The sequence below is a fragment of the Bowmanella pacifica genome, assembly GCF_014645355.1.
In the GTDB taxonomy this organism is placed as follows: domain Bacteria; phylum Pseudomonadota; class Gammaproteobacteria; order Enterobacterales; family Alteromonadaceae; genus Bowmanella; species Bowmanella pacifica.
This window is the reverse complement of record NZ_BMLS01000006.1, coordinates 1-57,501: the sequence shown is the minus strand read 5'-3', so window position 1 is coordinate 57,501 and position 57,501 is coordinate 1. Positions and strand designations below refer to the sequence as shown.

Here is a 57,501-nt window from a genome sequence, read left to right as displayed (position 1 = left end):
TACGAATGTTAAACCTGTTGGCATCCACTTTAGCAAAACAGTACATGGCGCCCTGGGGTTTGACACAGGAAATCCCCGGGATTTGTTCTAACAAACGCCAGGCGGTATCTCGTTGCAAGCGCAAACGGCCATCGGCTTGAACTAAATCGTTGATGCTTTGATAGCCGCCCAAGGCGGTTTGGACCGCATGCTGACAAGGGACATTAGCGCACATGCGCATCGACGCCAGTAAATTCAAACCTTCCATGTAACTGCGGCCAAGCTTTTTATTGCCGCTTAGCACCATCCAACCGGAGCGAAATCCTGCTACCCGATAATTTTTCGACAAGCCACTGAAAGTGACAAACAATAAATCGTCGGCTAATGAGGCAATACAGGTATGTTTGGCGTCGTCGTACAGGATCTTGTCGTAGATCTCGTCGCTGAACACTACCAACCCGTGGGCCCGCGCTACCTCGATAACCTCCAGCAGTAATTCTTTGCTGTATACCGCCCCAGTGGGGTTATTGGGGTTGATTAGCACAATCGCCCGGGTGTTAGGGGTGATCTTAGCCTTAATATCTTCAATATCCGGAAACCAGCCCGCTTGTTCATCACAACGATAATGCACTGGCGTTCCCGATGAGAGTGTGACGGCCGCTGTCCACAAGGGATAATCGGGGGCGGGCAGTAAGACTTCATCACCGCTGTTCAACAACGCCTGCATGGCCATCACGATAAGCTCGCTGACCCCATTGCCGATAAACACGTCTTCAATATCAATATTTTTAATATTGTGCTGTTGGTAATACTGCATGACCGCGACGCGGGCTGAATATAGTCCTTTTGCGTCGGCGTAGCCTTGCGCAGTTGGAAGATTGTGGATGACATCCTTGAGAATATCGTCAGGGGCTTCAAAGCCGAATGGGGCAGGGTTACCGATGTTCAGTTTCAGTACCCTATGCCCTTCATCCTCCAGCCGTTTGGCCTCGGTCAGCACCGGGCCGCGGATGTCATAACATACGTCGTTGAGTTTGCTGGATTTTACAATCTGTTTCATGTACTGCAGAGGTTAGAAAACGGCCCTACAGAGTAATACAGTCACGCCCGCTTTGTCTGCAATGCAGCAAAGAAAATTTTTATCATAGATATACCCTGTTTAGCAGGATGGATCTGGCTTTGGCAGGGCAGAGTAATGGCAAAAGATAATGCTTACTGACATATCGGCTTACATTCGCTTATTTGGCAAAGTACATCACGGCTGATACATAGAATCTGAGTATATCCGTTGGAGTAAAGGCGATGCCGTTACCTTTATTGTGGTTGGGAGTCGGGCTGGGCGCATTAGCGGCCGGTAAACATTTGGCCAGGCATCAGGTCAGGCACAGTGTGCTGCATCATCCCGGCGAGTCCGCGCAGTCTGTCTTAGTAGCAGATGGTGCTGTGGTGTGCTGTGGGGTATTCGGTGTGTTCGACCACAGCGGAATCTGGATGGATGGCAATGTGATTGAGCTGAACGGCAATGGTTTGATTCGGGCGGTATCGCCGCAACGATTTTTGGCCAACCGCAGTGGAAATACCATCTATGTGGCATGCGATAGTGCCGGTAACGTGCTGGCTGATGCCTTGGCAGCCGAGCGAGCCGCCGCCCGGCTGTTTGAATATTCGGCCTATGATTTACTGCGTAATAACTGCCATCAGTTTGTCCAGTCCTGTCTGGTTCCCCAAGGGGAGTGCGTGACCTTGTTCAATGAACTTAATCTCAGTCTGGCTCGCCATTTTCGCCAGCCCCTGAGTTGGCGACCGGCAGCCTGATACTGATTTCAAACCCTTGGGGATGATTGTTCGCCTCCAGTTGCCCCTGATATTGCTGTACGATAGCTGAAACGATGGCCAGACCCAATCCACAGCCTTGCTGGTCGCCCTGGCGCCAAAAGCGTTGAGTGAGTTTTGATAACGCAGGTTGTGCTACGCCACTGCCTTCATCTTGCACTGCCAAGCACCATTGACCGGGTTGTCCCTGTAGTCTTAGTTTGACCTGGCCCCGGCCATGTTTTAAGGCATTCTCGAGCAAGTTCCGACAAATAATATCCAGCAGAGGAGCCGGTAGAGGGCAGTTGTCAGCTGTGCCGGGCCCTTGCTCTATATGAATGCGGCCGGCATCCGTGCCGAAATCATGCAACACGGCCTGAATGACGGTATTGGGGTTTTGACAACGATGTTGTGCTCTGGTGGCGTTGTCGCCTAAACGTGCCAGCAGCAGGAGCTGCTCCAGTATTTGGTGTAGCCTATCTGCGCCAGACTCGGCTAATTGCAAACAGGTGATTTTGTCAGTGCCTTCTACCATGGCGGCGGCTTGCAGGTTGGTTTTTATGCCTGTCAGCGGGGTGCGTAGTTCGTGAGCAATGTCATTAGTCAGGCGCTTTTCCCTTTCCAGTGCTGCCTTAAGCCTGTTCAGCAACTGGTTCTGGCTGCGCAGTAATGGCTGCAGATCAACAGGTAAGGGTGACAAGGAGATTGGCCTTAAGTCGTGGCTGTCACGGCTCTGTATTGCATGGCTCAGACGAGTGATCGGGCGCAGACTTTGGCCGGTAATAAACCACAGTAAGCTTAGACTGATCAGTAAGGCTACCAGAGGAGGAGCAGCAGCTGTCACCAACATATCCTGCTCCAGTTGCTGACGTTGACTAAGTTGATCGGCAATAGTGATACGACGAGACCCGTCAAGCAGGGTATAGGTGCGCCATGCTTTATTGTCTACGTCGACATGGCCAAAACCCGGCGGTTGGGGGCTGGCTGTGCTTTGCAGGTTGCTGCTCATGACATTGCCCTGCAAGGAGGCAATATGACAAGCCAGACCGGTTCCTGATTGATTCAGTACACTGCGTAATTGTTCGCTGAGCTCATGGCTGTCTGACTGGGCGGGTTGATTTTTTACCAGGTTTGCGACCATGGCCGCGGTAGACACCAGTCGCTGATCCAGGGTTTTCATGGTTTGCTGGCGTAGATCCAGCAGCATCCAGGTCGTGGCTGCGCCCCATAGCAAAACGAAAGCCAGACCGGCGGTGAGCGTCACTCGTACTTGCAGTTTCATATTGCACCCGCCTTATCGCCCAGGCGATAACCCAGGCCTCGCACTGTGTCTATGACACCAGAGCCGAGTTTCTTACGCAGATTAAAGATATGTACATTCAGGGCGTTGCTTTCAATATCGTCCAAAGTACCGTACAAGGCGTCCTTTAACTGCTCAGTGCTGAATACCCGTTTAGGGTTGCTGAGTAGGGTATGCAGCAGGGCTTGTTCACGCCGGGACAGATTTACTTCAATTCCGTCAAGATAAGCCTGGCAAGCAATAGGATCGTACTGAATGTTGCCATGGGTCAGGGCATGGGTTGGGCGGGATTGATGCCTGCGCAGCAACGCCTGCAAGCGCGCCATTAACTCTCTTAAGTCAAAGGGCTTGAGCAAATAGTCGTCGGCCCCGCAGTGTAAACCTGCCACCTTGTCATCAATACTGTCCCGGGCGGTCAGAATAAGCACCGGGATGGGGTTTTGTTGGCTTCGCAGCCAGCGCAACAGCGTCAATCCGTCTGCATCGGGCAAATTGAGATCCAATATTGCGGCATCGAACAAATGCTGTTTAAGCATGACTTTGGCTTGGCTGACATTACCGACCTGGTCAATCACTGCACCCTGGGCACTGAGGCCCAGACAAATGCCATTGGCAATGGACTGATCGTCTTCAATAAGCAACACATGCATTAAGGCTGTGACTCCGTGCGGTAATCGGAGTGCCTTGCTATCAATTCGCGCGTGGCTGTGCAAGGGAAAGGCGACCAACATCAGGCCTTGCACTGTAAATGGCTTCCACTTTTGCCTTGTTAATCCCGCCTTAATCCTGGCGCGGCAAGCTCGGTGACATGTTAACGAATTTCGTGGTGTGAAAAGGTCATGCTCAGTTGGTCAATAGGCCCTTTTACCTTGTCAGCGCAGGTAGCGTTGGGTCTGGCGTTTGTGGGGCTGTTTTTGCTGGTCAGTAAATTACGTAGTGAAAACAAAGCGCAATACAGTGAGCTGGCCAATCTGTTCAGTAGCGCTGTGATGTGGGCATTGTTGGGCGCGCGTTTGGCCTTTGTTGCGCTTTACTGGCAGGAATACCGGCAAAACTGGTGGGGTACCTTGGATATTCGTGACGGCGGTTTTCATGTGGGGGCGGGGATTGCCACCGGCCTTGGGTATGCGGCCATACGTTTGTATTCGCGTCGCCATCTGGCCGGTCACTTTGCCTTAGCGCTGATCATTGGCCTGGTGGTAGTGATGCCTTTGCAACTGAGTCTGGCCATAGTGCAACAAGGCGCACGACTGCCAAGCCAGGTTTTGCCTGATATAACCGGAAGCGATGTGGCCCTTGAGCAATTTGCCGGCAAGCCGGTGGTGATTAACTTCTGGGCCAGCTGGTGTCCACCCTGTCGCCGTGAAATGCCGGTGTTGCAGGCCGCCCAGCAAGATTACTCACAACTGCATGTTGTACTTATTAATCAAGGGGAGAGAGCTGCTGATATTACGCGTTTTGTGGATGAGCAGGGATTGCAGTTGAACAACATGTTATTGGACAGAGACGGCGTGGTCAGCCGCTCGGTAGGCGCCTCCGCACTGCCCACCACCCTATTTTACGATGCTCAGGGGAAGTTGGTTGCCAGTCATCTGGGGGAATTGTCGAAGGCGAGTTTGCGCGCCTATTTGGAAAAACTAAATGTGGAGTAGAAGAGAACAATGAAAAGCGTATGTCTGGCCGTGTCGGCTGCATTATTGTCGCCTTTGCTGGTGGCACAAGAAGATTTGCCACCCGGTATTGAGTTACTGAAAAAACAAGGCGCAGAAGTGGCGGGCACCTTTGCCGGACCTGCCGGACTCACTGGCTATGCCATGAAACTCAATCAACAAGGGATGACATTTTTTATCACCCCGGATGGTCAGCATATGATCAGCGGTGTGTGGTATGACAACGAAGGGAAAAACCTCAGTGAAAAGCCCCTGCAAGAGTTCATTTATGGGCCTGTTGGCAAGGAGCAATGGCAAACGCTAGAAAACAGCCATTGGATCAAAGATGGGGCCGACAGCGCTAAACGTATTGTGTATGTCTTTACCGATGCAAACTGTCCGTATTGCCAACAATTTTGGTTGCAGGCCAGACCTTGGGTGAATAAGGGGCACGTTCAACTCAGGCACATTCTGGTCGGTATTATCAAAGCTGACAGCCAGAATAAGGCGGCAGCGCTTTTGGCGGCAGAGGATCCTGCCTTGGCCTTGGCAGAATATGAAGCCGATCGGGAGAACAGTCGTTTACAGCCTATGCAGACGATTCCTGCGCACTTGGCGGCAAAACTGGCAGACAATTACGCTGCCATGCAACAGACCGGGATGCATGCAACACCGGGTATTATCTATAAAGATGAGGACGATAATGTACAGATGGTAATGGGGCTGCCCAGAGGAGCCCAAGTGGAACAAATCTTCGGGCCGAAACCATGACAATCTTTACCGACATTGTAGTCGTCGATGAACAGCCAGAATAATGTCCGTCGCCACGCGCGTTATATCCGTCTGGTCATGCCTTATCGTGCTAGCCTGCTGGCTTTTGCGATGCGCTTGGCCAGACACCCGGATAACGCGCAAGACTTGCTGCAGGATACCCTGATGCGGGCCTGGCGTGGTTTTGACGGATTACAGTATGAGGCAGCAACTTGGTTATGGCTTAGAAGGATCTTACTTAACGAACACTTACGTCAGCAGGCAAAACAGCGTACAGAGCAGGTGCCTTTCGATGAAAATAATGTCACTTTGCCCTGCATAGCCGATACGCAATTGATGGCACACAGGGTGCGCCAGCAGATAGCGGCATTACCTTCGCATTATCAGCAGGTTGCCAGACTGCAATGGGAGGACGGGTATTCTTCGACAGAGATTGCTAGGATGTTGGCGATGAACCCTAACAGTGTGATGACCAGAATACACAGAGCGAAACACCAATTACGCAAGGTGTTGGTTGAAATCTGAGCAGTTCGCAGCCTTATTCGGGCAAAATCATAGATCTGTGCATATGCTCATAGAAAGGGCTGACTATTGATCTGTGCTCGATGGTTTGGCCCTGATAAGACCAAAACATTGCCCGGAGGTGTTATGTCTCATTCTTTTAAAGAAACTCCCCACAATGCCATTACCGATAGCGGAATCGCCCGCGTTATTCCCTGTAAGGAGCTGGATTTGGGGGACCCACTGAAGTGGTTAGCGCTGGGATGGCGTGACATTATGCGTGCTCCGCTGCTAACGGCCTTTTATGGTGTGATTTTTACCGCGATCCCTTGGTTGATTACTTATATGGTGGCGTTAACTGGCTGGCACTTGGTGATTCTGCCTTCAATTGTGTGTTTTATGCTGATCGGGCCCTTTTTGGCGGCTGGGCTGTATGATGTGAGCTGGGAACTGGAAAAAGGTCACAGTCCCTCGTTATGGCACAGCATCAAAGCAATTAAACGTAATGCGGTGAATGAATGGGGGCTGGGTATTCTGTTGTTGGTACTGATGATTTTCTGGTTGCGGGTAGCGTCTATTATCCATGCCTTATATCCCCCTTATCTGGAGGAAAATCTGGAAAACTTACTGCCGTTTCTGGCACTGGGAACTGTGGTTGGGGCCGGCTTTACTATGTTGGTGTTCTTTATCAGCGTATTTACTCAACCTATATTAATGGAAAGACGGGTGAATCTGGCTACGGCGGTTCTCACCAGTATGAATGCGGTATGGGTGAATAAGACCCCGATGATGGTATGGGCACTTATTATTGCATCCGCGGTAGGGATCGGCTTTGTGACTGGCTTCGCCGCCTTTATTATTCTGATGCCGTTGATTGGTTATGCCACCTGGCATGGTTATATCGATACAATCGAGCTAAAGCGCGAACGCCATTATGAATAGAAATTGTCAGGCGCTGGGCTGGATCTGACATCCTGTGTGACATCCAGCCCGGCCAGCAAACTTAACTTGCAAGGTTTTCTTCCTGAATTTCAGGGTTAAGGCCCTTTGCTAGCTATCCTCAAGCGCCATACTTGAGGGGCGCACTCGGCCTGGGCCTTCCCACCAGAGTAAGGTCGATAAATCAACAGCTCGTTGTATTATGTTGCATCGGACTGACTGTGTTTTGTTTAGGCAAGAGACAGGGAAAGACTAGCTGAGTTTAATTTTCAGGTCAGATTTGGCTTTACAGCAACAGGGTAGGATTTCATCATCATCAATATAGGCCAGGGGATCGGTAATATACTCCACCTGGCCATCAAGCAGCTTAGTGCGGCAGGCGCCGCAGAAGCCTTCGCGACAATGAAAATGGACTTCCACCTTGTGTGCCTCAAGGTTTTCCAGCAGCGTTTTGTCTTGATGACAGGCTAACTGGGTATCTTCATCCAGATGGATAATGTACAGCTTGTCCATTTTCATTGGGCGATCATCAGAGATCAAAATCTCCGAAGTCGTCAACACTCACTTCACTGTCGATTTGGCCAACCAGATAGGAACTGATCTCAGACTCCTGCGGCGCAACCTGTACGTTGTCGGAGTTAAGATAGTTGTTCATCCAGGGCAGGGGATTGGATTTCACCTCATAAGGGGTATCAAATCCAATGGCCGCCATGCGGTGGTTGGCAATATATTCCACATATTGGCACAAAATATCTTTGTTCAGTCCTATCATGGAGCCGTGCTGGAACAAGTAGGAGGCCCACTGTTTCTCCTGCTCAACCGCATTAAGGAAGATGTCCCGGGCTTCTTCACGACATTCTTCGGCAATTTCTGCCATTTCAGGATCGTCTTTGCCTTTGGCCCACAGGTTCAAAATATGTTGTGTAGAGCTTAAATGCAGGTTTTCATCGCGGGCAATGAGCCTGATAATCTTGGAGTTACCTTCCATTAGCTCACGCTCGGCAAAGGCAAAGGTACAGGCAAAAGAAACGTAAAAGCGCACTGCCTCTAAGGCATTCACTGAGTTCATGCACAAATAGAGCTTCTTTTTAAGCTCACGCATATTAATAGTGATGCTTTGACCGTCTACTTGATGCACGCCTTCGCCTTGGGTTTGCCATAGCTGCGTGGCGAAGATCAAATCATCGTAGTAGCGGGAAATGTCGCTAGCCCGGCGTTTGATTTCCTCATTAAGCACGATGTCTTCAAACACCTCACTGGGGTCGGCAAACAGGTTACGCAATATATGAGTGTACGAGCGGGAGTGGATGGTCTCAAAAAATGACCAGGTTTCTATCCAGGTTTCCAGCTCAGGTAACGAGACGATAGGCAGAAATGCAATATTGGGGCTGCGTCCCTGTACCGAGTCCAGCAGCGTTTGGTACTTGAGGTTGGAAATAAAAATATGCTTTTCCGGATCGCTGAGTTTTTGGAAATCAACGCGGTCTTTGCTCACGTCAACTTCTTCAGGACGCCAGAAAAAGCTGATTTGTTTTTCGATCAGTTTTTCGAAAATAGGGTGCTTTTGCTGATCATAGCGGGCCACGTTTACCGGATTGCCGAAAAACATGGGCTCTGCGAGTGGGTTGGTGCTTTGCTGGTTAAAAGTGGTGTATTTCATCGGCTCAATATCAACAGGTTATTTAGCACAGAGGCCGGTCAATGACCGGCCTTTCCATCAAGATTAGATTTTACAAGCGCCGCCTGCACAACCGTCATCGTCTTCCACCACGGTGTCTACCACGGCGTCAGCTTTACTGGCTGTTAGGTCGTCCTGCGTATCTGCAGCACCATCACGGGTGTTATGGTAATACATTGTCTTGACCCCGAGTTTATAAGCGGTCAGCAAATCCTTAAGCAGCAACTTCATGGGCACCTTGCCACCTTCGTACTTACCCGGATCGTAGCTGGTATTGGCCGAAATGGTCTGGTCAATGAACTTCTGCATAATCGCTACCAATTGCAGATAGCCGTCATTGGAGGGAATATCCCACAATAATTCATACTGATGCTTAAGACGCTCATACTCCGGCACCACTTGCTTGAGTACGCCATCTTTACTGGACTTCACGCTGATATGACCACGAGGCGGCTCGATACCATTAGTGGCATTTGAAATCTGCGACGAGGTTTCTGATGGCATCAGGGCCGACAAGGTACTGTTTCGCAGACCGAAGGTTTGAATATCGGTGCGCAACGCTTCCCAATCGTAGTGCAAAGGCTCATTACAGACTGCGTCCAGATCCTTTTTATAAGTATCAATGGGCAGAATGCCTTTGGCATAAGTGGTCTCGTTGAATTTAGGACAAGCGCCTTTCTCTTTGGCCAGTCCCACCGAGGCACGTAACAGATAATACTGAATGGCTTCAAAAGCGCGATGCACTAAGCCATTGGCGCTGCCATCAGAATAACGCACGCCGTGCTTGGCCAAATAGTAGGCAAAGTTAATCACACCTACACCCAGGGTACGGCGACCCATAGTGGCATTGTAGGCAGCGGGTACAGGATAATCCTGATAATCCAGCAGACTGTCCAATGCGCGAACCGCCAGGTCGGCCAGTTCTTCCAACTCGTCCAGACTGTCGATAGCACCCAGGTTAAAGGCTGACAATGTACATAGCGCGATTTCACCGTTTTCGTCGTTGACATGTGCCAGTGGTTTGGTCGGTAGCGCGATTTCCAGACACAAGTTGCTTTGACGCACTGGGGCAACACTCGGGTCAAAGGGGCTATGGGTATTACAATGGTCAACGTTCTGCAGATAAATACGGCCGGTACTGGCACGTTCCTGCATAAACAAGCTGAACAGTTCAATGGCTTTAATTTGCTTCTTACGAATGGACGGGTCCTGTTCGTATTTCACGTACAGCTTTTCAAATTCTGCTTGATCGGCGAAGAATGCATCATAGAGCCCAGGGACGTCTGAGGGGCTGAATAAGGTAATGTGTTCGTCTTTAATCAGGCGCTGGTACATCAGCTTATTGAACTGCACACCATAATCCAGGTGACGAACGCGGTTTTCTTCTACGCCGCGGTTATTTTTCAGTACCAACAGCGATTCCACTTCCAGATGCCACAATGGATAGAACAGGGTGGCTGCGCCGCCACGTACACCGCCTTGCGAACAGCTTTTCACTGCGGTCTGGAAATATTTATAAAATGGCAAGCATCCGGTATGGAAGGCTTCACCACCACGAATCGGGCTACCCAGAGCTCGAATGCGGCCGGCGTTGATACCGATACCGGCACGCTGACTGACATATTTTACGATGGCACTGGCGGTAGCATTAATGGAATCCAGGCTGTCGCCGCATTCGATCAACACGCAAGAACTGAACTGACGGGTAGGGGTACGTACGCCAGACATAATTGGGGTTGGCAGAGAGATTTTGAACTTGGAAACCGCATCATAGAAACGCTTGATGTAATCCAAACGCGTTTCTTTGGGGTAGTTAGCAAATAAACAGGCCGCTACCAACATATACAGGAACTGCGCACTTTCGTAGATCTCACCGGTAACGCGGTTTTGAACCAGATACTTACCTTCCAGCTGCTTAACGGCGGCATAGCTGAAATTCATATCACGCCAGTGATCCAGATAGGCATCCATCTGTTCAAATTCACTTTGGGTATAGTCTTTAAGCAGATGCTGATCATACTTACCCATCTCCACCATCTGCACTACGTGCTGGTATAGCGCCGGCGGCTCAAACTTGCCATAGGCTTTCTTTCTAAGATGGAAAATAGCCAGACGAGCGGCCAGATATTGGTAGTCCGGGCTGTCTTTGCAGATCAGGTCTGCCGCAGATTTAATCAGCGTTTCGTGAATATCCGAGGTCTTGATGCCATCGTAGAATTGGATATGAGCTTTGATCTCCACCTGAGAGACCGACACATTGTTCAATCCCTTGGCTGCCCAAGTGATGACCTTATGAATTTTATCCAGATCAATGGGCTCTTGCTCGCCGGAGCGTTTGGTAACGAGAAGCGTATTATTCATGCCGGTAGCCGTCTTATTGTTATCAGTTAGCGCAAATTGCCTGCAAACAACCCCATGTTTGCAGAAGAAAACCGCAAAGGCGGGGTTAGGACCCGCATTTACTTTGACACAAGATAGTGAGGTTTGGCTCTTTATGCAACCCAATATCTGGTGGTTTAATGGCCGAACAAATCAATGGCTTGTGTCAGGTTAGTAGCGACTCACCGAAGAATCGTGATAGTGACTTCGATGGTAGGAATGCAAGGAGAAATTCAGAGAATTTTATGCAGATAAATTTTTTATTTCTTAAAGTGAGCAAATTTATTATCTGGCGATATATAGTGTCAACTATCAGGTGTTAATACTAGATCTTGTGTTTGATGGCCGTAAGCAGCGCCGTTGGGTGTAAGATGCGCAAATCGGTTAACCAATGCTCAGGCCGTTCGCTCTGACAGATATATCCGTACTCTGCCAACACGGCCGTCATACCGGCGGCTTGTGCTGCTTGCATGTCACGCTCGGCATCGCCCAGGTACCAGAGGTGTGAGGCTGGAATGCTCAACTCAGACGCTGCCAGTAATAAAGGTTCGGGATGAGGTTTTCTGACTGGCAGGGTATCGCCACACACAAGGGTGCTTGTGGTATCCAATTCTGGGAATTGTGTCAGCAGTGGCAAGGTCAGGTGCGTGGGCTTATTTGTGACTATTCCCCAGGGCATATGCAGAGTATTCAGGGTTTGAATAAGTTCACTGATACCGTCAAACAGGCAGGTGTGCTCACAAAGCTGTTCGGCGTAATACGACAAAAAGCGTTTTCGCAGCACCTCAAACGCCGAAGTGCCAAATGCGATATCTGGGAAACCAAGTTTGAGCATACCCATGGCGCCATGGGAAGCGATGGGGCGATATTGTTGGCGGCTTTTGGTTGCACGGCCATGTTCACCTAGCAGACGATTCAGCGCGCAAGCCAAATCATCTGCGGTATCCAACAGGGTGCCGTCCAAATCAAACAGCACTCCTTGAGGATGGGCTAATTCAGCACGCATCCGGTCGATGGCAATGTAGCAGGTAATTCACATCCACATTGGCGTTGGACAAATAATATTGTCCGCTGAGCGGATTTAAATGCAGGCCTTCCATATGACGACACAACAGCGGCGTCTGGTCTACCCAGTTCATCAGTTCTGATGGGCGGATAAACTTGCTGTGCTGATGTGTCCCTTTGGGTACTAGCCCTAATACGTACTCAGCCCCAACAATGGCCATCAGATAGGATTTGATATTGCGGTTCAAGGTCGAGAAAAACACCTGACCGCCGGGTTTGACCAGCTTGGCACATGCGCGCACGATAGACTCAGGGTCCGGCACATGTTCCAGCATTTCCATGCAGGTAACCACATCAAACTCACCGGCATGCGCCTCGGCAAAATCTTCCACCGTAACCAGCTTGTACTCCACCGAGATACCAGACTCCAGACCATGCAAACTGGCGACTTCCAGTGAGTCTTTGGCCATATCGATACCGGTGACCTGCGCGCCCATCTTGGCCATGCTTTCTGCCAAAATGCCACCACCACAGCCAACATCCAGGCCTCTCTTACCAAATAAACCCTGACTGTGCTGAGCGATAAAGTCCAGCCTTAACGGGTTTATCTGATGAAGGGGTTTAAACTCGCCGTCCAGATCCCACCACCGACTTGCCAGGGCTGAAAACTTGGCGATTTCTTGTTCGTCGACATTCTGATGGGGGATGTCCACCGGTGCGGGTTGCTGAGACATAATCTAACTCATTGGGTGAATTTGGCGCCTAGTATAATCAGGCCAGGTGTCGATACCAATCCTCTTTTAGCTTGTTGTATGCGGCTTAGGGCTGTGAAAGTGCCAACAGGTTTGCTCGAATGCCGTTTATCTGAGCAAGCTGCGGCTATTTATTTTTTATTTTAAGTGGTAGGATTGGACGGTTAATAAACCTCTAATAAAGCTTGAATTCCTGGGTTTCTGCCTGTCACCTCTGACAAACGGGAATCCGCCTGGAAAGACGTAGATTAAAGAAGGGAACAGGGCTGTATATGACCGACCGCGCCAAAGAAATTCTCCCCATAAATATTGAGGAAGAACTTAAGAATTCTTATCTTGATTATGCCATGAGCGTCATTGTGGGCCGGGCCCTGCCAGATGTTCGCGATGGTCTCAAGCCGGTGCACAGGCGAGTTCTGTTCGCCATGAACGAGCTGAAGAACGACTTCAATAAACCATATAAAAAGTCGGCCCGTGTGGTCGGTGATGTTATCGGTAAATATCACCCGCACGGCGATTCTGCTGTGTACGATACCATTGTGCGTATGGCGCAACCGTTTTCATTGCGATACATGTTGGTGGATGGACAAGGTAACTTCGGTTCCGTGGACGGTGACTCTGCCGCTGCGATGCGTTACACCGAAGTCAGAATGGCCAAAATTGCTCACGAGTTACTGGCCGATTTGGAAAAAGAAACCGTCAACTTCGTACCTAACTATGATGGTACGGAACATATTCCCGAAGTGTTACCGACCAAAGTACCTAACCTGCTGGTGAATGGTTCCTCGGGTATCGCGGTAGGGATGGCGACCAATATTCCGCCGCACAACCTGACCGAAGTAGTCAAAGGTTGTATTGCTCTTATTAATAATCCGGACATCAGCATTGAAGAGCTGATTGAATTTATCCCTGGCCCGGATTTCCCCACCGCCGCCATGATCAGCGGCCGTAAAGGTATTGAAGAAGCCTACCGTACCGGGCGCGGCAAGATTTACCTGCGTGCCCGGGCAGAAATTGAAACAGAAGATAATGGTAAAGAAACCATTATTGTCAACGAGATCCCGTACCAGGTTAACAAGGCCAGGCTGATCGAGAAGATTGCCGAGCTGGTGAAAGAGAAGAAGATCGAAGGTATCTCGGCCCTGCGTGATGAGTCTGATAAGGACGGGATGCGCATCGTTATTGAAGTCAAACGTAACGAGTCTGCCGAAGTTCTGCTGAACCATTTGTATGCCCAAACCCAGTTACAAACCGTGTTTGGTATCAACATGGTGGCGCTGGATAATAATCAGCCCAAGATCTTCAATCTAAAAGAAATGCTTGAAGCCTTTGTGTTACACCGCCGCGAAGTGGTGACACGAAGAACCGTATTTGAACTTAAAAAGGCTCGCGATCGCGCGCACATCCTTGAAGGCCTGGCGGTTGCACTGGCCAATATCGATCCCATTATCGAACTGATTAAAGCCTCACCCAGTCCATCTGAAGCCAAAGCCGGTTTGGTGGCCCAAGGGTGGTTGTTAGGCGATGTATCAGATATGTTGGAAAGAGCGGGTGTTGATGCTGCTCGTCCTGATTGGCTGGAGCCACAGTTTGGTATTCGTGATGGTAAATATTACCTCACCGAAGCCCAGGCTCAGGCGATTTTGGACTTGCGTCTGCATAAACTGACCGGTCTTGAACATGACAAGATCCTGGCAGAATACAAAGAGCTGTTAGATCTGATTGCCGAGCTGATGCATATCCTGGCCAGCCCTGAGCGTTTGATGGAAGTCATTCGCGAAGAACTGGAGAAAATTCAGGCTGAATACGGTGATGAGCGTCGTACCGAGATCACCGCCGCTAGCCACGATATTGATATCGAAGATTTGATTGAGCAGGAAGACGTGGTGGTGACCTTGTCACATGAGGGCTACGTTAAGTACCAAAAGCTCAAAGAATACGAAGCCCAGCGCCGCGGTGGTAAAGGCAAGTCTGCAACCAAGATGAAGGATGAAGACTTCATTGAAAAGCTGCTGGTTGCTAATACTCACGACTATATTTTGTGCTTCTCTACCCGTGGCCGACTGTATTGGATTAAAACCTATCAGTTACCACTGGCCAGCCGAAATGCCAGAGGTCGCCCCATAGTCAATATTCTGCCTCTGGAAGAGGGTGAGCGTATTACTGCGATGTTGCCGATTGCGGAGTTTGTGGAAGGCAAGTACGTATTGATGGCCACCGCCTTCGGCACGGTGAAGAAGACCGACCTCACCCAGTATTCACGTCCTCGTTCCAACGGTATTATTGCCGTGAACCTGAACGACGGTGATGAACTGATTGGTGTGGCGCTGACCGATGGTCAGAGCGATATCATGTTGTTCTCTGATGCCGGTAAAGTGGTGCGTTTCAATGAGAAACAGCGCGATGCCGAAACCGGGGAAGTGAAGCTTGATCCAGAAACTGGCGAAGAATTGCTGTCGCTGCGCCCCATGGGACGCACCGCAACAGGGGTTCGTGGTATTCGTCTGCAAGACGGCCAGAAAGTGGTATCACTGATTGTGCCGCAGGGGGATGGTGCTGTTCTGACGGTAACGGAAAACGGCTACGGTAAGCGTACCCCGCTGGATGATTACCCAGCGAAGAGCCGTGCCACTCAAGGTGTGGTATCGATCAAAGTGTCTGAGCGTAATGGTGTCGTGGTAGGTGCTGTTCAGGTCGATGAAAATGATGAAATCATGCTGATCAGTGACCAGGGCACCTTGGTGCGTACCCGGGTCAGTGAAGTGTCTGTGATTGGTCGAAACACCCAAGGGGTGAGATTGATCCGCACCGGCGAAAATGAGCATGTAGTTGGTTTGCAGCGAATCGATGAAGTCGAGAGCGAAGAAGACTACATGGAAGAAGACGGGCAAGAACCCGCATTACAGGCAAGTTCGGACGAAGGCCAAGAGCCTGGCGACGACGTATAGACGACAGAAATCCAGTCGAGGGACAGCAATGTCCCTTTATGTATAGGAAGTACGGTATGTCGGTGTTGTCTGGAACATTCACCGACAAAGTCTGTATAGCGACGAGCGGCCTGAGATAATCCTTACGCCGCTCGTTTGCTTTTTAAGAGTGTAATAATGAATAAGGTGTATAACTTTTGTGCAGGCCCTGCCATGTTACCCGTTGAGGTCATGCAGCAGGCACAGGCTGAATTTGTCGATTGGCAGGGACAGGGCTGCTCGGTGATGGAGTTAAGCCATCGCAGTAAAGATTTTATCCAGGTAGCCGAACAGGCTGAAGCCGATTTACGCGAGCTACTGGCGATACCCAGTAACTATAAAGTGTTATTTACCCATGGTGGTGGCCGCGGTCAGTTCTCAGCGGTGCCTCTTAACCTGGGCGGTAAGCAGGCGCAGGCCGATTATCTGGTCAGTGGCTCCTGGTCATCGGCGGCGGTGGATGAGGCTAAACGCTATCTGACACCCAATGTGGTCGCCACTAGCCGTTGGCAGGACGAGCGTTTGGTCGTTCCTGAGCCAAAAGAGTGGCAACTCAACCCCAACGCAGCCTATTTACACTATTGTCCGAATGAGACGGTAGATGGTGTCGAGATGTCAGAGGTTCCGGATATCGGCACAGTGCCATTAGTGGCGGATATGTCCTCTAATATTCTGTCCAAACCCGTGGATGTTTCACGCTTCGGTGTAATTTATGCCGGGGCACAGAAAAACATCGGGCCCTCAGGCTTGTCTGTGGTCATCGTAAGAGACGACCTGCTGGATCAGTCTATGGCACATACGCCCTCTATTCTGAACTACAAGATTTTGGCCGAGCAGGGCTCAATGTTTAACACGCCGCCTACCTATGCCTGGTATTTGGCGGGCCTGGTGTTTAAGTGGTTAAAAGCCCAAGGTGGGGTTGAGGCCATGGAAAAGCGCAATGCCGAAAAAGCCACATTGCTGTATGGCTATATTGACGGCAGCGATTTCTATCAGAACCGCATTCATACTGCCTATCGTTCACGTATGAATGTACCGTTTCAGTTAATTAATCCAGAACTGGATAAAGCCTTCTTACAGCAGGCGGAGCAGGCAGGTTTGAAAGCCTTGGCTGGACATCGCAGTGTTGGTGGTATGCGAGCCAGTATTTATAACGCTATGCCCATTGAAGGGGTGCAGGCGCTGGTTGATTTTATGACTGATTTTGCCCGGAGGAATGGTTAATGGAGCAATTGGTACTTAACCCCATCGGTCACATCGACGGTGAAGTGAACTTACCCGGCTCCAAAAGCTTGTCAAATCGTGCCTTGTTACTGGCTGCCATGGCAGAAGGTCAGACTGAACTGACCAACTTACTGGATAGCGAAGATATCCAGCATATGCTTAATGCCCTGACTAAGCTGGGTGTCAGTTATCAGCTAAGTGCTGATAAAACCCGTTGTACGGTGCAGGGATTAGGACATGCTTTTAAGGTGGCCGCCAAGCAAAGCCTGTTTTTGGGTAATGCCGGTACCGCCATGCGTCCTTTGTGCGCTGCTTTGGCCTTATCCGACGGTGAGTTTGAACTGACCGGTGAGCCACGTATGGAAGAGCGCCCTATTGGCGCGCTGGTTGATGCGCTTAGACAAGCTGGTGCGGATATTCAGTACTTGAAAAACCAAGGTTTTCCACCTCTGCTGATAAAAGGCAAGGCCCTGTCTGGCGGTACTATTCAGGTGGATGGCAGTGTTTCCAGTCAGTTTCTGACTGCCGTATTGATGGCGGCGCCCCTGTTCGAAGGCGAGACGCAAATCGAGATAGTTGGTGAGTTGGTATCTAAGCCGTATATCGACATAACCTTGGATACCATGGCTAAGTTTGGTGTGCAGGTGGAAAATCATCACTATCAGAAGTTTGTGGTAACCGCCGGCCAGTGTTACCGCGCACCTGGCACTTTCCTGGTGGAAGGCGATGCCTCCTCTGCTTCTTACTTTCTGGCGGCGGCCGCTATTAAAGGCGGTAAAGTCAAAGTAACAGGTATAGGACGTGACAGTATCCAGGGGGATAAGGACTTTGCATTAGTACTTGAAGCCATGGGCGCCAAGGTGAATTGGGGAGCGGACTTTGTTGAAGTGCAAGGGGGGCCACTAAAAGCGGTTGATATGGATATGAACCATATTCCGGACGCGGCCATGACTATCGCAACTACTGCTTTGTTTGCCACTGGTACCACGGCGATTCGCAATATCTATAATTGGCGGGTCAAGGAAACAGACCGTTTGCACGCTATGACCACTGAACTTCGTAAAGTGGGAGCTCATGTTGTCGAAGGGCATGACTTTATCGAGGTCACGCCGCCAGCCGCGCTTAAGCGTGCTGAAATTGATACCTACAACGATCACCGAATTGCCATGTGTTTCTCATTGGTTGCTCTTAGTGATACACCGGTAGTAATCAATGACCCCGGTTGTACCGCAAAGACATTTCCAGACTACTTTGAACGACTTGCCGAAATCAGTCACAGCTAGGCGATAGCGTGATTTAAAGCAAAAAGGCAGTGGCAAGAATGCCACTGCCTTATTCTGAACTAGGTACTTTCGTTGCTAATCCCTACTTAACGCGTATAATTGCGCGCGTTTTTTACAACGAAGACAGTTTTGGAGATTCGATGCAAGTAGCGCCTGTCATTACCATCGACGGACCGAGTGGAGCAGGGAAAGGCACAATCAGCGCCATGTTGGCAGAGAAACTGGGATGGCACTTTCTCGACAGCGGAGCTATCTATCGCGTATTGGCGGTTGCCTCCTTACATCATCAGATTGATGCGCAGGATGAGATGGGATTAGTGCCGTTGGCGTCCAGTTTAGACGTTAGCTTTGAAACCCAAACCCAAGGGGTTACCCGAATCATTCTGGAAGGTGAAGACGTCACTGATAGTATTCGTACCGAAGAGGTCGGCGCGGTAGCGTCGCAAGTTGCTTCTCTACCTCGTGTGCGTGAGGCTTTACTGAGGCGTCAGCGGGCATTTCGTGATGAGCCTGGACTGGTTGCCGATGGTCGGGATATGGGAACAGTCGTATTTCCCGGCGCACAAGCTAAAATATTCTTAACGGCCAGCGCCGAAGAGCGCGCTATGCGTCGTTATAAGCAGTTGAAAGATAAGGGGCTCGATGTTAGCATTGAGCGCCTTTTAACCGACATTAAAGCGCGTGACGAACGTGATACTAATCGTTCTGTTGCACCGCTGGTGCCGGCTGAAGATGCATTGGTTTTGGACTCTACTAATCTGAGTATCAACCAAGTGCTTGATAACGTTATGCAATATGTCCAAGGACAGTTGCAGAATAAATGATGAAACAGCTCGAATGTAAGGATGCGTCGAGCCAATTGGAACAACCCCACATTAGCGGGACTGCTAAGTGGATGTCAATATTTGAATAATCACACTATGACTGAAAATTTTGCTCAACTTTTCGAAGAAAGTTTAAAACAGCTTGAAACTCGCCCAGGTGCCATTGTTAAAGGTACCGTTGTTGCTATCGACAAAGACATCGTTTTGGTAGATGCGGGTCTCAAGTCTGAAAGTGCCATCCCTGCCGAGCAGTTCAAAAATGCTGAAGGCGCTCTGGAAATCGCAGTAGGCGACACTGTGGATGTAGCACTGGACGCTGTGGAAGATGGATTCGGTGAAACCATCCTGTCTCGTGAAAAAGCCAAGCGTCACGAAGCCTGGGTTGAGCTGGAAAAAGCATACGAAGAGAAAGCGACCATCAAGGGTATCATCAATGGCAAAGTCAAAGGCGGCTTTACTGTTGAAGTTAACTCTGTACGCGCTTTCTTACCTGGTTCTTTGGTTGATGTACGTCCAGTGCGTGACACTGTTCACCTGGAAGGCAAAGAGCTGGAATTTAAAGTTATCAAGTTGGACGCCAAGCGTAACAACGTAGTGGTATCTCGCCGCGCTGTTATCGAAGCTGAAAACAGTGCAGAGCGTGAAAGCCTGCTGGCCAACCTGGAAGAAGGTTTGGAAGTTAAAGGTATCGTTAAGAACCTGACCGACTACGGTGCATTCGTAGATCTGGGCGGTGTTGACGGCCTGCTGCACATCACCGACATGGCTTGGAAACGTGTTAAACACCCAAGCGAGATCGTAAACGTTGGTGACGAGATTCAAGTTAAAGTACTGAAGTTTGACCGTGAGAAGTCTCGTGTTTCTCTGGGCATGAAGCAAATGGGCAGCGATCCTTGGAGCGAAATCGCTCAGCGTTACCCAGAAGGTACTAAGCTGTCTGGCCAGGTAACTAACCTGACTGACTATGGCTGCTTCGTAGAAATCGAAGACGGCGTAGAAGGTCTGGTACACGTTTCTGAAATGGATTGGACCAATAAGAACATCCACCCATCTAAGGTTGTTAACCTGGGTGACGTGGTTGAAGTTATGGTTCTGGAAATCGACGAAGAGCGTCGTCGTATCTCCTTGGGTCTGAAACAGTGTAAAGCCAATCCTTGGGAAGAGTTCGCGAAAACTCACAACAAGGGCGACAAAGTGACTGGTAAGATCAAGTCTATCACTGACTTCGGTATCTTCATTGGTCTGGACGGCGGTATTGACGGTCTGGTTCACTTGTCTGACATTTCTTGGAACAAAGCTGGCGAAGAAGCCGTGCGTGATTACAAGAAAGGCGACGAAATCTCTGCCGTTGTACTGCAAGTCGACCCAGAGCGTGAGCGCATCAGCTTGGGCGTGAAGCAAATCGAAGAAGATCCTTTCAATAAGTATCTGACAGATAACAAGAAAGGTGCTATCGTTGTCGGTAAGGTTACCGCTGTTGACGCTAAAGGCGTGACGGTTGAACTGGCTGAGGAAGTTGAAGGTTATATTCGTTCAACCGATCTGATGCGCGACCGCGTTGAAGATGCTTCTGAAGTTGTCAACGTCGGCGAAGAAATCGAAGCCAAATACGTTGGTGTTGATCGTAAGAATCGTATCGTTAACCTGTCTGTGAAGGCAAAAGACGAAGCGGAAGAGAAAGAAGCGATCGACAAAGTGAACCAGCAGGAAGATACTGGTTTCGTTAACGCTATGGCCGAAGCTTTCAAAGCAGCGAAAGGCGAAGAGTAAGGAGTCGGGGAGGCCGACAGGCCTCCTCAACAGCTAGGTAACTGTATGATTTGTCCTAGATCACGAGGTTAATATGACCAAATCTGAACTAATCGACAGGCTCGCTGATAAGGCCCGACATATCCCCGCCAAGGAAGTGGAAGCGGCGATAAAAGAGATGCTGGAACAGATGGCGCAAACTCTGCAAAAGGGTGAGCGTATCGAAATCCGCGGATTCGGCAGTTTTTCACTGCATTATCGTGCGCCCCGCGTTGGCCGTAATCCAAAAACGGGTGAAACAGTGAAGCTGGACGGCAAGTACGTTCCTCACTTCAAACCCGGTAAGGAATTACGTGAAAGGGTGAATGACGGGATGACTCACTGATAAATAAAAGGCATCCCATATGGGGTGCCTTTTTTGTCATAGCCTGTCACAATGTAGCCTTATCACCGAGTCAATCTTGTTTGACGTTAATATTCATCAATGAAAATCAACCCTGATTGCATACGTGGGAGTGTGACTTGAAACTGATTTTGAGCCTGCTGCTGGCAATCTTGATTTTTTTGCTTGCCCTGGCCATCGGTGCACAAAATGATCAACTGGTTCAGGTTAACTATCTTATCGCGCAATCTGAATTGCGACTGTCCAGTCTGATGGCCGCTATGTTCGTTAGTGGTGTCCTGGTTTGTCTGCTGTTCTGTATCTTCTGGTTTATCGGTTTTCGTTGGCGTGACCGACGCAAAGCTAAGTTGGCTCACAGTCAAAGAGACCATTAATTCCCATGCTTGAGCTGCTCTTTCTTCTGCTTCCTGTTGCAGCCGGTTATGGTTGGGTAATGGGGCGCAACAGTTTGCGTCAGGCACAGCGTAAACAGTCCAGTATTTTGTCCCGGCATTATTACAAAGGACTTAACTTTCTTCTTTCTGATCAGCCTGATAAAGCTGTTGATACCTTGATCAAAATGATCAATCTGGACAGCGATACGGTTGAAACCCATATTGCCATGGGCAATTTTTTTCGCCACAGAGGGGAGTTGGATAGGGCGATTCGTATTCACCAGAATCTGGTGGAGAAGGAACACCTTAATGACAACCTTAAACAGCAGGCGCTAAAAGAGCTTGGGCGGGATTATCTGTTGGCAGGTTTTTTGGAACGCGCCGAAGCTGCCTTTCTGCAGCTGCTAGATAGTGATAAGTATTTTATGGACGCCCAACAGCAGCTGTTTAATATTTATCAAACCACCAAGGAGTGGGAACGAGCAATTGAGTTAGCAGAGCGTATGGTCAATTGCCATGGAGATAGCCTGGAATTGTGTGAACGCGTTGCCCATTTCTACTGTGAGCAGGCTGGGGTTCACATCAAGAAACAAGAGTTTGAGCTGGCGGAGAAAAGTCTGCAAAAAGCCGTATTGTCGGATGAGCACGCGGTCAGACCCTGGTTAATGCTGGGGCAAATGGCCATTGCGCAGCAAAATTACCTGCAAGCACAGGAATACCTAAAACAGGTACCGGTTCGGGATGTCACTTGGTTAAGTGAGGCTGTTCCCTTGTTACAGGAATGTGCTGACAAACTTGGCGATAGCAGCGAGCTTGAGCAGTTACTGGAAACCTACCATCAACAATGTGCGACCGCTTATCTGGCTAAAGTAAAATTGATGGCCAGTAAAGGGCAGGACAGACAAGCGGCAGAATTTTTACTGCAGCAGCTTCGTAAGAAGCCAACCATGAAGGGGTTTGAAACCCTGATGAACTTATATCAGCATCAGAGTACCGCAGAACAGCAGGTTGGCAATAGCCTGGCGATGCTGCAGGAACTGGTGCAAGAACAAATTAAACAAAGACCCAAATATCGTTGCAGTGCCTGTGGCTTTTCCGGCCGGCAACTGCATTGGCTATGCCCGTCATGTAAAAAATGGGGACTGGTGAAGCCCATAAAAGGTTTGGATGGAGAATAGATGAAAGATCCCAAAATCGTTGTTGCACTGGACTTTGATAGCCAAAAGAAAGCGTTGCAATTTGTTGATCAAATTGACCCTCAAGCTTGTCGTTTAAAAGTCGGTAAGGAGATGTTTACCTACTTTGGTCCAGACTTTGTGAAGCAATTAATCAGCCGGGATTTTGACGTATTTCTTGACCTGAAATTCCATGATATTCCCAATACCGTTGCCAAAGCCTGTGTTGCCGCAGCCGAGTTGGGTGTCTGGATGGTTAATCTGCATGCCAGTGGTGGTAGCAAGATGATGGAAACCAGCCGACAAGCGCTAGAGCAATTTGGTAGTGAACGACCCTTACTTATCGCTGTGACCGTTTTAACCAGCATGTCAGAGGCAGAGCTGCGTGCGACGGGCGTAGATAAAACACCAGAGCAGCAAGTATTGCACCTGGCCGGTTTGACTAAGGCTGCCGGGCTGGATGGCGTTGTCTGTTCAGCGCAGGAAGCACTGTTGTTAAAGCAGCACCTGGGACAAGCTTTTAAGCTGGTTACGCCAGGGATCCGTCCAGCCGGCGCAGATATCGGTGATCAACATCGCGTAATGACACCGCAGCAGGCAATACAAGCCGGGGTAGATTATATGGTGATAGGTAGACCGATAACTCAAGCAGAGGATCCTGTCGCCGCGTTGGAGGCGATAAATCGCTCTATTGCCTGATAAGGTGCATGATTCATTAGAAAGCCGCTAACTTGATGTCAGCGGCTTTTTTGTGTCCCTAAGCTATCTCGTGTTGGCATTTTGATTATGTGACAGGAACGCAGAGCGACGTTAATGTACGTTAGTGCAGAGTGAGGCGGGGAAGGTGTTTGGAGCTTAAGGTATAGACTCAGAAGAGCAGTAGACTTTAGACCGAGCATAAAAAAATCCGGTGCCAAAGGTCACCGGATTTTTACTTCTTCAGTTAGCTTAGTTACTCAGTCAAGCTTGCCGGCTTTGCCGCCGGGGCATCAGCGTTAGCGGTATAACTGGCACGTGCCGCAGCTTTACCAGATGTCTTCAGTTCTGGCCTGTTCGCCATTTCTAGTGCCTTGATTTGGATTTCGGCAAACTCTTCAGGCAAGCTGACGGGTTTAGCCATAGGCGCTGACGTAAAGCGGAACTGGGCAACTTTTGGTGCACTTCCGGCAGATTTTGCTGGCGCAACCTTAGTACTTGGCTTAGCCTTTTTCTTAGCTACTTCAGCTACTTCAGCTACTTCAGCTACTTCAGCTACTTCAGCTACTTCAGCTACTTCAGCTACTTCAGCTACTTCAGCTACTTCAGCAACCTGTGGTTTCTCGTCGGCATTGTCTTCCAAAGCAATTTCTACTTGCTGAGGCGCTTTGGCACGACGGGTTCTGCGCTTAGGCTTGTCGGCTTTTTCTAACGCAGCAGTATCCTCTTCGACTGCAGCTGGCTTGCTCTCAGTCGCCCCAGCGTTGCTATCTGCCTCGATAACCTGTGGCTCAGCCTCGTTGTCAGGTTGTGCTTCTGGTTGTGCAACCACATCCAAGGCCAGTTGATCCTGTTCTGGCTGAGTGGCTTCGCCGTCCTGTTCCTGATCCTTGCGGCGCTTTTGACCGGCGGCACGGATATGGCGAGGTGAACGACGACTGCGATTGCGGCCGGTCTCTTCTTTGGTTTGCTCTTTGTCCGAGTTTGCAACTTCACTTTCTGCAACGTCATCGGCTTTCGCTTCTACAACAGGCTTTTCCTGCTTCACCTGTTCAGCTGGCTTAACCACAGGCTGTGCCGGCTGGTTGTTATCCGCTACTACTTCAGGGGTTACCTGCTGCTCATGGACAAGCTGTTCATTGTCCTGCGGATTGGAAGACTCTGCCGCCTGAACTCGTACCGAACGACGCTTATCACGACGCTGACGACGCTCTGCAACCTGTTCTTGCTTAGGCTGACGAGCCTGCTGCTCATTACCGGATTTATCAGCAGCCTGTTGCTGATTTTGTTGTTCGGTATTCTCAGCTTTGTTACGGCGGTTATTTCTGCGTTGATCACGCTGCTCATCACGGCGGTTATCTTTACGCGTATCCTCACGATTTGCTGTCTGCTCATCACGGCGATCATCACGCTTGTCATCCTGACGAGCACGACGATTATCGCGACGATTATCGTCTTGTCTGTTTCTATCCCGGCGTGGCTTTTTACCGCGTTGCTGATTGCGGTTACCGCGACGGTCAGATTCGCTAGGCTTGCTTTCTGGCTGTTTAGGTGCAAACAGAGCTTTTAACCAGCTTCCCAGCTTATCCAGCAGACCTGGACCTTGAGGTTCTACTTTTTTGGCTACCGGCGCAGCTTTGGGTGGGGATATCAAGGTTTTCAGTGCCGGCTCTTCACGGCTGGGTTGCTCTTGACCGACCTTGGGTTGGTCGATGTTTTTCGTTTCGTCAAGGCTTACATTGTAGCTAACTTCACTAATCACATCGTCAGATCTATGGCGGGTTACCCTGTAATGGGGGGTTTCCATATTCGGATTAGGGATGATCAGTAAGTGCACCTGATGGCGCTGCTCGATACTACGCACCGCATTGCGTTTTTCGTTCAGAAGGTAAGTTGCCACACTGACAGGCACCTGAGCTTCAATTTGGCCGGTGTTATCCTTGATGGCTTCCTCTTCCATGATGCGCAGTACAGACAGTGCCAGTGACTCTGTGCCACGCACTGTGCCCACGCCATCACATCGTGGACATACATGGTGAGCCGATTCACCCAAAGAAGGGCGCAGACGCTGACGGGACATTTCCAGTAAGCCGAAACGGGAAATACGGCCAAGCTGCACTCTGGCGCGATCAGATTTAACCGCATCAGCGAGGCGTTTTTCCACTTCACGTTGGTGACGCACTGGGGTCATATCGATAAAGTCGATAACGAACAAGCCGCCTAAATCACGCAGACGTAATTGACGAGCAATCTCATCCGCTGCTTCCAGGTTGGTGTTCAGCGCCGTTTCTTCAATGTCGCCGCCTTTGGTGGCCCGCGCTGAGTTGATATCAACGGAGGTTAGCGCCTCGGTTTGGTCAATCACTATAGAGCCGCCAGAGGGCAGACGCACTTCGCGCTGGAATGCCGACTCAATTTGCGTTTCAATCTGGTAATGGCTGAACAGGGGCACATCGCCTTTATACAGCTTAATACGGCTGATAAAGTCAGGTCTGACTAACTCAATATGCTGTTTGGCCTGCTCAAAAATTTTCTCGTCATCAATGAGAATCTCACCGATATCGCGACGCAGATAGTCACGGATGGCGCGAACAATGACATTACTTTCCTGGTGAATCAGGAAAGGGGCCTGACGCGCTTTTGAGGCATCTTCAATGGCCTGCCAGTGGGTGAGCAATACACTTAAATCCCACTCAAGTTCTTCGTAAGATTTTCCAACCCCAGCCGTACGTACAATCAAACCCATGCCATCAGGCAAAGCCAACTTGTTTAGTGCTTGCTTCAGGTCGGTACGCTCGTCTCCTTCGATACGGCGGGAAATACCACCGGCACGTGGGTTATTAGGCATTAATACCAGGTAGCTTCCAGCCAGGCTGATAAAGGTGGTCAGAGCCGCGCCTTTTTGTCCGCGTTCTTCTTTGTCTATCTGAACGATGACTTCCTGGCCTTCTTTGATGGCGTCCTTAATATTGGGACGACCTTCAAAATTGTATCCTTTGGGGAAGTAGGTGCGGGCGATTTCTTTGAGAGGGAGAAAACCATGGCGCTCTGCGCCGTAGTCAACAAAGGCGGCTTCCAAGCTGGGTTCAACCCGGGTGATACGCCCTTTATAAATGTTTGCTTTCTTTTGTTCATGACCGGGACTTTCAATATCCAGATCATAGAGTTTTTGCCCATCTACCAGGGCAACACGCAACTCCTCGTGCTGAGTTGCGTTGATTAACATTCTCTTCATTTCGTGACTCGATAGGTATCGATCACTATCGAAATACAAGATCCCACCAGCGTCTCACAGCGTCTTAACAGTGCAGTCTCCCGACTGGGTGGTGGCTCAAGCCAATAAATTGTGTGGTCTTAATTACAGACTGCCTGTCAGGCATTATGTTGGCCTGACGGGTATTCAAACTGGTTTAATACTTTGCTTCGATAGCGATCTAATTCTTAAAAAATTTGTTTTTTTGCCTGGGTTCTGCCTTGCCGTGATACACGAACTTTTACACTCTTCGTGCCCGGTATGCTCGCTTACTCACCACCTCGATGAGAATCTGTCGCTTAGCGTTCAGAACCCGACCTGTATTATATTGACAGGCCTGATCATCTTGTTTTTAAGATCAAAAGCCTTGTGATTATCGCACTAAAGGAAGTTTACAGGCAAGGTAATTCAAATATTAAGTGAGTGGGCCCTTTCTGATAGTTTTTCTTAGCTTACCTGGCCGTGAGTTATGTCTGTGGGCGTTAAGTGCTGAAGATGTCTTATGCGATGGTATAAGCATCTGGCTAGCAAAAATTCTTGTGTGAAATTTTCAGTTACGTGCTGCCTAAATAAGGTAAAATAGGCGTCCTATGACAGAACAAATATCATCAAAAGTACAACTTATTCAGGTTGATCCGGAGCTTGAAGGGCAGAGAATCGATAACTTTTTGCGCACTCAGTTAAAAGGGGTGCCTAAAAGCTTGATTTATCGTGTTTTGCGTAAGGGGGAAGTACGGGTTAATAAAGGACGTATTAAACCTGACTATAAGCTGCAGGCGAATGACATCGTGCGCATACCGCCCTTGAAGGTGGCAGAAAAAGCCCAAGGCCCTTCGGTTAAACTGGATAAAGTCTCGACCCTGGAACAGCATATTCTGTTTGAGGATGATCAGCTCATTGCCATTAATAAACAGTCCGGTATGGCGGTGCATGGGGGGAGCGGGCTGAGCTTTGGCGTGATTGAAGCGCTGAGAGCTTTGCGTCCAGAGCAAAAGTATCTGGAGTTGGTACATCGCCTCGACAGAGATACTTCAGGTTGTTTGCTGATTGCGAAGCGACGTTCAGCCCTGAAGTCTTTGCATGAACAGCTTCGCGACAAGACTGTTGATAAGCGATATCACGCCTTAGTGGCTGGCGAGTGGCCAGACAATCGACATAAAGTCAGAGCCCCACTGAGAAAAAATATTCTAAAGTCTGGTGAGAGAATGGTGTCTGTGGCACCCGATGGTAAGGAATCTGAAACGCGTTATCAGGTTTTGGAGCGTTTTTCCGGCGCCACCCTAGTGGAAGCTTTCCCTGTGACCGGAAGGACACACCAGATCAGGGTGCATTGCCTGCATGCCGGACATGCTATTGCCTGTGACGACAAATATGGCGATGAGTCATTTAATCGTCATATGACAACGCTAGGATTAAAAAGACTGTTCTTACATGCCTTCACGTTGTCTTTTATTCATCCTAAGAGTGGGGAACGTCTGAGCTTGAATGCGCCTTTAGACCCTCAGTTGACCGCCGTATTAAAGCAGATGCGTAAATAAGATGTATAAGCTGGTTATTTTTGATTGGGACGGCACGTTGATGGACTCAGGTGCCAGAATTGTGTCCGCCATGCAAACCGCAGCTCTACGGGCAAATCTGCCGGTGCCAACCGAGGCAGCAGTGAAAGACATTATTGGCATCAGCTTATTGCCGGCCATGCAGATTTTGTTTGGAAAGCTGCCCGCCGAAGAGCAACAGTTGTTGTTTGAATGCTACAAACAAGAATACGTAGAAAATGATAAAACCCCAACACCCATGTTTGAAGGGGCATTCTCATTATTGGAAAATTTGTTGGGGCAGGGGCGTTTGTTGGCTGTTGCCACCGGCAAAGCCAGAAGAGGCCTGAACCGGGTTTGGCAGGACACCAACACCGGCCATTTCTTTCATGCTTCCCGCTGCGGTGACGAAGCAGAGTCTAAGCCATCCTCTGATATGCTGAGCCAACTGCTGGACGAATTGCGAGTCAGCGCCGAAGAGGCAGTTATGATTGGTGATACGGTTTATGATATGCAGATGGCTGAGCAACTTGGCATGGATCGCATAGCCGTCAGCCATGGTGTGCATGAGAGTGAACGGCTTGCACAGCATCAGCCGCTGATTATTGTTGACTCGTTGGCTCAGTTGCAAACTTATCTGTCTTAATCTGACGAGTGACTGGACAAAGGGTCTATTCCTGCTTTTTGCAGCATATCAATGAGTGCGATAAGAGGTAGGCCCACCAGACTGTTCGGATCGCGACCGGATAAACGTTCGAATAAACAAATCCCAAGGCCTTCGCTTTTGAAGCTGCCAGCACATTGGTAGGGTTGTTCCTTTTGCAGGTAGGCTTCTATCTGTTCCTCATTGAGCTGCCTGAACTGCACATCGAAGGTTTCTATTTTTAACTGACTTTCCCCAGTGACGCTGTTAAATAAACATAAGCCGGTATAGAAACGCACGAGTCTGCCACTGGCGTGAGTTAATTGTGCCACAGCGGCGTCATGAGTGAGGGGTTTACCAATAATCTGCCCATCCAGTGAAGCGACCTGATCGGAGCCGATAACCAAACTTGGTATATCCATCTGCTGCGCCACTGATTCGGCTTTGGCTCTGGCCAGGCGGCTGACCAGCATGTCTGGAGTTTCGCCTTCCATAGGGGTTTCATCGGCTTGGGGGCTGGCGCAAATAAAGGGAATCGCCAGTTTTTCCAGCAAGCTTTTACGATAAGGAGAGGTGGAGGCGAGAATCAATTGCATGCCGGAAAGTCCATCAACATAAAAAGAAGGGGGATTGTAACCATGTCTTGGTGCTTTACCCAAGGCCTTGTCGGCATAGATTTTCTTTGACTAAGCTTGTTCGTGGCTATATCATGCGCGCCCTATGCAGAAAGTGAAATTGCCCAAACAACTGGATCCGGTCAAAAGCGCCATGAAGCGTTCCGAGTATTTCGGCGTGATGGTGCCTAAAGACATGGTTCGATTGCAACAGGCAGTCGCTGAGGCAAACCAGGACATTGAGATTGAAGTCAAATTCGACAAAGACGCGCAGGGTCTGACTTTTTTCGAAGGCCACCTGGCTACCGAAGTTTCGCTTATCTGCCAAAGGTGTCATGGCACCTTTGCTCATCATTTGGATGTGTCATTTTGCTTCAGTCCGATAAAGCCTGATCAAGACACAGATGAGATACCGGAGGCTTATGAGCCGGTAGAGGTCAATGACCATGGAGAAGTCAATTTACTTCAACTCTTTGAGGATGAGCTTATTTTAGCCTTGCCTATTGTGGCCTTTCACGCAGAAAAAGACTGCAAGGTAAGCGAGGATGAAATGAGCTATGGAGTAATTGAACCGGTGGCTGAGCGTCCAAACCCCTTTGCGGTGTTGAAAGAACTTAAGCGAGATCAGGAGTAGGTAATGGCGGTACAACAGAATCGTAAAACCCGTTCTAAGCGTGGTATGCGTCGTTCGCATGATGCTTTGACTGCGGAAACTTTGTCTGTAGATTCCACGTCAGGCGAGACGCATCGTCGTCATCACGTAACGGCTGACGGTTACTACAAAGGCAAAAAAGTCATCGCTAACTAAGCGGGCTGACTTTGACTAATCTAACCATTGCGTTAGATATGATGGGGGGCGATATAGGCCCCCCTGTTACTCTTGAAGCTGCTGTTCATGCGGTGACGGAATTCCCTCATCTTCATCTTATTTTATGTGGTGATCCTCAGGCATTGAACGAAGGCCTGGCGAAATATCCGCAGGCACCATCGTCACAGTTGCAAATTGAACCAACCGAACAAGTGGTTGGTATGGATGAACGGCCAAGCACTGCGCTACGTAGCAAAAATAAATCTTCCATGCGCAGAGCGTTGGAACTGGTTGAATCCGGTCAGGCTGATGCTTGTGTCAGTGCCGGTAACACCGGTGCATTACTAGCCATGGCCTATTATGTGCTCAAGACCTTACCGGGTATTGACCGGCCAGCTTTAATCTCATCACTTCCCACTATCAGTCATCGAAAAGTATATCTGCTGGACTTAGGTGCCAACGTGAACTGTGATTCAGAAATCCTGTTTCAGTATGCGGTGATGGGGTCGGTATTGGCCGAGGAAGTGGAAGGGATGGAACGCCCAAGAGTTGCTTTACTCAATGTTGGTGAAGAGCAGATAAAGGGCAATGATCAGGTCAAGCATACGGCACAAATTTTATCCTCGGTGCCCAGTATTAATTACATTGGCTACATTGAGGGCAATGATATTTTTACCGATAAGGCCGATGTGGTGGTCACTGACGGTTTTGTTGGCAATATTGCTCTTAAAGCTTGTGAGGGGCTGGGGAAGCTGATTTTTACCGAAGTGAAACGTGTTTCAGGCAAAAACCTGTTCACCCGGATAATGGCGCGTATGGCGCTACCTATCCTGAAAAAGATTTACGCCAGGGTGAACCCCGACCAGTATAATGGCGCCAGTCTGATAGGATTGCGCGGAATTGTCGTTAAGAGCCATGGTAATGCCTCCAGCGAAGCTTTCCTGTATGCCATTAAAGAGGCGATGCAGGAAGTTACCAGACAGGTTCCGAGCAAGATAAAACATAAAATAGAAACTCTTCTAATGGAAAGGCCTTAAGCATGTATTCAAGAATCATCGGCACCGGCAGTTATTATCCCAGCCAAGTTCGTTCCAATGCCGATCTGGAGCAAATGGTCGATACCAACGATGAATGGATTACCGACAGAACAGGTATAAAGGAAAGACGCATTATCGGGGCGGATGAAACGGTTGCGACTATGGGCGCAGAAGCATCCCTGAAAGCCATTGAAATGGCCGACATCGACCCTCGCAGTATAGATATGATTGTGTGCGCGACTACCAGTCATGACAAAGCCCTTCCTAGCGCCGCTTGTGATATCCAAAAAATTCTTGGCTTGGATGGCATCCCTGCCTTTGACGTCGCCGCCGCTTGTGCTGGCTACTGTTACGCGCTGAGCGTGGCAGATCAATATATTAAGTCAGGTATGGCTAAGCGGATTTTGGTCATCGGCTCAGATTGCCTAAGTCGTTTGGTTTCTCCTTCTGATCGCACCATGGTTATTTTGTTTGGTGATGCCGCGGGCGCCACCATTCTGGAAGCCAGCGAAGAGCCTGGTATTCTTTCTACCCATATTCATGCTGCTGGCTCATACAACGATTTGTTGTATGTGGGTAACCCCAGCCGCGGTGAAGAACAGTCTGTGCATGAAAATTGGGGCGTAATGAAAGGCAATGAGGTATTCAAGGTCGCTGTGACTAAATTAAGCGAACTGGTTGAGCAAACCTTAGCCGCCAATAATATGCAAAAGTCCGATCTGGACTGGTTGGTACCGCACCAGGCTAATTTCCGCATTATTAAAGCCACGGCTAAGAAGCTTGAAATGCCCATGGATCGCGTGGTGCTTACGCTTCAGGATTATGGCAATACCTCGGCCGCGACCGTACCTACGGCGCTGGATACGGCCATTCGCGATGGGCGCATTCAACGCGGTCATAACTTGCTGCTGGAAGCGTTCGGCGGTGGGTTTGCCTGGGCATCGGCCCTGGTTCGTTACTAATAGTTTCTTATTCATCGCCCGGTTCGGCGTTTTCGGTACAGATGTCAATGAGTTCATAGGGAGGCTGATATGTTGCCTGCCTATGTGCTTTTGTCTCTGTGATTTTTACACCAAGGTGTCAGAACCGCGTGAGCAGAAAAAATCAGGAGATTGAAAATGGCAAAATTGGCATTTGTCTTCCCCGGCCAGGGATCCCAAAGTGTTGGCATGCTGGCGGACCTGGCAGTCGAATATCCGCAAGTACAAGAGACTTTCGCTCAGGCCAGTGAAGTACTCGGATATGACTTGTGGGCATTGATCCAAAATGGTCCGGAAGCCGACCTGAATGCAACCCACCGCACTCAACCTGCGTTGTTGGCGGCCAGTGTCGCTATTTGGCGCGTGTGGCAGGCTAAAGGGGGAGAACAGCCTCAGGTCTTGGCCGGACACAGTTTAGGTGAGTATTCGGCTCTGGTCTGTGCCGGTGTACTGGACTTTCAGGACGCCATCAAACTGGTTCAACTGCGTGGTGAATTAATGCAACAAGCAGTACCGGCAGGCACTGGCGCTATGTATGCCATTATCGGCCTGGACGACGATAAAGTGATTGCTGCTTGTGAGCAGGCCGCCCAGGGTGACGTGGTGTCCGCGGTTAACTTTAACAGCCCCGGCCAGGTGGTGATTGCCGGGCAGACCGAAGCGGTTGCCAGAGCCGGCGAAGCGTGTAAAGAAGCAGGGGCAAAACGTGCGTTGCCATTACCTGTCAGTGTGCCGTCTCACTGCGCACTGATGAAGCCTGCGGCTGAAAAACTGGCCGTTGAACTTGAAAAGCTGCAGATTAACGCGCCGGTTATTCCTGTGGTAAATAATGTGGATGTGGCCATGAGCGATGATCCGGCACACATTCGTGATGCCTTGGTACGCCAGTTATACAGCCCGGTAAGATGGACCGAGTCGGTACAGAAGCTGGCCGAGTTGGGCGCACAAAAAGTATTGGAAGTCGGACCGGGCAAAGTGCTGACCGGTCTTATCAAGCGTATTGATAAGAGTCTGGAAGTTGATGCCATCAACACGCCTGACTCGTTGAATGCAAATGTATAAAAAGGAAGACCAACATGTCTGAACTACAAGGCAAAGTGGCCCTGGTAACCGGCGCGAGCCGTGGCATAGGTAAAGCTGTGGCCCAGAAACTGGCAGCGCAGGGCGCAACCGTAATTGGTACCGCCACCTCTGGCAGTGGTGCCGCTGCTATTAGTGAGTATTTGGGCGCCAATGGTAAAGGCCTGGCATTAAATGTCACGGACAGCGCGCAACTTGATGCCTGTCTTGAACAAATTCGCAGCGAATATGGTGAGATTGATATTTTGATCAATAACGCCGGTATTACGCGCGATAATTTGCTGATGCGCATGAAAGATGATGAATGGTCGGATATCATGGATACCAACCTGACATCTATTTTCCGTCTGTCCAAAGCAGTATTGCGTGGCATGATGAAAAAGCGTGCAGGTCGCATTGTCAATATCGGCTCTGTGGTCGGTAGTGCTGGTAATGCAGGGCAAGCCAACTACGCGGCAGCTAAAGCCGGTGTCATTGGTTTCTCTAAGTCATTGGCCCGGGAAGTGGCTTCCCGTGGTATTACGGTGAACACAGTGTCACCCGGTTTTATTGATACCGATATGACCAAAGCATTGACGGATGAGCAGCGTGAAGCCATCTTTAAGGACATTCCGGCCAATAGGTTGGGAAATCCCGAAGAGATCGCAGCAACGGTGGCCTTCCTGGTTTCTGAAGGGGCAGCGTACATCACCGGCGAGACTATTCATGTAAATGGCGGGATGTTTATGGCTTGATTATGTAGCCAACTGCAGTAATCTTACGTATTTGTGCAGGTAAATTTCCTGTACCTGTTAATGATTGTTAATTGAGCGCATTTGTGGTTTGACCAGAAAAAAACTTCATTCTCTTGCTTGCAAGGCCTGGAGTTGCTGAATACACTACTGCCAAATTCACATCTAGCCTCACTTTAAGGGAAAACTAGAATTATGAGTAATATCGAAGAACGCGTAATTAAAATCATCGTAGAACAATTGGGCGTTAAAGAAGAAGAAGTAAAGCCTGAAGCGTCCTTCGTTGACGATCTGGGTGCTGATTCTTTGGATACTGTTGAGCTGGTGATGGCACTGGAAGAAGAGTTTGATACTGAGATTCCAGACGAAGAAGCCGAGAAGATCACTACTGTTCAATCTGCTATCGACTACATCAACGCTCACAAAGACGCGTAAGAAGATAGAAATCAACGGCTCGCTCAGAGCCGTTTCTTTTCCTACCTATAAAGACTATATCCCTTGCGGAGGCCATAGTGTCAAAACGTCGTGTTGTAGTAACAGGTCTTGGCATGCTTTCCCCTTTGGGCTTGGATACCACCTCAACCTGGAATGCATTACTGCGAGGTGAAAGTGGTATTGGCAATATCGAAAGCTTCGATGTGAGCAACTTTTCCACCCGTTTTGCTGGTGCTGTGAAAGGCTTCGATGTTGAGCAGTACATGCCCAAGAAAGAAAGCAAAAAGATGGACTTGTTCATCCAGTATGGAGTGGCTGCCGGTATGCAGGCACTGAAGGATTCCGGTTTGCAAATCTCCGAGGCCAATGCCGGCCGTGTAGGGGTTGCCGTAGGATCCGGCATAGGTGGATTGGGACTCATTGAAGAGAACCACAGTAAATTGCTGGCGTCGGGACCTCGTAAGATTTCCCCGTTCTTTGTGCCCTCTACCATCACTAATATGATTTCTGGTTTTCTGTCGATTATGGAAGGCCTGAAGGGACCGAACCTGAATATTGTTACTGCGTGTACAACCGGGGTGCACAATATTGGCATTGCGGCCCGTACTATCGCTTATGGTGACGCTGATGCCATGCTGGCCGGCGGTGCTGAAGCGGCCATTACCCCCTTGGGGTTAGGTGGTTTTGCGGCAGCCAGAGCGTTGTCTGCCCGTAATGATGATCCTAAGGCAGCAAGCCGTCCCTGGGACAAGGATCGTGACGGATTCGTGATGGGTGATGGCGCCGGTGTGGTGATGCTGGAAGAGTATGAGCACGCCAAGGCACGCGGTGCAAAAATCTATGCTGAACTGGTTGGTTTTGGCATGAGCGGCGACGCTTACCATATGACGTCTCCACCTTCTGAAGGGCAGGGCGCGGCAGCGGCCATGGCTCATGCACTTGCGGATGCGGGTGTGAACGCTGAGCAAGTTGGCTATATCAATGCCCATGGCACCTCTACGCCTGCCGGTGATGTTGCTGAAGCGCAGGCCGTTAAGTCGATATTCGGCGCAGCAGCCAGTCAGGTTATGGTCAGTTCAACCAAATCTATGACTGGGCATTTACTTGGCGCAGCGGGCGCGGTTGAAGCTATCTTTACTGCCTTGTCTTTGGTGCATCAGGTGGTTCCACCTACTATTAACCTGGACAACCCGGATGAAGGTTGCGACCTGGATTTTGTTCCCCATACCGCACGTGACGTAAAGATGGAGTACGCTTTGTGTAACTCCTTCGGTTTTGGCGGTACCAACGGCTCTTTGCTGTTCAAAAAAATCTAAGTGCTTAACAACGCAATCAAAGCCTGTTAGTTTCTGACAGGCTTTTTTTTTGTAACAGGAACCCTTGCCTCAGATGACATCGTCCTTGCTGATTAATGGTCAGCCCGCCGACTCACTTATTGCCTCTGACCGTGCTATTCAATATGGTGATGGTGTATTCACTACTATCAGAATAAAAGACGGTGAACTCGCGTTTTGGTCAGAACATCAACGCAGATTAGAGCAAGGGCTGGCGCGTCTTGGCATTGATTTTCATGAGTGGGATGCCTTAGGTGCTTGCAGTGTGAAACAAGCGATAGGGCACTCAGATGCGGTTTTAAAGATTCTGATCAGCAGAGGCTCTGGTGGACGTGGTTACTTGCCACCAAGTCCTGCAAAGGCGAATTGGATCATCAGCTTGCATCCTATGCCAAGTCATTATGCTTTGTGGCGTCAGCAAGGCATCAGCTTACATTTATCTCCTATACAACTGGCCAAGCAGCCCTTATTGGCAGGTATCAAGCATTTAAATCGTCTGGAGCAAGTATTGATCCGCCAGCACGCGCAAAGGCAGGGGTGGTTAGACGCTTTGGTATGCGATACCGATGGCATGTTGGTTGAATCTTCCGTGGCCAATGTGTTTTGGCGTATCGGTAATACCTGGTATACGCCAGAGCTGTCATACGCCGGGGTAGATGGCATTATGCGTCAGCACCTGATGCAAATTTTGCAAAAACGAGGTGACAGTTTATATCAAGTCCGCTGTGCGCCCTCCTGCCTAGCGCAAGCAACGCAACTACTACTTTGCAATAGCTTGATGGGGGTTGTACCTGTCGCAGACTTTGCGGGCCGCCAATATAGCCTGAATGGGTTAGCACAACTGAACAAGGAATGCGGTTTTGTCTAAGTGGAAGGCAATATTATTGATCGTTGTCGTTAGTTTGGCTGGTGTATTCTTTTTCGCCTATCAGCAGTTCAATTCGACGCTCTATACCAAATTGGCCTTTAGCCAACCAACATTGTACGAGCTCAAACGTGGGCAGAATATGCACCATCTGTTGAGATATTTGGGCGAAGAAGGGGGCTTGTCTGCCAATTGGCCGGTCAAACTGTTAGTCAAAATTGACCCGGCTTTGGCCAGGTTAAAAGCTGGCACCTATGAATTGACCCCGGATATGAATGCACTGGATGTGATAGCGCTGTTGGTTAGCGGCAAGGAAAAGCTGTTCGATATCCGTTTAGTGGAAGGGTTTCGCTGGCGTGATTGGTCACAGCAACTGCAATCCCACCCGCATTTAGATGCGACACTGCTTGATGAGTTTGCGCAGCAACTAAACCCGCAGGGAGGAAGCCTGGAGGGATGGTTGATGCCGGATACCTACCACTTTACCCAGGGTACGCAAGCTAGCGAGTTGGTGAATCGGGCCTATCAGGATATGCTGGATTTCTTGCAGGCGCAGTGGCCAAACCGCAAAGCGGATTTGCCTTATAACAGCCCCTATGAGGCACTGATTATGGCCTCCATTGTGGAAAAGGAAACCGGTCTTGCCGAAGAGCGGCCGCGCATAGCGGCGGTATTCGTTAACCGCCTGAGAAAAAAAATGCGTTTGCAGACCGATCCTACAGTGATTTACGGTATGGGTGAGGCGTTTGATGGCGATATCCGTCGTCAGGATCTGCGTGCTGCGACCCCGTACAATACCTATGTGATTAAAGGGTTACCACCTACCCCCATTGCTATGGTCAGTCGTGAGGCCTTAATGGCCACTCTTCATCCTATCGACAGTGACGAGTTGTATTTTGTCTCACGTAACGATGGTAGCCATGTATTTTCCACTAACCTTGCCGATCACAATGCTGCGGTGCGACAATACCAACTGAAAAAATAGTCGTCATTGCATCGCATAAACCCAGCCGGGGCGTTAATAGGTCTGGGGATTATTGTGTGGTCGGTGCATTAACCAATGAGTGTCCATGTCAGGGAAATTTATTGTCATCGAAGGTCTCGAAGGGGCCGGAAAGAGTTCAGCCATCGCGGTGGTGAAAGCCGCGATTGAACAGGCTGGTCATACGCTGGTGTGTACCCGTGAGCCTGGCGGTACGCCTATGGCTGAAGCCATTCGAGAGTGTGTCAAACATGATTGGCAGGAGCAGGTGACCGTCGAGGCGGAATTATTACTTATGTATGCTGCTCGCGTGCAACTGTTGGCGAATGTGATTAAACCGGCGCTAGAGCAAGGGCAGTGGGTGCTGGGTGACAGGCATGATCTTTCTTCGCAGGCTTACCAGGGCGGTGGAAGACAAATTCCTGAAACCATGTTGGAAAGCCTCAGGGCCATCAGTCTGAAGGGATTTAAACCGGACCTTACTCTTTACTTGGATGTTGAGCCATCGGCTGGCTTAGCCAGGGCCAGAGGGCGAGGGGCGTTGGATCGCATAGAATTATCCGGCTTGGACTTTTTCACTCGCACTCGCGACAGATATCTGCAGCTAGCTGCGCAGGACCCGAGTATTAAAGTGATTGATGCCATGCAGGATATGCCCGCTGTTCACGCGCAGATTCGCAAGGAATTACAGGGCTTTTTAGCATGACCTATCCCTGGTTTGACACCTTGTTTAGCCAGCTTGTTGCACGTTACCAGGGTAGACGTTTGCATCACGCTTTGTTGTTACTTGGTCCCCAGGGGTTAGGTAAGACAGATTTGGCCAAAGATATCGGCGCATATCTATTGTGCCAACGCGCTGAGAAAAAACGTTGCGGTCAGTGTCAGGCCTGCCAGTTGCTGGAAGCCGGCAGTCACCCGGATTTACACCAAATTCAAAGCGAGAAGCAAATTGGCGTGGATGACATCCGCAGCGCCATTGAGAAGCTCAGTGGCAAGTCGCAATTAGGTGGCGCTAAGGTACTGATTATTCATCAGGCTGATAGTATGACCGAGTCTGCGGCGAATGCCTTGCTGAAAACCCTGGAAGAGCCCACCGCGCATACCTATATGTTGTTGACCGCCAGCAGTGCTGAGCGGCTATTGCCAACCATTAAGAGCCGCTGCGAGAAGCTGCTATTAGCAGGTGCGTCGCCTCAGCAAAGCCAGCAATGGTTAGCGGGGCAATACGATGGTCCCATAGAGCCGGAGCTTATGACCTTGTACGGTGCCACACCACTGACCTTATTAAATGTGTTGCAGGATGAGGTCGGACTCAGTTTTTCTGACTTCAGTCAAAGTTTGCAGCAACTCTTAGAGGGGCAATTAGATGCGCTGGCTGTGGCCCAGCAATGGCAGGAGAACCCAGCCCGTTTACTAAGTTGGTTACAACTGTGGTTGAAAAATGTCGTGCAGCAAGGAGATTATGCCCAGGAGGCGATATGGACTTTGCACGCAAAGTGTCTGGCGGCCAGCCGTCAGACGAGTAATCCAGGTCTGAATAAGTTATTGTTATTGTCCAATGTACTGGGCAATGTTCGTTCGCTCAGGAGTTAAGTGTTGTTTATTGATTCCCACTGTCATCTGGACAGATTAGATAAGTCCCCCGAAGAACTCAGTGCTGTGATGCAACGCGCCAGGGACAATGGTGTAAAACACTTTTTGTGTGTTTGCGTTGCCGTTAACGAATATGAAACCATGCTGCAGGCAGTAAAAGAATTTGCCGATGTGTCGGTATCCTGTGGTGTGCATCCGCTGCATCAGGAAGACGCCTGCAGTTACGATGAACTACTGCGTATGGCCAGCCGCGAGGAAGTTGTGGCCATAGGCGAAACGGGCCTGGATTATCATTACAGTCCTGATACCAAAGCGGTTCAGCAACAGTCTTTTATTGATCACATCAAGGTAGCCAACGTGCTGAATAAGCCGTTGATCATCCATACTCGCGATGCGCGTCAGGACACTATTGATTTACTTAAACAATATAAAGCGCCGCAGACCAAAGGGGTGCTGCATTGTTTTACCGAAGATTTAGCGATGGCACAGCAGGCCATGGAGCTGGGTTTCTATATTTCCATTTCAGGGATCGTAACCTTTAAGGCGGCCAAAGCGCTGCAGGATGTGGTGAGAGAGCTGCCCCTTGAGCGTCTGTTGATTGAAACAGACTCGCCTTGGCTGGCCCCTGTGCCTCATCGTGGTAAGGCTAATGAACCGGCTTATGTGAAAGATGTCGCGCAGTTTATTGCTGATTTAAAAGAGATTCCGCTCAGTACACTGGCCGACGCCACCACACAAAACTTCTACCAGCTGTTTGAGCGGGTTAAACCCGCCTGATTTGCCAAGCGGCTGTCAGCGACTCTGTTGAGTAAAACAGAGTCGCAAAAATAAATAACCCAAATCGCCAATAGCATCGTTTATAGGGAAAAACTCAACCCCTAAAAAGGATGCTATATATGCCACATTGTCCAGGTTCCCACCGTGCTTGTTACTTATTGCTAGGCTTTTTGCTGAGCGCTTGTGCCAACGAGCCGCCAAAGCAGCGAGCGCCTAGGGCGGAAGAAAGTGCGGTCGAAAATAAAGTCCTAACCATGCCTGCCATGCAAGCAGCGCAGCGTGTAATGGCAGATGCGGCGAATTATGCGCCTTTACCTCCACCTCGGGGCGTTATGCCACAAAGCCGAGAGCGTTATCTGGTCACCCCTGAAAACGTTTTGATGCTGGCCAGTGAACAGCCCGTGTCGACCTTTTCAATTGATGTAGATACCGGCAGTTACACCAATGTCCGGCGCATGCTAAATCAGGGCCAGTTGCCGCCGGCTGACGCGGTGCGAGCGGAAGATTTTATCAATTATTTCTCCTATGCCTATCCAGCACCGACTGAAGGGAAGGTGTTCAGCATCAACACCGAGCTAGCGGTGTCCCCGTGGAATGCTAAGCGTCATTTATTGAAAATCGGTTTGCAAGGACAGATGCGCGATAAAGAGCAGCGAAAAGCCGCCAATCTGGTGTTTTTACTGGATGTCTCCGGCTCAATGAATGCACCTGAAAAGCTGCCGCTGCTGATAAGCAGTCTGCGACTGTTAACCAGCCAGCTAGACCATCGGGATCGGGTTAGTATTGTGACCTATGCGGGTCGCAGCGAAACGTTACTTGAGCCGACGCCTGGGGATCAGCATGGCCGCATTCAGATGGCCCTTGATAGCCTGTCTGCGGGGGGCGGTACTTATGGTGAAGGCGGTATTCTTCAAGCTTATCAGTTGGCCCGGACTAGTTTTATCAAGCAGGGGGTAAATCGGGTTATTTTGGCTACCGATGGTGACTTTAATGTCGGTATGTCGGATCTGGATGGGCTTAAGGCCCTTATCCGCCGTCAGCGTGAAAGCGGCGTTGCCCTGACTACCCTGGGGTTTGGCAGCGGTAATTACAATGATGCCATGATGGAAAGTCTGTCTAATTTGGGTAATGGTCAGCATGCCTATATCGACAGCATCAATGAAGCGCGTAAGGTGTTAGTGGATGAGTTGTCTTCCAGCATGGAGATTATTGCCAGTGATGTGAAAATTCAGGTGGAGTTTAATCCTGCGCTGGTCAGTGAGTATCGTCTGGTGGGCTATTATAACCGCTTACTGGATCGGGAAGATTTTAATAATGATAAGGTGGATGCCGGTGAAATTGGCGCAGGGCATAGCGTAACGGCTATCTATGAAATCGCGCTGGCGGGGTCTGGTGGAGAACAGCTTGAGCCACTTCGTTACCAGCAGAGGGCCAAGAAAACCGACTTTGCCAATGAGCTTGCACAGATTAAACTCAGGTATAAGCTACCTTTAGCGCAAAAAAGCCAGTTGATCACTGATATTGTGACTGCTGAGCAGCTATCTTCAAAGGACGTGCAGGACGATTTTGCCTTTGTGGCCGCCGTCGCTGGCTTTGCGCAGCAGCTTAAGGGGGGGAAGTATATGCAGGATAGTGATTATCAGACGCTGATTGCCCTGGCCCAACGAGGGATAGGTAGTGATCCACAGGGTTATCGTCATGAATTTATCAATTTGCTTAAAAGTGCTGCGCTATTAAGCCAGACATCAGGCCTTTTTGAATAAACCAAAGGGTGGCATATGCCATTTGCTCAGCCCCAACACGACAGTATTTCTGCCTCCACAGGCCAGCCATCCGACGAACAGTTGATGCTGGCCTATGCTGGCGGTGATGTACAGGCATTTCGCCACTTGTATGGGCAGCACAAAGACCCGCTGTGGCGATTTTTCCTGCGTAGAGGGATGGATGCTGAATGCGCAGAAGAATTAGTACAGGAGGTCTGGCAGCGTGTCATCACTTCAGCTCATCACTATCAGCCTTTTGCCCGGTTTACCACCTGGCTATATCAGATTGCCCGTAATTTGCTGGCCGACCAGCATCGCAAAGCCCATCGTCGATTTACCTTGGTGGGGACTGAGCCCGACGCCTTAGAAGAACCATCACAAGCTTATCCGCACAGCTTAACCGAGCAGGCTAGGTTAGCAAGCCGGCTTAAGCATTGTCTGGGTAAATTACCCGCCTTGCAGTTGGATGTCTTTTTACTTAAAGAAGAAGCCGGTTTAAGTATGGAACAGGTCGCTAAGATTATGAGCTGTGGGGTTGAGGCATGCAAAAGCCGTTGGCGTTATGCGGTGGCGAGTTTGAGTAAATGTATCGGCCTAGGAGAGCAAGACCATGACTGATGACGAAAAGCGTCTGTCTGCTCTGTATCAGAGTATGGAGAAAGAAAACTCTCCTGACCATCTTGATGCGCGTATCCTGGCCATGGCCGAACGTGGTGCTGCTGTCCATTCTGTGCCTTTGGAAAGTAAAGATACCTCGCGCTGGTCAAGCTGGCGCTGGCCATTGTCCAGTGTCGTGTCGGCCGCCTTGTTAGTGGGGGTACTGTTTTTTACTACCTCGCCCATTTTGCCACCTGAAGAGCAGGTCTTATCCGCCCCACCTAGATATGATGTGATGCCAAGTGCACCTCAGCAGGAGCGACATGAATATCAGGCGATGCCCGAGGGAAAACGTCAGGTAGCCGAGCGCCTGGAGCTGGATGTTGCCGCCGAGCAGGCCAAAGAATCCCGCGTTACATCAAAGGCGCTTACTCGTGAGCGGCTGGCTGAAATAGATAGATTGATAGCCGATGGAAAGACCAAGCAGGCGGGGGATTTGCTACTGATCTTGGTTGAGGAAATTCCTGAGGTGAAAGTAAGGCTTAGCGAAGCGCAGCAAACCTTGTTGCAGGACGCCTTGCACCGCGCTGCGAATAGTCAGTAGTGGGGCATTAATCCCCTTTAAATTTTATGGCTTTTCCCCTAAAATGCCGCCGTTTCAGGGCACCCTGTATCGGGTGTCGATGTATTTGGCTCTGGATTTACGTTCCAGCCCGCTAGAGGAAAGTTTCATGTCTCAGATCGTAGTATGTGCGTTGTACAAGTTTGTCACGCTAGAAGATTATCAGGCGATTCGCCAACCCCTTACCGAGTTTATGGAAGCTCAGGCTATCAAGGGCACCTTGTTGCTGGCCCATGAAGGAATCAACGGTACAGTGTCTGGTACACAGGACGCTATTGAGGCGCTGCTGGCCTGGTTGAACGCGGATGCGCGCTTAAACCCCATCAGTTATAAAGTCTCTTTTGATGAAACCCAGCCGTTTCACCGCACTAAGGTTAAGCTGAAAAAAGAAATCGTCACCATGGGCGTGGAAGGCATTGATCCGCGCCGCACTGTAGGTACCTATGTTAAGCCGTCTGATTGGAATGCACTTATCAGTGATCCCGATGTCATTACTATCGATACCCGCAACGACTACGAGATTGAGATTGGTACTTTTAAACATGCTGTAAATCCCAATACCCAAACCTTCCGCGAGTTCCCTCAGTATGTGAAGGAGCAACTTGATCCTGGCAAGCATAAAAAAGTTGCCATGTTCTGCACCGGCGGTATCCGCTGTGAAAAGTCCACAGCCTATCTGAAAGAGCAGGGCTTTGAAGAGGTGTATCACTTAGAAGGTGGCATTCTTAAGTATCTGGAAGAAGTACCTAAAGAAGAAAGCTTGTGGGAAGGGGACTGCTTTGTATTCGACAACCGCGTCGCGGTGAATCACGACTTACAGCGTAGCCACTACGACCAATGCTATGCCTGCCGCTTGCCCATCACAGAAGAGGAAAAACAGCAGCCTGAGTATGAATCCGGCGTTAGCTGTCCTAAATGTTTTGGTAAGCACAGCGAAGAACAACTGGCACGTTTTCGTGAGCGCGAAAAGCAGGTGGAACTGGCAAAACAGCGTGATGAAGAGCATGTGGGCGCAGAGGCCCGTATTGCCATGGAACAGCGTCGCCAGCAAAAGGCCAGTGAGCGCCGGGCCAGAGCATTGGCTGCCAATGCGGCAAAAAAAGCCGAACAGGTAAAGTAAAGTCAGCGAGTGGGTTGTCCACAGATGAAGTCCGGGGGTAAACTAGCCCCCACATCGTCCTAATTCGAGGAAGTGTTATGTCAGGACAATCCCTAACCGAAGCCCAAGTTGCCGAAGTCCGTAAGGAGTTCGATTTTTTTGACAATGATCATAACGGCATGATCGATCTGGGTGAATTTATTGAGTTACTAACCGTACTTTCACCTAAAACCAAGGTTAAAGTAGTTGAAGAAGCCTTCAGCATGATTGATGAGAATGCGGATGGGCACATCGACTTCGAAGAATTCTTGACCTGGTGGCAGCAGGGTTGGTGGGAATACTGATTTTTATCAGTGACAGATAAGAAGGCGCTTTGAGCGCCTTTTTTAATCTCCGCCTCTTGTATGCAGAGGTCAGCCACTTTAGCGCACGATGAAGCAGACAGGGTGATTAAAGCAGATTGGCTTGGTGATCATCCAACATTCTTGTAACATATTGAAAAAGCCAACTTTTTAAAAGTTTATCCAGACACTGGAAGGTCAGTATGTTGCAGGTTAGTCGTTATTTATGCATATATTTCTGCTTGCTATTCACCTTCCATGCCCAGGCCTCACCACTGGTTATCAGCGAAGATACGGTCAATCTAACCGACTTTAAACTTAGCTACTTTATCGACGATTCGCGCTCATTGGATATTGAAGAGGTGACCAGGCAGTCATTTAGCCCGACCGGGAACTATACCACCTTGGGCACGAGTGCAAAGGTCACCTGGTATAAGCTCCAACTGCGCATTGCGGGGACAACGGCCCAACAAATTTTTGTGCATTTGCCTTATGCCTATCATGTTCGCTCCGTGGCATTTTACGAGTTTCGTGGTGCGACCCTGACTCACAGTGAATGGCTGGATATGAACGACGCTAAGGACAGTCCGCTGATGTACAGGGGCGCTGTGGTGTACCCCATAAACATGGTATCTGACGAGACACTGACCTTATATGTTCGCAGCCATGCTTATTCACATCAATGGTTTGCTCTGAACCTGCATGATGCTGAAGGTTCAAAACGGGCGCTTATTGGGGCTAAAACTGATATTGCCCTGATGGTGGGCATGATGCTGGCGCTGGTGTTTTACAATGGCCTTTTGTATTTTGCCACCAGTAAAAAAGAGAATATCTATTATTCCTTTTATCTGATTTCGGGCCTGCTTTGGATTGCGCTGTCTTATGGGTTACTGGCTAATGTGTTTGGCTGGTATGGTGACAGGGTGTTTATGCTGAATCTCAGTTTAATCACTATGCCAATCTTCCTGTTATTGTTTGTTATGACCATTTTCGAGACCAAACGTTTTTACCCCATCGAACACCGCTTTTTGCAATTTATGCTGATATTGCTGTCGGTGACCTTGGTGTATGGCTTATTTGATATTTCCGGAGCCCTGAAGCCTGCCAGCAGCCTGGCTGCGCTAATGATGATAATTACCTTCTCGGTGAGTATTTCTCTGTACCGAAAAGGTAATCCATTAGTGAAGTACTTTCTGATTGGACACAGCTTCTTCGTGTTGTTTAACGGTATGGCCGTGCTGTTTTATAAAGGGCTGATAAGCCCAAGCTACATCAGTCACTTTGGTGTTGGCATTGGTATCGTACTGGAAGCTTTGACCTTGGCCTTTATCATTTCATATAGAATTAAAATTCTTGAAGATATCCGCCATTCCCAGGAGGAATTGAAGCGACAGGCCGCCACAGACCCTTTAACCAAGCTCTATAATCGCCGCTATTTTTATTCGGAAGCCGACTACCTGTTAGAAGTGGCAAAGACTCAGCAAGAGCCACTTTCGGTACTGGTCGCAGATATCGACCACTTTAAGCGGGTCAATGATACTTATGGTCACCAAATGGGGGACAGGGTTATTGTTGAGGTGGCAACTACCCTTAAGAAGTTCTGTCGAAGTAAGGACCTGATTGCCCGCTTTGGCGGGGAAGAGTTTGTTGTGTTGTTACCGGCTGCGGATGAGCAGGAAGCCAATAAATGTGCGCAGCGTATCTTGCTGGCCATTCAGTCCCTGGTACTTATTACCGATGAGCAGGATACCTTGCATTTTACTGTCAGTATTGGCTTAGTTGAAGTTGATAACAGCACAGAAACTATCCAAATGGCGGTAAATCGCGCCGATAAGGCACTCTACCAGGCTAAGCAGTCCGGCCGGAATCAAATTTGTGTTCAACAGATGCCAGATAATTAGTGGCCTTCCACTGCCTCGGCGAAAAGAACGATAAGCAACATAAGCAAGGCTAAACTCAGATAAGAGGCGACCCGCTTAGGTGCATGTTCACGTATGGCACAGTGCCGTGCCGCAATCAACGCTTGTAACAGGTAGTAAAAGGCGAAGGCTCTGGAGGCATAGCTAACCAGCTGGAATATATTGCTGCTCCAAAGCAGTATTAAACTAAGCAGACTGATCACCGGATAAAGACCACGCGCGCGAATTCGATAGCGGCTCTGCTGTTCCACTACACCACCTGCACCTATGGTGTCAGCAATGGCGGCACTGAACTGACTCATAGCAGCAGCAATAATGAGCAAAGTGGGTAAGATAAGGGTAATTTGCGCCGATACGGTGATGATCGCGGTTTCACTGGGCGTAGTCCCAACAAACTGTCCCATAAAGGGCATCGCCAATACCACAAAGCTGATGTAAATAAAGGCTGCCAATATTTGAGCCAACGCCATTGAGCGAATTCTTATTGATGCCGGATATTGAGAGGCCAGGTATTTACTGGTTTCAAACCCCTGCACAATAAGCAACATACCGGCGAGTTGACATAGACTTTGCCACCAAGGTTGCTCGGGGCTGGCTAGGCCATGCCAATGATAGCCCTGCTGAATATCCTGCCACAGTAAACCCACCAGCAAAGCGGCAATAATGGCGAGTTTTACACTGACCGAGTATTCTTCCAAGCGCTCAAGCCCGTGCAGACCCTTTAAGAGCCCGTAAAGGCCAATAATGCCCAGCACCAGGCTGGCCGCGATGTTCGCATTAAACTCTGAATAGATATCCAGACCGGTTAACACGAAGCCTGTCATCAGCCTAATATAAAAAGTAATGGAAATAACATAAGCAAAGGCAAGTGCTATGTCGGCGAAGCGCTCCAAACCTAATAAGAGCTTATCCTGAGGCATCGCCTGTTCCAGCTCTTCAACCTGCATGCTGTAGCGCATTGCACTGCCCAGCCACCATGACAGCAAGACTATAGCCACAATGGCTATCCCTGCCCAATGTCCGGCAATATTGGCCAGCAGCGGCACAACCACCAGAAAGCCGCTGCCAATTATTGAGGCCAGTGGGGTTACTGTTGCTTGCCAGAACACGGAGTTTTTAACGCGAGGTTGTAATAGCCATACCACCAAAGCCAGGCTTAATGTTAGCAGGACAGCATCCAGCGTGGTGAAGTCTTGGGTTGGTACTTGCATTTGTATCGCCATTTGATGCCTGCGCGTAATTTACGGTTAGCGTTTGTAGAGTACCTTAATCAGATGATAGCCAAAGCGAGTTTTCACCGGGCCTTGGATTTCCAGTTCAGGACCTTTAAACACCGCTTTGTCAAAAGCGGGTGCCATCTGGCCTTGGGCAAACTCTCCTAAATCTCCGCCTCGTTTCCCTGAAGGACATAAGGAATGCTTCTTCGCCAATTGCTGGAAGCTACCACCTTTAGCTAACTGTTGTTTAAGGGCCAAACATTCTTGTTCGGTTTTTACCAATATATGCAGTGCAGCGGCTTTTCGTGCCATTGGAGCGTCCTCTTTAGATCACAAAGGAAAATGCGGTCTGTTATTATCCGCTATCGTCTTATCAGGTTTCAAATCTCAGCGTGGGGGCGGCAGCTTTGGAGCATCTCGTTGATGAGGTCGTCATCATTAAGTGCTCTGCCAATGGCTACACCTCCTACCATTAATACCGCCTGTTGCAGGGCTTTTTCTCGACACAAACCACCGGATTCAAGTAACCGCACCATGCCCTGAAACGTGCTGGTATAAGTATCTCTCACTTCATTGTCACGCTGACTGATATCGGTAACGAGAAAAGCCAGTGGGCAGCGCCTGCCGTGGCCCTTAACGTGTTCGGGAGACAAATACCGCTCAGCCAATTCTGTATGGCTGGGTGTCGGGGGAAGAAGGCTAATACTGTTATTGGCCGCCGTCTGTATAGCCTCTCGGTAAAGTGCCGACTTTGATGTGAAATGGGCGTAAAACGCGCCCCGGGTCAGCTTGGCGTCTGTCATCACCTGGTCAATACTGATTTGTTCAAAACCATGTTCGGTAAACAAACGAGCGGCACTGGCTAAAATGCGCTCGCGGGTTTGTTCTTTGTGGCTGTGCTTCCAGGCCATATATGTATCCTGATTCAGAATATGTTCTTGAACATATTTAGGCATTTTCTATGCTGAAGCAAGTGAATAATCAAAGGAGACGTTATGCAAAAAGTTCATATATATTCCGTGCCCTTTAGTAGCTTCGGCCGGGTGGCGCAACTGGTGTGTGAAGAAAAGCAGATACCTTACAGTATGGGTACGACGGTGGCGGGACACGAGGTTCCGTTTAAGGGTGAGCAGCACCTGGCCTGGCACCCCTATGGCAAGATGCCGGTATTACTGAGTGGGGATAAGGTGCTTTGTGAATCTTCCAGTATTATTCGCTATTTGGATAATCAGTTTCCGGGCCCCAAATTGCAGCCTCAGGATCCTTGGTTGGCAGCGAAGTTGGATGAAAGGGTACTACTACTGGCCAACTATATTAATCATGCGCTGATCCGTGATTACATGCTGGAACTGGTCTTTCCAAAAGGACCGGAAGGGACGCCGCGTTTGGATGTCATAGAGATGAACAAACCGGCGGCACTAGATGCTTTGGCTTTGGTAGAAAAGTGGTTGTCAGAAGAAGGGGGCTACCTGTTTGGTAGTGAATTCAGTCTGGCCGACGCTATGGCGTTACCTTCACTGTATTATGCAACACAACTTAAAACTCCTTTTGCCTTGGTAAGTGAAGACTGTGCTGTTTACCAATATGTGATGCGTATGAAAGCCACGCACCCTTCCTGCGCAAAAGTGCTGGTGCCCAAGCAAGGATAATACCGTATAAAAAAGGCGCTCAACTGAGCGCCTTTGGTTTTCAGTTAAAGAAATTTAGCCACCCAATGCAGTACGGGCATCGGTGTAGGTCAAACCCAATTGGCTACCCAAGGCATCAACCACGGCTTTGTAAGTCACCTTGCCTTCATGAACATTCAAACCGTTTAACAGGTGAACGTCATCCAACATGGCTTGCTTCGGACCTTTGTTGGCCAGTGCTAAACCAAAGGGCAGGGTAGCGTTGTTCAGTGCCATGGTGGACGTGCGGGCAACACCACCAGGCATATTAGCCACGCAATAATGCACCACACCGTCAACCGTATAAACTGGATCCTGATGGGTGGTGGCGCGAGCAGTTTCAAAACAGCCACCCTGGTCGATAGCCACGTCAACGACAACAGAGCCTTCTTTCATATTACGGATATGTTCCGCGGTCAGCAGCTTAGGAGCCGCAGCGCCAGGGATAAGCACAGCACCGATAACCAGATCCGCTTTGGAAGAATAATGCTCAATGGCATCTACGGTCGAATAAACGGTTTTCAGTTGACCACGGAAGATATCGTCCAGTTCGCGCAAACGGGGCAGGGAACGGTCTAAAATAGTGACATCGGCGCCAAGGCCAATGGCCATCTTCGCGGCGTTAGTGCCAACCACACCACCGCCGACAATCAGTACTTTTCCTGGCGCTACACCAGGTACACCACCCAACAATGTGCCGCTACCACCATGGGCCTTCTCCAGATAATGGGCGCCGGCCTGAATAGACATACGGCCAGCCACTTCTGACATAGGGGCCAACAATGGCAAACCATTGCGAGCATCAGTAACAGTTTCATAAGCAATACAGGTAGCGCCGGACGCTACCAACAGCTCTGTTTGCGTTGGATCAGGTGCTAAATGCAGGTAGGTGTAGAGGGTTTGCCCCTTGCTCAGCATCTTACATTCGTTGGGCTGAGGCTCTTTGACCTTCACGATCATTTCAGCGTTGTCGAAAATGCTTTCTGCCTTATCACTGATGGTTGCGCCTGCAGCCACATACTGATCATCAGTAAAGCCAATGGCTGTGCCAGCGTCTTTCTGCACAACCACGTTATGGCCGTGGGTGACAAATTCCTTTACGGCAGCGGGCGTCAGTCCTACACGGTATTCATGATTTTTTATTTCTTTGGGTACACCGATCAACATGTTCTGTTTAACCTTTGCGGAAAAATGGGGTTGTGAAGTATATGAAAAGATTTACGGAAGAGTATGCTGAAAAAATGTTAATTTCGGCATATAATCCTGCTAAACGTCGATTTGTCGGAACTTTGTATGCTTGTTAAAACCCCTAAACATCTTGACCGTATCGACCGTAATATTTTGGTGGAGCTGCAAAAAGATGGCCGTCTTTCCAACGTGGAATTATCCCGTCGGGTTGGCCTAAGTGCCACACCTTGCTTAGAACGGGTCAGGCGTTTGGAGCAACAAGGGTACATAACAGGCTATCACGCCAAGGTTGAACCGGCCAAGCTTGGTGCGGCCATGTTAGTCTTTGTTGAGATAACCTTAACCAAGACATCCACCGACATCTTCGCAGAATTTTCTGCTGCGGTTCGTAAACTTGACGATATTCAGGAATGCCATCTGGTAGCAGGGGATTTCGACTTTTTGCTCAAAGCCAGAGTGGCGGACATGTCCAGCTACCGAAAGTTGCTGGGCGATACCTTACTGAGCTTGCCTGGTGTCAGTGAGTCGCGAACCTACGTGGTAATGGAAGAAGTGAAGCATACCGGCATTTTGAAAATTAACCTCAAATAATCCCACCTGCTGTTGGCGTTTAGCGACACCCCGAACAAGATTTGTTCAACCGTGAAAATACTGGCAATAAAAACAGGGTTTATGAGCCACTACGCTAGGATTTTGCGAATGTGGCTGGTATCTTTGCAGGTTGTTTGCAGTGGCAATTTATATATAACAATTAAATGATTATGGCGCGACTTTCTGGTATCCAACGGATTATGGAAGTGGGCATGATAGTGTGCAGCATGTTTGCGCTGTACCTGTTGCTCGCTTTGGCCTCTTTTGACCCCGCCGACCCAAGCTGGAGCCAGGCGGGTTTTCGTGAAGACGTGCAAAATGCAGCGGGCTCTATTGGTGCCTGGTTTGCAGACATCCTCTTAAATAGCTTTGGTTATATTGCCTACGCTTTTCCATTTGGCATTGCCTTGCTAGGCTGGTTTTTATTTCAGCAAACCAAAGATTTGCTGGAACTGGATTACCTTACTATAGGCCTGCGGCTGATTGGCTGTATTTTATCGATAATTGGTGCCACGGCGCTGTTTAGCCTCAATGCAGATGATATCTATGTATTCTCCGCGGGTGGTTTTGTAGGAGATGCCATCAGTGGGCGCTTGTTACCCTATTTTAATCTGGCGGGTACGACGCTGCTGTTGCTGTGTTTTTTATGTACCGGATTGACCTTAATGACAGGACTGTCCTGGTTAGCGCTGGTTGACCACCTTGGCGATTGGACTATCAGTGGCTTACGTTGGCTTGGCAGGCTACCGGCCATGCTTCAGGATATGCAGGTACCCAGTTTGCCTAAGCGAGCCAAGGCAGTGGAACCGCAAGATGATGAGGTTGTGGAAGCGCCGGTCGCCGCACGTCAGGAACCTGCGGTTGACCCTGTGATAAGACGTGAACCTGTTATGGAGCCGGTCTTTACTCTGGATGATGAACCTAGCTTTGATGATGTGGCGGTTTTTGAACAGCCGGAGCCAGTAAAAGCCACGCCTGCTGCGGCGCCTGCCGTGAAAACGAAGCCGACCAAAGATAAACCTAAAACCCTGGCAGAACTGGAACAGGAATTCGCCGTGGAAGGGGAGCGCCCGCCCTTTGATCTTCTCGATCGTCCCGACAAGGTGAAAAACCCTATCTCCCCTGAAGAGCTGGAAGCCGCTTCTCGTCTGGTTGAAGCTAAACTTCTGGACTTTAACATCGAGGCCAAAGTAGTGGGGGTATATCCGGGCCCTGTGATCACGCGTTTCGAACTGGATTTAGCCCCTGGGGTGAAGGTTGCCAAGATTTCTTCGCTGGCTAAAGATTTGGCCCGTGCTTTGTCGGCCATATCGGTGCGGGTGGTGGAGGTCATTCCGGGGAAATCTGTGATTGGCCTGGAACTGCCGAATAAACATCGTGAAATGGTTCGTCTGTCCGAAGTCATTGAGTGTGATACTTTCCAAAAATCTGCCTCTAACCTGACCATGGTACTGGGTAAGGATATTGCCGGAAAACCTGTGGTGGTGGATCTGGCAAAAATGCCCCATTTGTTGGTGGCTGGTACTACAGGCTCTGGTAAGTCGGTGGGCGTCAACGTGATGATCCTGTCGCTACTGTATAAATCCAGCCCCGAAGATGTGCGGCTGATAATGATTGACCCCAAAATGTTGGAGTTGTCAGTTTATGAGGGGATTCCTCATCTGTTAGCGGAAGTGGTCACCGATATGAAAGAGGCGGCCAATGCTCTGCGCTGGTGTGTGGGGGAAATGGAACGTCGTTATCGTCTGATGTCTGCGCTGGGGGTACGTAACCTTAAAGGCTACAACGCTAAGATTGCGGAGGCCATTGAAGCCGGTGAACCGATTAAGGACCCGCTGTGGAAGCCAGAGCAGAGTATGGATCCCGAAGCGCCAGATTTGGAAAAGCTGCCCAGCATTGTGGTAGTGGTGGACGAATTTGCCGATATGATGATGATTGTCGGCAAAAAAGTGGAAGAGCTTATTGCCCGTATTGCTCAGAAGGCCAGGGCTGCCGGTATTCATTTAGTGCTGGCTACTCAACGCCCGTCTGTGGATGTCATTACCGGTCTTATCAAAGCCAACATTCCCACACGTATTGCTTTCCAGGTGTCATCTAAGATTGACTCCCGAACTATCCTCGATCAGCAGGGCGCAGAAGCCTTGCTGGGACAAGGGGATATGCTGTATTTACCGCCAGGCACCGGTGTACCGACCAGGGTACATGGCGCTTTTGTGGATGATCACGAAGTACATGCGGTGGTGGCCGACTGGCAGAAACGCGGTAAACCGAATTATATCGACGAAATATTAAGTGGAGAGGGTAGCGCTGAAGTGTTGCTGCCTGGAGAGCAAGCCGAAGGCGATGACGCTGAATCAGACCCACTGTATGACGAAGCTGTCGCCTTTGTGACCCAAAGTCGCCGGGCATCAGTGTCCAGCGTGCAGCGCCAGTTCAGAATTGGCTACAACCGCGCAGCGCGAATTGTTGAGCAGATGGAGATGTGTGGTGTTGTGAGTGCGCAAGGCCATAACGGCAACCGCGAAGTATTAGCGCCGCCACCGGTTTGATGTTACGACAGGTCGCATTCAGGCAATGGTCAGTTTAACTTGTCACAATGTGACTGTGTGAATTACCAAGAAGTGTGTATGAAGAAAATATTTCTAACCAGTTTGTGTGTCCTGGCCATGCCAGTTTTGGCTGATGACGCTGCCGATAGCCTCAAAAGCAGACTGCATGCATTGCAAAGTTTTCAGGCTAATTTTTCTCAGCAGGTTGTGGATGGGCAAGGGCAGCACGTTCAGGAAGCAACAGGTAAATTGCAACTTCAGCAGCCCAATCAATTGCGCTGGGAGTTATTTGCGCCCCATGAGACGCTGTTGATTGCAGACGGCCAAGCTGTCTGGCATGTTGATCCCTTCGTCGAACAAGCCATTGTCATGGACCAGCAGACGACAGTGGCAGATAATCCGCTGATTTTATTGGCACAGCCGGACAGTCAGCATTGGCAGGACTTCGCGGTGACTGCCGAGGGCGCCAGTTTCCAGATTCGCAGCCACAATCAGGACAGCCAGATTGACACCCTGACCCTGAAATTTGACGGAAAAACTCTGGTTTCACTGAGCCTGTTGGATAGGCAGCAGCAAACCAGCACCCTGGATTTTTCTGATATCCAGCAAAACGCCTCGTTACCGGCAGAGCTGTTTCGCTTCGCGCTTCCCGATGGTTACGAACTGGATGATCAACGCCAGGTGCAGACCGGAAGCTTGCCAAAACCATGACCCAGCAACTGGACTTTGGCCAGGATAACCCCTATCAGCCACTGGCCGCATTAATGCGGCCAAAACGCTTGCAAGACTACGCCGGGCAGCAGCATATTCTTGGCGAGGGGAAACCGCTACGAAGGGCTATTGAGCAGGGTAAAGCCCATTCTATGATCCTTTGGGGCCCGCCTGGGACAGGAAAAACCACCCTGGCCGAATTGATTGCCGGCTATTGTGATGCCCATGTTGAACGCATCTCGGCAGTGACCTCGGGGGTCAAGGAAATCCGTCAAGCCATCGACAATGCCCGCCACCAGGCCTTGTCACTCGGTAAGAAAACCTTATTGTTCGTAGACGAAGTCCACCGCTTTAACAAAAGCCAGCAGGACGCGTTTTTACCCCATATTGAAGATGGTACGGTGATTTTTATCGGCGCCACTACCGAAAATCCCTCGTTTGAACTCAATGGGGCGTTGTTATCCCGAGCCAGGGTGTATCTGCTTAAGAAGCTTGAAGCCGCGGATCTGGATTGGATGTTGGTTAGGGCGATGCAGGATAGCCGCTTTAACGGCATCACCTTGGCTGATGATGCACGTCAACTGTTGACCGAACTTGCTGATGGTGATGGACGGCGTGTACTGAATTACCTTGAGTTGTCAGCGGATTTTGCCGAACAAGGCTTGGTGAGTGTTGCGACCGTGCGCGACGCTGTAGGCGGCAAGGTGGCCTCATTCGATAAAGGAGGCGATCAGTTTTACGATATGCTGTCCGCCTTGCATAAGTCCGTAAGAGGTTCCTCCCCGGATGGTGCTTTGTATTGGTATGCCCGTATGCTGGAGGCGGGATGCGACCCATTAGTGGCGGCCCGGCGGTTATTGGCTATCGCCTCTGAAGATATCGGCAATGCAGACCCTAGAGCCTTGCAGGTATGTCTGAATGCCTGGGATATCTTTCATCGGGTTGGGCCGGCAGAAGGGGAACGGGCTATTGCACAGGCATTGGTCTATTGTGCCTGTGCGGCTAAAAGTAATGCCCTGTACACGGCCTTTAAACAAGCACGCCAAGACGCCAGAGAACAGGCTAATTTTGAGGTGCCGCATCATTTACGTAACGCCCCAACCAAGCTGATGAAAGAGCAGGGCTACGGCAGCGAATACCGTTATGCCCACAATGAGCCTGGGGCTTACGCGGCCGGTGAATGTTACCTGCCGCCACAGCTTGCAAATCAACGCTATTATCAGCCTAATGAACGGGGGCTGGAAAAACAGATCCGTGCCAAACTGGATTATTTGCGAGAGCAGGACGAGCAAAGTGAGCAGCAACGTTATAAGTAATAGTTTTGCTTTATACGCGACCATTGCCGCTGGAGGGGCCATGGGCGCCTGCTTACGTTATTTTATCTCGCAACTGACTTTGCAATGGTTTGGTAAAGGCTTTCCCTTTGGTACACTGGCCGTCAATATTCTCGGCTCTTTGATGATAGGCATAGTGTATGGCCTGATCGAAAGCGAGTATGTGGCAGGCCACCCTTGGCGAACCTTTCTTAGCATTGGCTTTATTGGCGCCCTGACCACATTTTCCACGTTTTCCCTGGATACCCTGTTGCTGATGCAACAAGGCGCATGGATGAAAGCCGTGGGCAATATTGTGTTAAACCTGCTGTGCTGCCTGTTAGCGGCGTGGCTGGGAATTAAATTGATCATAAACAAAGGTTAATCACACAGCATGTTAGACCCGAATTTTTTGCGCAGCGATATCGAGACAACCGCGCAGCGCCTTGCCACCCGCGGCTTCACCCTGGATGTGGCAACCTTTCAGTCCCTTGAGGAAAAACGTAAGGCACTGCAGGTTCGCACCCAGGAATTGCAGAATGAGCGTAACGTACGTTCCAAGAATATAGGCAAAGCCAAGGCTGCCGGTGAAGATATCGCGCCTTTATTGGCCGAAGTGGGCAAGCTGGGCGATGAACTGGACAGTGCGAAAACCGAACTGGATGCGCTGTTAGACGAAATCAGCCAACTGTCGCAGGCACTGCCTAACTTGCCACATGAGTCCGTGCCAGTGGGACGGGATGAAGACGAGAACAAAGAAATCAGCCGCTGGGGAACCCCGCGTCAGTTTGACTTTGATATCAAAGATCATGTTGATGTGGCGACGGCGCTGGATAAAGGGCTGGACTTTGAGGCTGGGGTTAAGCTCAGTGGTGCGCGTTTTGTGGTTATGCGCGGTAAAATTGCCCGTCTGCATCGTGCCTTAACCCAGTTTATGCTGGATCTGCATACCAGCGAACATGGCTATCAGGAAATGTATGTCCCGTATCTGGTCAACGCGGACAGTTTATTTGGTACCGGCCAATTGCCTAAATTCGGCGAAGATCTGTTTCATACTAAGCCTGCCACGGAAGAGGGGCAGGGCTTGAGCCTGATCCCCACCGCTGAGGTCCCTTTGACCAATCTGGGGCGTGATGAAATTTTCCCAGCAGAGCAGTTGCCCCTTAAGATGACGGCGCACACGCCTTGTTTTCGCAGTGAAGCCGGCTCCTATGGCCGTGATACCCGTGGTTTGATTCGTCAGCATCAGTTTGACAAAGTGGAGTTGGTTCAGTTGGTTAAGCCTGAGACCTCTTTTGAGGCCCTCGAAGAGCTAACCGAGCACGCCGAGAAGGTCCTGCGTTTATTGGGCTTACCCTATCGTAAAATGCTGCTTTGCACCGGTGATATGGGCTTTGGCTCGAGTAAAACATACGATCTGGAAGTGTGGTTGCCCGCGCAGAACACGTACCGTGAAATCTCTTCATGCTCAAATATGGTGGATTTCCAGGCGCGCCGTATGCAGGCCCGTTACCGTAACCCTGAAACCGGTAAACCCGAATTACTGCACACTTTGAATGGCTCAGGGTTAGCGGTCGGCCGTACCTTAGTGGCCATTTTGGAAAACTACCAGCAAGCCGATGGCAGTGTTGAGATCCCGGATGCGCTGCGCCCGTATATGGGCGGTGTTGAAGTGATCCGTTAAGCGAGAGCGGTAATTTAACCATCAAAAACGGGCCGATTGGCCTAATGCCAGTCAGTTAAGCTGACTGGCATTTTTCTTTGTGGGGTATTTATTGGGTTTTCTCCTGACCACCCG

General features: G+C 49.7%; 56 protein-coding genes (1 of these 56 only partly in view). 42 read left to right on the top strand and 14 right to left on the bottom strand.

Annotation, left to right across the window (positions count from 1 at the left end; genetic code table 11):
- Positions 1–1,039 carry the 5' portion of a pyridoxal phosphate-dependent aminotransferase gene (locus IEX02_RS16165; RefSeq protein ID WP_188697535.1) on the bottom strand. It extends 188 nt beyond the left edge of the window, so the window shows 1,039 of its 1,227 coding nt (coding positions 1–1,039); it begins with the start codon at positions 1,037–1,039; its stop codon lies off the left edge, out of view.
- A 242-nt stretch (positions 1,040–1,281) separates the two neighbouring features.
- On the opposite strand from IEX02_RS16165, the gene IEX02_RS16160 reads away from it, so the two are divergent.
- Positions 1,282–1,794 (top strand): hypothetical protein, encoded by a 513-nt coding sequence (locus IEX02_RS16160; RefSeq protein ID WP_188697534.1) that lies wholly within the window; start codon positions 1,282–1,284, stop codon positions 1,792–1,794.
- Here the strand turns inward: IEX02_RS16160 and IEX02_RS16155 are convergent.
- Positions 1,742–3,073, bottom strand: a complete 1,332-nt coding sequence (locus tag IEX02_RS16155) for a sensor histidine kinase (RefSeq protein WP_188697533.1) — start codon at positions 3,071–3,073, stop codon at positions 1,742–1,744. The genes IEX02_RS16160 and IEX02_RS16155 overlap by 53 nt on opposite strands.
- Positions 3,070–3,741, bottom strand: coding sequence for a response regulator transcription factor (locus tag IEX02_RS16150; protein ID WP_188697530.1), 672 nt, complete (start codon positions 3,739–3,741; stop codon positions 3,070–3,072). The genes IEX02_RS16155 and IEX02_RS16150 overlap by 4 nt, the downstream gene beginning before the upstream one ends.
- 189 nt (positions 3,742–3,930) lie before the next feature.
- On the opposite strand from IEX02_RS16150, the gene IEX02_RS16145 reads away from it, so the two are divergent.
- The 4 genes from IEX02_RS16145 to IEX02_RS16130 all read left to right on the top strand — a co-directional run bounded on the left by IEX02_RS16145 (position 3,931) and on the right by IEX02_RS16130 (position 6,954).
- Positions 3,931–4,743 carry a TlpA disulfide reductase family protein gene (locus IEX02_RS16145; RefSeq protein WP_188697527.1) on the top strand — a complete coding sequence of 271 codons (813 nt, stop codon included), beginning with the start codon at positions 3,931–3,933 and terminating at the stop codon, positions 4,741–4,743.
- A gap of 9 nt (positions 4,744–4,752) precedes the next feature.
- On the top strand, positions 4,753–5,511 hold the full coding sequence (dsbG, locus tag IEX02_RS16140; RefSeq protein WP_188697524.1) for a thiol:disulfide interchange protein DsbG: 759 nt from the start codon (positions 4,753–4,755) through the stop codon (positions 5,509–5,511).
- Positions 5,512–5,538: 27 nt separating this feature from the next.
- Positions 5,539–6,036 carry an RNA polymerase sigma factor gene (locus IEX02_RS16135; RefSeq protein WP_188697521.1) on the top strand — a complete coding sequence of 166 codons (498 nt, stop codon included), beginning with the start codon at positions 5,539–5,541 and terminating at the stop codon, positions 6,034–6,036.
- Between the two features lie 123 nt (positions 6,037–6,159).
- Entirely contained in the window at positions 6,160–6,954 is a 795-nt protein-coding gene (locus IEX02_RS16130; RefSeq protein ID WP_188697517.1) for a DUF2189 domain-containing protein, read from the top strand.
- A 249-nt stretch (positions 6,955–7,203) separates the two neighbouring features.
- Here the strand turns inward: IEX02_RS16130 and yfaE are convergent, their stop codons facing one another.
- The 5 genes from yfaE to ubiG all read right to left on the bottom strand — a co-directional run bounded on the left by yfaE (position 7,204) and on the right by ubiG (position 12,747).
- Positions 7,204–7,464, bottom strand: a complete 261-nt coding sequence (gene yfaE, locus IEX02_RS16125; RefSeq protein WP_229702271.1) for a class I ribonucleotide reductase maintenance protein YfaE — start codon at positions 7,462–7,464, stop codon at positions 7,204–7,206.
- A gap of 16 nt (positions 7,465–7,480) precedes the next feature.
- On the bottom strand, positions 7,481–8,611 hold the full coding sequence (nrdB, locus tag IEX02_RS16120) for a class Ia ribonucleoside-diphosphate reductase subunit beta (RefSeq protein WP_188697512.1): 1,131 nt from the start codon (positions 8,609–8,611) through the stop codon (positions 7,481–7,483).
- Positions 8,612–8,674: 63 nt separating this feature from the next.
- Positions 8,675–10,990: a class 1a ribonucleoside-diphosphate reductase subunit alpha gene (gene nrdA / locus IEX02_RS16115; RefSeq protein ID WP_188697510.1), complete on the bottom strand. Its 2,316-nt coding sequence runs from the start codon at positions 10,988–10,990 to the stop codon at positions 8,675–8,677.
- Positions 10,991–11,333: 343 nt separating this feature from the next.
- Entirely contained in the window at positions 11,334–12,014 is a 681-nt protein-coding gene (locus tag IEX02_RS16110; RefSeq protein ID WP_188697508.1) for an HAD family hydrolase, read from the bottom strand.
- Positions 12,004–12,747, bottom strand: a complete 744-nt coding sequence (gene ubiG / locus IEX02_RS16105; protein ID WP_188697506.1) for a bifunctional 2-polyprenyl-6-hydroxyphenol methylase/3-demethylubiquinol 3-O-methyltransferase UbiG — start codon at positions 12,745–12,747, stop codon at positions 12,004–12,006. The genes IEX02_RS16110 and ubiG overlap by 11 nt, the downstream gene beginning before the upstream one ends.
- A gap of 290 nt (positions 12,748–13,037) precedes the next feature.
- On the opposite strand from ubiG, the gene gyrA reads away from it, so the two are divergent.
- From gyrA to pyrF, 9 genes are all read left to right on the top strand, one after another.
- Positions 13,038–15,713 (top strand): DNA topoisomerase (ATP-hydrolyzing) subunit A, encoded by a 2,676-nt coding sequence (gene gyrA, locus IEX02_RS16100; protein ID WP_188697504.1) that lies wholly within the window; start codon positions 13,038–13,040, stop codon positions 15,711–15,713.
- 156 nt (positions 15,714–15,869) lie between these two features.
- Positions 15,870–16,955 carry a 3-phosphoserine/phosphohydroxythreonine transaminase gene (gene serC, locus IEX02_RS16095; protein ID WP_188697502.1) on the top strand — a complete coding sequence of 362 codons (1,086 nt, stop codon included), beginning with the start codon at positions 15,870–15,872 and terminating at the stop codon, positions 16,953–16,955.
- Complete coding sequence (gene aroA, locus IEX02_RS16090) at positions 16,955–18,238, top strand: 3-phosphoshikimate 1-carboxyvinyltransferase (protein ID WP_188697500.1); 1,284 nt, start codon at positions 16,955–16,957, stop codon at positions 18,236–18,238. The genes serC and aroA overlap by 1 nt, the downstream gene beginning before the upstream one ends.
- A gap of 140 nt (positions 18,239–18,378) precedes the next feature.
- A complete protein-coding gene (cmk, locus tag IEX02_RS16085; protein ID WP_188697498.1) occupies positions 18,379–19,062 on the top strand; it encodes a (d)CMP kinase in 684 nt (227 codons plus the stop codon).
- 96 nt (positions 19,063–19,158) lie between these two features.
- The gene (rpsA, locus tag IEX02_RS16080) at positions 19,159–20,832 is read left to right on the top strand and encodes a 30S ribosomal protein S1 (protein WP_188697495.1); all 1,674 of its coding nucleotides are present in this window, start codon (positions 19,159–19,161) and stop codon (positions 20,830–20,832) included.
- A 73-nt stretch (positions 20,833–20,905) separates the two neighbouring features.
- Positions 20,906–21,196 carry an integration host factor subunit beta gene (ihfB, locus tag IEX02_RS16075; protein WP_188697492.1) on the top strand — a complete coding sequence of 97 codons (291 nt, stop codon included), beginning with the start codon at positions 20,906–20,908 and terminating at the stop codon, positions 21,194–21,196.
- Positions 21,197–21,333: 137 nt separating this feature from the next.
- The gene (locus tag IEX02_RS16070) at positions 21,334–21,588 is read left to right on the top strand and encodes a lipopolysaccharide assembly protein LapA domain-containing protein (protein ID WP_188697490.1); all 255 of its coding nucleotides are present in this window, start codon (positions 21,334–21,336) and stop codon (positions 21,586–21,588) included.
- Positions 21,589–21,593: 5 nt separating this feature from the next.
- Positions 21,594–22,766: a lipopolysaccharide assembly protein LapB gene (lapB, locus tag IEX02_RS16065; RefSeq protein ID WP_188697487.1), complete on the top strand. Its 1,173-nt coding sequence runs from the start codon at positions 21,594–21,596 to the stop codon at positions 22,764–22,766.
- Positions 22,767–23,462 (top strand): orotidine-5'-phosphate decarboxylase, encoded by a 696-nt coding sequence (gene pyrF / locus IEX02_RS16060; protein ID WP_188697485.1) that lies wholly within the window; start codon positions 22,767–22,769, stop codon positions 23,460–23,462.
- Positions 23,463–23,715: 253 nt separating this feature from the next.
- Here the strand turns inward: pyrF and rne are convergent, their stop codons facing one another.
- The gene (gene rne / locus IEX02_RS16055; RefSeq protein WP_373285029.1) at positions 23,716–26,685 is read right to left on the bottom strand and encodes a ribonuclease E; all 2,970 of its coding nucleotides are present in this window, start codon (positions 26,683–26,685) and stop codon (positions 23,716–23,718) included.
- Positions 26,686–27,302: 617 nt separating this feature from the next.
- Here rne and rluC point away from each other — a divergent pair.
- Together rluC and IEX02_RS16045 are read left to right on the top strand one after the other, a co-directional pair.
- Positions 27,303–28,250 (top strand): 23S rRNA pseudouridine(955/2504/2580) synthase RluC, encoded by a 948-nt coding sequence (rluC, locus tag IEX02_RS16050; RefSeq protein WP_188697479.1) that lies wholly within the window; start codon positions 27,303–27,305, stop codon positions 28,248–28,250.
- Between the two features lies 1 nt (position 28,251).
- Positions 28,252–28,893 (top strand): HAD family hydrolase, encoded by a 642-nt coding sequence (locus IEX02_RS16045; protein ID WP_188697476.1) that lies wholly within the window; start codon positions 28,252–28,254, stop codon positions 28,891–28,893.
- On the opposite strand, the gene IEX02_RS16040 is transcribed toward IEX02_RS16045, so the two are convergent.
- Positions 28,890–29,486: a Maf family protein gene (locus IEX02_RS16040; protein WP_188697472.1), complete on the bottom strand. Its 597-nt coding sequence runs from the start codon at positions 29,484–29,486 to the stop codon at positions 28,890–28,892. The genes IEX02_RS16045 and IEX02_RS16040 overlap by 4 nt on opposite strands.
- A 124-nt stretch (positions 29,487–29,610) precedes the next feature.
- Between IEX02_RS16040 and yceD the strand changes: the two genes are divergently transcribed.
- From yceD to IEX02_RS15945, 19 genes are all read left to right on the top strand, one after another.
- Positions 29,611–30,138 carry a 23S rRNA accumulation protein YceD gene (gene yceD, locus IEX02_RS16035; RefSeq protein ID WP_188697469.1) on the top strand — a complete coding sequence of 176 codons (528 nt, stop codon included), beginning with the start codon at positions 29,611–29,613 and terminating at the stop codon, positions 30,136–30,138.
- Between the two features lie 3 nt (positions 30,139–30,141).
- Positions 30,142–30,312, top strand: a complete 171-nt coding sequence (rpmF, locus tag IEX02_RS16030; protein WP_088328389.1) for a 50S ribosomal protein L32 — start codon at positions 30,142–30,144, stop codon at positions 30,310–30,312.
- Positions 30,313–30,323: 11 nt separating this feature from the next.
- Entirely contained in the window at positions 30,324–31,349 is a 1,026-nt protein-coding gene (gene plsX, locus IEX02_RS16025) for a phosphate acyltransferase PlsX (protein WP_188697467.1), read from the top strand.
- 2 nt (positions 31,350–31,351) lie between these two features.
- Entirely contained in the window at positions 31,352–32,311 is a 960-nt protein-coding gene (locus tag IEX02_RS16020) for a beta-ketoacyl-ACP synthase III (protein WP_188697463.1), read from the top strand.
- Between the two features lie 156 nt (positions 32,312–32,467).
- Positions 32,468–33,391 (top strand): ACP S-malonyltransferase, encoded by a 924-nt coding sequence (fabD, locus tag IEX02_RS16015; protein WP_188697461.1) that lies wholly within the window; start codon positions 32,468–32,470, stop codon positions 33,389–33,391.
- Positions 33,392–33,405: 14 nt separating this feature from the next.
- On the top strand, positions 33,406–34,143 hold the full coding sequence (gene fabG / locus IEX02_RS16010) for a 3-oxoacyl-ACP reductase FabG (protein WP_188697458.1): 738 nt from the start codon (positions 33,406–33,408) through the stop codon (positions 34,141–34,143).
- A 192-nt stretch (positions 34,144–34,335) separates the two neighbouring features.
- A complete protein-coding gene (acpP, locus tag IEX02_RS16005; protein ID WP_102795318.1) occupies positions 34,336–34,575 on the top strand; it encodes an acyl carrier protein in 240 nt (79 codons plus the stop codon).
- Positions 34,576–34,652: 77 nt separating this feature from the next.
- Positions 34,653–35,891, top strand: a complete 1,239-nt coding sequence (gene fabF / locus IEX02_RS16000; protein ID WP_188697455.1) for a beta-ketoacyl-ACP synthase II — start codon at positions 34,653–34,655, stop codon at positions 35,889–35,891.
- A 73-nt stretch (positions 35,892–35,964) separates the two neighbouring features.
- Positions 35,965–36,777, top strand: coding sequence for an aminodeoxychorismate lyase (pabC, locus tag IEX02_RS15995; protein WP_188697453.1), 813 nt, complete (start codon positions 35,965–35,967; stop codon positions 36,775–36,777).
- Entirely contained in the window at positions 36,770–37,759 is a 990-nt protein-coding gene (gene mltG / locus IEX02_RS15990; RefSeq protein ID WP_229702256.1) for an endolytic transglycosylase MltG, read from the top strand. The genes pabC and mltG overlap by 8 nt, the downstream gene beginning before the upstream one ends.
- Positions 37,760–37,844: 85 nt before the next feature.
- Positions 37,845–38,462 (top strand): dTMP kinase, encoded by a 618-nt coding sequence (gene tmk, locus IEX02_RS15985; protein ID WP_188697450.1) that lies wholly within the window; start codon positions 37,845–37,847, stop codon positions 38,460–38,462.
- Positions 38,459–39,349 carry a DNA polymerase III subunit delta' gene (holB, locus tag IEX02_RS15980; protein WP_188697447.1) on the top strand — a complete coding sequence of 297 codons (891 nt, stop codon included), beginning with the start codon at positions 38,459–38,461 and terminating at the stop codon, positions 39,347–39,349. The genes tmk and holB overlap by 4 nt, the downstream gene beginning before the upstream one ends.
- Positions 39,350–39,352: 3 nt before the next feature.
- Positions 39,353–40,126, top strand: coding sequence for a TatD family hydrolase (locus tag IEX02_RS15975; protein ID WP_188697941.1), 774 nt, complete (start codon positions 39,353–39,355; stop codon positions 40,124–40,126).
- A gap of 119 nt (positions 40,127–40,245) precedes the next feature.
- Complete coding sequence (locus IEX02_RS15970) at positions 40,246–41,889, top strand: vWA domain-containing protein (protein ID WP_229702255.1); 1,644 nt, start codon at positions 40,246–40,248, stop codon at positions 41,887–41,889.
- A gap of 15 nt (positions 41,890–41,904) precedes the next feature.
- Positions 41,905–42,507 (top strand): sigma-70 family RNA polymerase sigma factor, encoded by a 603-nt coding sequence (locus IEX02_RS15965; protein ID WP_188697441.1) that lies wholly within the window; start codon positions 41,905–41,907, stop codon positions 42,505–42,507.
- Positions 42,500–43,090, top strand: coding sequence for a hypothetical protein (locus tag IEX02_RS15960; RefSeq protein ID WP_188697438.1), 591 nt, complete (start codon positions 42,500–42,502; stop codon positions 43,088–43,090). The genes IEX02_RS15965 and IEX02_RS15960 overlap by 8 nt, the downstream gene beginning before the upstream one ends.
- 127 nt (positions 43,091–43,217) lie before the next feature.
- Complete coding sequence (gene trhO, locus IEX02_RS15955; RefSeq protein ID WP_188697435.1) at positions 43,218–44,228, top strand: oxygen-dependent tRNA uridine(34) hydroxylase TrhO; 1,011 nt, start codon at positions 43,218–43,220, stop codon at positions 44,226–44,228.
- Between the two features lie 77 nt (positions 44,229–44,305).
- The gene (locus IEX02_RS15950; RefSeq protein WP_188697432.1) at positions 44,306–44,551 is read left to right on the top strand and encodes an EF-hand domain-containing protein; all 246 of its coding nucleotides are present in this window, start codon (positions 44,306–44,308) and stop codon (positions 44,549–44,551) included.
- A gap of 200 nt (positions 44,552–44,751) precedes the next feature.
- Positions 44,752–46,449: a sensor domain-containing diguanylate cyclase gene (locus IEX02_RS15945; protein ID WP_188697430.1), complete on the top strand. Its 1,698-nt coding sequence runs from the start codon at positions 44,752–44,754 to the stop codon at positions 46,447–46,449.
- Here the strand turns inward: IEX02_RS15945 and IEX02_RS15940 are convergent.
- The 3 genes from IEX02_RS15940 to IEX02_RS15930 all read right to left on the bottom strand — a co-directional run bounded on the left by IEX02_RS15940 (position 46,446) and on the right by IEX02_RS15930 (position 48,595).
- Entirely contained in the window at positions 46,446–47,678 is a 1,233-nt protein-coding gene (locus IEX02_RS15940; RefSeq protein WP_188697427.1) for an Aq_097 family APC-type transporter, read from the bottom strand. The two genes, IEX02_RS15945 and IEX02_RS15940, sit on opposite strands and share 4 nt — an antisense overlap.
- A gap of 36 nt (positions 47,679–47,714) precedes the next feature.
- Complete coding sequence (gene ppiC / locus IEX02_RS15935; protein ID WP_188697424.1) at positions 47,715–47,996, bottom strand: peptidylprolyl isomerase PpiC; 282 nt, start codon at positions 47,994–47,996, stop codon at positions 47,715–47,717.
- A gap of 68 nt (positions 47,997–48,064) precedes the next feature.
- A complete protein-coding gene (locus tag IEX02_RS15930) occupies positions 48,065–48,595 on the bottom strand; it encodes a TetR/AcrR family transcriptional regulator (protein ID WP_188697419.1) in 531 nt (176 codons plus the stop codon).
- An 84-nt stretch (positions 48,596–48,679) separates the two neighbouring features.
- On the opposite strand from IEX02_RS15930, the gene IEX02_RS15925 reads away from it, so the two are divergent.
- On the top strand, positions 48,680–49,333 hold the full coding sequence (locus IEX02_RS15925; protein WP_188697416.1) for a glutathione S-transferase family protein: 654 nt from the start codon (positions 48,680–48,682) through the stop codon (positions 49,331–49,333).
- Between the two features lie 54 nt (positions 49,334–49,387).
- Here the strand turns inward: IEX02_RS15925 and ald are convergent, their stop codons facing one another.
- Positions 49,388–50,518 carry an alanine dehydrogenase gene (ald, locus tag IEX02_RS15920; protein ID WP_188697412.1) on the bottom strand — a complete coding sequence of 377 codons (1,131 nt, stop codon included), beginning with the start codon at positions 50,516–50,518 and terminating at the stop codon, positions 49,388–49,390.
- A 126-nt stretch (positions 50,519–50,644) separates the two neighbouring features.
- Between ald and lrp the strand changes: the two genes are divergently transcribed.
- The 6 genes from lrp (at position 50,645) to serS (ending at position 57,387) form a co-directional block, all read left to right on the top strand.
- On the top strand, positions 50,645–51,130 hold the full coding sequence (lrp, locus tag IEX02_RS15915) for a leucine-responsive transcriptional regulator Lrp (RefSeq protein WP_188697409.1): 486 nt from the start codon (positions 50,645–50,647) through the stop codon (positions 51,128–51,130).
- 170 nt (positions 51,131–51,300) lie between these two features.
- Positions 51,301–53,679 carry a DNA translocase FtsK gene (locus tag IEX02_RS20645; RefSeq protein ID WP_188697406.1) on the top strand — a complete coding sequence of 793 codons (2,379 nt, stop codon included), beginning with the start codon at positions 51,301–51,303 and terminating at the stop codon, positions 53,677–53,679.
- A 78-nt stretch (positions 53,680–53,757) separates the two neighbouring features.
- The gene (gene lolA / locus IEX02_RS15905) at positions 53,758–54,390 is read left to right on the top strand and encodes an outer membrane lipoprotein periplasmic chaperone LolA (protein WP_188697403.1); all 633 of its coding nucleotides are present in this window, start codon (positions 53,758–53,760) and stop codon (positions 54,388–54,390) included.
- Positions 54,387–55,706 carry a replication-associated recombination protein A gene (locus IEX02_RS15900; RefSeq protein WP_188697401.1) on the top strand — a complete coding sequence of 440 codons (1,320 nt, stop codon included), beginning with the start codon at positions 54,387–54,389 and terminating at the stop codon, positions 55,704–55,706. Before lolA ends, IEX02_RS15900 begins: the two co-directional genes overlap by 4 nt.
- On the top strand, positions 55,699–56,088 hold the full coding sequence (gene crcB, locus IEX02_RS15895) for a fluoride efflux transporter CrcB (RefSeq protein WP_229702270.1): 390 nt from the start codon (positions 55,699–55,701) through the stop codon (positions 56,086–56,088). Before IEX02_RS15900 ends, crcB begins: the two co-directional genes overlap by 8 nt.
- Before the next feature lie 9 nt (positions 56,089–56,097).
- The gene (gene serS / locus IEX02_RS15890) at positions 56,098–57,387 is read left to right on the top strand and encodes a serine--tRNA ligase (protein ID WP_188697397.1); all 1,290 of its coding nucleotides are present in this window, start codon (positions 56,098–56,100) and stop codon (positions 57,385–57,387) included.
- Positions 57,388–57,501: the final 114 nt, after the last annotated feature.

Bases quoted from the DNA above. Each gene is read 5' to 3' on its own strand.
- IEX02_RS16160 (WP_188697534.1), top strand. From the start codon at position 1,282: ATGCCGTTACCTTTATTGTGGTTGGGAGTCGGGCTGGGCGCATTAGCG.
- IEX02_RS16155 (WP_188697533.1), bottom strand. From the start codon at position 3,073: ATGAAACTGCAAGTACGAGTGACGCTCACCGCCGGTCTGGCTTTCGTT.
- IEX02_RS16150 (WP_188697530.1), bottom strand. From the start codon at position 3,741: ATGCATGTGTTGCTTATTGAAGACGATCAGTCCATTGCCAATGGCATT.
- IEX02_RS16145 (WP_188697527.1), top strand. From the start codon at position 3,931: ATGCTCAGTTGGTCAATAGGCCCTTTTACCTTGTCAGCGCAGGTAGCG.
- dsbG (WP_188697524.1), top strand. From the start codon at position 4,753: ATGAAAAGCGTATGTCTGGCCGTGTCGGCTGCATTATTGTCGCCTTTG.
- IEX02_RS16135 (WP_188697521.1), top strand. From the start codon at position 5,539: ATGAACAGCCAGAATAATGTCCGTCGCCACGCGCGTTATATCCGTCTG.
- IEX02_RS16130 (WP_188697517.1), top strand. From the start codon at position 6,160: ATGTCTCATTCTTTTAAAGAAACTCCCCACAATGCCATTACCGATAGC.
- yfaE (WP_229702271.1), bottom strand. From the start codon at position 7,464: ATGGACAAGCTGTACATTATCCATCTGGATGAAGATACCCAGTTAGCC.
- nrdB (WP_188697512.1), bottom strand. From the start codon at position 8,611: ATGAAATACACCACTTTTAACCAGCAAAGCACCAACCCACTCGCAGAG.
- nrdA (WP_188697510.1), bottom strand. From the start codon at position 10,990: ATGAATAATACGCTTCTCGTTACCAAACGCTCCGGCGAGCAAGAGCCC.
- IEX02_RS16110 (WP_188697508.1), bottom strand. From the start codon at position 12,014: ATGCGTGCTGAATTAGCCCATCCTCAAGGAGTGCTGTTTGATTTGGAC.
- ubiG (WP_188697506.1), bottom strand. From the start codon at position 12,747: ATGTCTCAGCAACCCGCACCGGTGGACATCCCCCATCAGAATGTCGAC.
- gyrA (WP_188697504.1), top strand. From the start codon at position 13,038: ATGACCGACCGCGCCAAAGAAATTCTCCCCATAAATATTGAGGAAGAA.
- serC (WP_188697502.1), top strand. From the start codon at position 15,870: ATGAATAAGGTGTATAACTTTTGTGCAGGCCCTGCCATGTTACCCGTT.
- aroA (WP_188697500.1), top strand. From the start codon at position 16,955: ATGGAGCAATTGGTACTTAACCCCATCGGTCACATCGACGGTGAAGTG.
- cmk (WP_188697498.1), top strand. From the start codon at position 18,379: ATGCAAGTAGCGCCTGTCATTACCATCGACGGACCGAGTGGAGCAGGG.
- rpsA (WP_188697495.1), top strand. From the start codon at position 19,159: ATGACTGAAAATTTTGCTCAACTTTTCGAAGAAAGTTTAAAACAGCTT.
- ihfB (WP_188697492.1), top strand. From the start codon at position 20,906: ATGACCAAATCTGAACTAATCGACAGGCTCGCTGATAAGGCCCGACAT.
- lapB (WP_188697487.1), top strand. From the start codon at position 21,594: ATGCTTGAGCTGCTCTTTCTTCTGCTTCCTGTTGCAGCCGGTTATGGT.
- pyrF (WP_188697485.1), top strand. From the start codon at position 22,767: ATGAAAGATCCCAAAATCGTTGTTGCACTGGACTTTGATAGCCAAAAG.
- rne (WP_373285029.1), bottom strand. From the start codon at position 26,685: ATGTTAATCAACGCAACTCAGCACGAGGAGTTGCGTGTTGCCCTGGTA.
- rluC (WP_188697479.1), top strand. From the start codon at position 27,303: ATGACAGAACAAATATCATCAAAAGTACAACTTATTCAGGTTGATCCG.
- IEX02_RS16045 (WP_188697476.1), top strand. From the start codon at position 28,252: ATGTATAAGCTGGTTATTTTTGATTGGGACGGCACGTTGATGGACTCA.
- IEX02_RS16040 (WP_188697472.1), bottom strand. From the start codon at position 29,486: ATGCAATTGATTCTCGCCTCCACCTCTCCTTATCGTAAAAGCTTGCTG.
- yceD (WP_188697469.1), top strand. From the start codon at position 29,611: ATGCAGAAAGTGAAATTGCCCAAACAACTGGATCCGGTCAAAAGCGCC.
- rpmF (WP_088328389.1), top strand. From the start codon at position 30,142: ATGGCGGTACAACAGAATCGTAAAACCCGTTCTAAGCGTGGTATGCGT.
- IEX02_RS16020 (WP_188697463.1), top strand. From the start codon at position 31,352: ATGTATTCAAGAATCATCGGCACCGGCAGTTATTATCCCAGCCAAGTT.
- fabD (WP_188697461.1), top strand. From the start codon at position 32,468: ATGGCAAAATTGGCATTTGTCTTCCCCGGCCAGGGATCCCAAAGTGTT.
- fabG (WP_188697458.1), top strand. From the start codon at position 33,406: ATGTCTGAACTACAAGGCAAAGTGGCCCTGGTAACCGGCGCGAGCCGT.
- acpP (WP_102795318.1), top strand. From the start codon at position 34,336: ATGAGTAATATCGAAGAACGCGTAATTAAAATCATCGTAGAACAATTG.
- pabC (WP_188697453.1), top strand. From the start codon at position 35,965: ATGACATCGTCCTTGCTGATTAATGGTCAGCCCGCCGACTCACTTATT.
- tmk (WP_188697450.1), top strand. From the start codon at position 37,845: ATGTCAGGGAAATTTATTGTCATCGAAGGTCTCGAAGGGGCCGGAAAG.
- holB (WP_188697447.1), top strand. From the start codon at position 38,459: ATGACCTATCCCTGGTTTGACACCTTGTTTAGCCAGCTTGTTGCACGT.
- IEX02_RS15970 (WP_229702255.1), top strand. From the start codon at position 40,246: ATGCCACATTGTCCAGGTTCCCACCGTGCTTGTTACTTATTGCTAGGC.
- IEX02_RS15965 (WP_188697441.1), top strand. From the start codon at position 41,905: ATGCCATTTGCTCAGCCCCAACACGACAGTATTTCTGCCTCCACAGGC.
- IEX02_RS15960 (WP_188697438.1), top strand. From the start codon at position 42,500: ATGACTGATGACGAAAAGCGTCTGTCTGCTCTGTATCAGAGTATGGAG.
- trhO (WP_188697435.1), top strand. From the start codon at position 43,218: ATGTCTCAGATCGTAGTATGTGCGTTGTACAAGTTTGTCACGCTAGAA.
- IEX02_RS15950 (WP_188697432.1), top strand. From the start codon at position 44,306: ATGTCAGGACAATCCCTAACCGAAGCCCAAGTTGCCGAAGTCCGTAAG.
- IEX02_RS15945 (WP_188697430.1), top strand. From the start codon at position 44,752: ATGTTGCAGGTTAGTCGTTATTTATGCATATATTTCTGCTTGCTATTC.
- IEX02_RS15940 (WP_188697427.1), bottom strand. From the start codon at position 47,678: ATGCAAGTACCAACCCAAGACTTCACCACGCTGGATGCTGTCCTGCTA.
- ppiC (WP_188697424.1), bottom strand. From the start codon at position 47,996: ATGGCACGAAAAGCCGCTGCACTGCATATATTGGTAAAAACCGAACAA.
- IEX02_RS15930 (WP_188697419.1), bottom strand. From the start codon at position 48,595: ATGGCCTGGAAGCACAGCCACAAAGAACAAACCCGCGAGCGCATTTTA.
- IEX02_RS15925 (WP_188697416.1), top strand. From the start codon at position 48,680: ATGCAAAAAGTTCATATATATTCCGTGCCCTTTAGTAGCTTCGGCCGG.
- ald (WP_188697412.1), bottom strand. From the start codon at position 50,518: ATGTTGATCGGTGTACCCAAAGAAATAAAAAATCATGAATACCGTGTA.
- lrp (WP_188697409.1), top strand. From the start codon at position 50,645: ATGCTTGTTAAAACCCCTAAACATCTTGACCGTATCGACCGTAATATT.
- IEX02_RS20645 (WP_188697406.1), top strand. From the start codon at position 51,301: ATGGCGCGACTTTCTGGTATCCAACGGATTATGGAAGTGGGCATGATA.
- lolA (WP_188697403.1), top strand. From the start codon at position 53,758: ATGAAGAAAATATTTCTAACCAGTTTGTGTGTCCTGGCCATGCCAGTT.
- IEX02_RS15900 (WP_188697401.1), top strand. From the start codon at position 54,387: ATGACCCAGCAACTGGACTTTGGCCAGGATAACCCCTATCAGCCACTG.
- serS (WP_188697397.1), top strand. From the start codon at position 56,098: ATGTTAGACCCGAATTTTTTGCGCAGCGATATCGAGACAACCGCGCAG.